The following is a 57,099-nucleotide window of genomic DNA, read 5'->3' as shown; positions in this document are numbered from 1 at the left end:
TCGAAGAAAACACTGCGTTCCTTGGTCACACTGCCCGTCGGCAAATAGACCACTTCCTTCGATTTCCAAAACAGACGGAACACGCCAAGCAAGACGAATGCCGTACCCAGCACCATCAAAGCCATGCTGAGAGTGGAAGATTTATCACTCATCTCAAAAATGGATGCAAAAATAAAAACACCGACCAGCAGCATAGCTACTGAAAAGATAAGTCCTGAAACACTGGTACGCTTTACAATATCGGGATGTGAAGACGCAAAAAGAGTTGCGTCAATAGTTTGAGTTGCCATAATTATAATATGTTTTAATGAATTTATTAGAAATAGAAAATACAGTATTTCCCTGCAAAAACACATAGTCTGACCATACACAAGGGAAAAAGGAAAATTCAATAAAACACTAAATGAGAATACGCCTTAGTGTGAAAATGTAATATTCGCACACCGGCTGGCAACGATAATAGGCAGTGGCATCATAGAGTTTCTCACGATGCAGAGACAAAACAGCCGCTCGCTGGGCCAGTTTGTCAATCCAGTCCTTTAAAGAAAATATATATTCCGTGGTAGAAATACGCTGTATACGGGAGTACGTCAGCGAATGTAATTGTCCACCCATGCCCGCCAGCTCTGCATCCGGCAGATAAGGCAATTGAGGCATCGCAATATAGGCATCAGTCTGCTCATGTACGGCAATAGTATTCTCACTCACAACATTCCCACCACTCGCCGCTTTATTGGCAAATGTATCGCTTACAGTCTGCCATAAAGCCAATGCAAGCACCATGAATCCTATGAATCTTAAGAATTTAGCCATATCTATGTGCAAATATAACAGTTTCTTTCAGGAATTTGTTTAATGCACACATCTTTTAATGTTTCTTGGATGATTTATAGGAAATAAAAAGCCGCTCCAAACAAATTGGAACGGCTTCTATATATAAAAAGAATAGTTGAATTATTCAGCTTTAGCTTCCTCAGCAGCAGGAGCTTCTGCAACTGGTGCAGCAGTTTCTGCAGCAGGAGTAGCTTCAGTAGCAGCAGCTTTCTTTGAACGGCGGGTACGAGTAGCCTTCTTGGCAACCTTTTCCTTAGCCATGTTTTCGTTGTAGTCAACGAGTTCAATGAAGCACATTTCAGCATTGTCACCCAAACGGTTACCAGTCTTGATAATACGAGTGTAACCACCCGGACGATCAGCAATCTTCACAGAGATTTCTTTAAACAATTCAGTTACAGCATACTTGTCTTGCAAATTGCTAAATACAACACGACGGGAATTAGTCGTATCGTCTTTAGCCTTTGTAATCAAAGGCTCAACAAACTTCTTCAAAGCTTTAGCCTTTGCAACGGTCGTAGTGATTCTTTTGTGCTTAATCAAAGAACACGCCATATTAGCCAACATAGCGTTTCTATGAGAGGCAGTACGACCCAAATGGTTGAATTTCTTATTATGTCTCATTTTTTATTCTTTATCTAATTTATATTTAGAAATATCAGTTCCAAACGACAGATTCAGACTTTCCAGCAAATCATCAAGCTCGGTAAGCGATTTCTTTCCGAAGTTTCTGAATTTCAGCAAATCCGTCTTGTTGAATTGTACCAAGTCACCAAGAGTCTCTACATCTGCAGCCTTCAGACAGTTGAGGGCACGTACAGAGAGATCCATATCAACGAGCTTGGTCTTCAGCAACTGACGCATGTGCAATACTTCTTCATCAAACTCTTCATTGCCGTCAACATCATTTGTTTCCAGCGTGATCTTCTCGTCAGAGAAAAGCATGAAGTGATAAATCAGAATCTTTGCAGCTTCTTTCAGGGCTTCTTTCGGATGAATGGAACCGTCGGTAGTAATCTCAAGTACCAGTTTCTCGTAGTCGGTCTTCTGCTCTACACGGAAGTTCTCTACCTGATACTTCACATTACGTATCGGAGTATAAATAGAATCGATAGGAATTACGTTCACATCGGTGCAATATTCGCGGTTTTCGTCAGCAGGAACATAACCACGACCTTTGTTGATCGTAATATCTATCTGCATAGTCGACTTTGAATCTAAATGACAAATAACTAATTCAGGATTTAACACTTCAAATCCAGTCAAATACTTACCTATGTCACCTGCTTTAAATTCACTTGAATTCTCGACTGTAATACTTACTTTCTCACTCTCGAATTCTTCAACTACTTGCTTGAATCTCACTTGTTTCAGATTCAAGATAATGTTAGTAACATCCTCTTTTGCCCCCGGAACACTGGAAAATTCATGCTCAACACCGTCTATCTTGATAGTAGTGATAGCAAAACCTTCCAATGAAGAAAGCAGGATGCGGCGCAGTGCATTACCCACGGTAATACCGAAACCGGGCTCCAACGGACGAAATTCGAATTTTCCGAATCTAGAGTCCGCTTCCAACATTAATACTTTATCAGGTTTTTGAAATGCTAATATCGCCATGAAATTAATTATTATTTAGAATACAATTCTACGATCAAATGCTCTTTAATGTTTTCAGGAATGTCTGCTCTTTCAGGTACATGCAGCAATTTGCCTACCTTAGAGTTATCATCCCATTCCAACCAAGGATATTTGCTATGGTTAAAGCCAGCCAGTGAGTTAGCGATAACTTCCAATGATTTGGATCTTTCACGAACACCGATCACCTGACCCGGTTTCACTGCATAAGAAGGAATATTCACAACCTCACCGTCTACAGTAATGTGCTTGTGGCTCACCAACTGACGAGCAGCTGCGCGAGTAGGAGCAATACCCAAACGGAATACGATATTGTCAAGGCGACCTTCCAACAATTGAAGGAGGATTTCACCAGTAATACCTTTAGCAGTCTCAGCCTTCTCAAACAAGTTGCGGAATTGTTTTTCCAAAATGCCATAAGTATATTTGGCTTTCTGTTTCTCACGAAGTTGAACACCGTATTCAGAAGTCTTTCTCTTTCTGGAATTACCGTGCTGTCCGGGAGGATAGTTCTTCTTTGACAATACTTTATCTGCTCCAAAGATACCTTCACCGAATTTACGGGCTATTCTTGATTTTGGTCCAGTATATCTAGCCATTTCTTTTAAATATTTAATTGTTTATTCATGAACTTGGGTTTGTTGCAGCCGCGATTGCAGAGAGAAAGTTTACAATCCAATAACAAAATCAAGTCTCACTTCTATTAAAGGTAAATTTTAAACTCTACGTCTTTTCGGAGGACGACAACCGTTGTGCGGAAGCGGAGTTACGTCAATGATTTCAGTAACCTCGATACCTGCACCGTGGATAGTTCTAATAGCAGACTCACGTCCGTTACCCGGGCCCTTCACATATGCTTTTACCTTTCTCAAGCCAAGATCGTATGCTATCTTAGCACAATCTTGAGCAGCCATCTGTGCTGCGTAGGGAGTGTTCTTCTTTGAACCTCTAAAACCCATCTTTCCGGCAGAAGACCAAGAAATGATCTGACCTTCGCTGTTTGCCAGAGAAACAATAATGTTGTTAAAAGATGAATGAACATGCAACTGTCCATTAGCATCAACCTTCACATTTCTCTTTTTTGCTGCAACTGTTTTTTTTGCCATATCAACAATTATTATTTAGTAGCTTTTTTCTTATTAGCAACGGTTTTCTTTCTACCCTTACGAGTACGGGCATTGTTCTTTGTGCTCTGACCTCTTACTGGAAGACCAATACGATGACGAACACCACGATAACAACCGATATCCATTAAACGCTTAATGTTCAATTGAACTTCAGAACGAAGATCACCTTCAACCTTATACTCTGCACCAATGATCTCACGAATCTTGGCAGCCTGATCATCCGTCCAGTCTTTTACTTTCAGGTCTCTGTCAACACCTGCTTTATCCAAAATTTTTGCTGAACTACTACGACCTATACCATATACATAGGTCAACGCAACTTCACCTCTCTTGTTTTGAGGCAAATCGACACCAACTATTCTTATAGCCATATACTAAATTATTTTTTTTGCAAAAATAATAATATTATCCTTGACGTTGTTTATACTTAGGATTTTTCTTGTTAATAACATACAAACGGCCATTACGTCTAACGATCTTACACTCTGGCGTACGTTTCTTTAAGGATGCTCTTACTTTCATATCTTAATTTTATTTATATCTAAATACAATTCTTCCTTTCGATAAATCGTAAGGAGACATTTCGACTCTTACTTTATCCCCTGGCAGGATTTTGATGTAATGCATCCGCATCTTACCGGAAATATGTGCAGTAATCTCATGTCCGTTTTCTAATTCAACACGAAACATTGCATTAGACAATGCTTCAACTATAACTCCATCTTGTTCTATTGCAGATTGCTTTGCCATATTAATTTCTTAAATTGCTTTATCTCCTAATACTTCTTCAATGAACTCGAATGATGACAATATATCAGCTTCACCAGTGCCGACTGCTATCGTATGTTCAAAATGAGCTGCACACTTGCGGTCTTTTGTCCTCACCGTCCAGCCATCACGCTCCATGAGTATTTGTCGGTTACCTAAAGTTATCATCGGTTCAATGGCAATGCACAAGCCTTTCTTCAGCATTGTCCCATAACCACGCTTTCCGTAATTGGGAACCTGAGGATCTTCATGCATTTCCTTGCCTATTCCGTGACCCACAAACTCACGCACCACACCATAAGAATTAGATTCGCAGTGCTGCTGTATCGCATAACCGATATCACCCAACCGCTTGCCGTGAACGGCATTCTGTATCCCTATGTACAATGCTTCTTTAGTAACCTTCAGTAATTTGCGGACTTCTTCGTCAACTTCACCTACACAAAACGTATAGGCTGAGTCGCCACAAAAGCCATTCATGTAAGTACCACAATCAACAGACACGATATCACCATCTTTCAGTACCACATCATCTCCCGGAATACCATGTACCACCTGGTCATTTACAGATGTGCAAATAGAAGCTGGAAACGGATCGCCATATTGATTAGGAAAACCTTTAAAGGTTGGAACAGCACCATTGTCTCTGATGAACTCTTCCGCCACCCTATCCAGCTCTTTTGTTGTCACTCCGGGCTTTATAACCTTAGCTATCTCAGCCAACGTCTTTCCAACAAGCAAATTACTCTTGCGGAGCAGCTCTATTTCATCTTCTGTTTTAAGAAATATCATTCTTCAAAAAAGATTAATATGCAGCTACATTACCACTGCGGCCTTTAATACGTCCGGATTTCAGCAAACCGTCATAGTGTCTCATCAACAAATGACTTTCTACCTGCTGGAGAGTATCAAGCACCACACCCACAAGGATTAACAAAGATGTACCGCCAAAGAATTGAGCAAACTCAGCTTTCACACCGAATATACCGGCAAACGCAGGCATAATGGCAACCAAGGCCAAGAAGAAAGAACCAGGCAAAGTAATACGCGACATAATCACGTCAATATACTCAGCAGTTTGCTTTCCTGGCTTGATACCCGGAATAAAACCATTGTTTCTCTTCATATCTTCAGCCATCTGAGTCGGGTTAATAGTAATTGCAGTATAGAAATACGTAAACAATATAATCAACACTGCAAAAATCAAATTATACCAAAAGCTTGTATGATCAGTCAATGCACGTACGAAACCACTTGCATCATTTACATTTGAGAACCCAACAAGAGTGATAGGAATAAACATGATAGCCTGAGCAAAAATGATAGGCATCACGTTAGCAGCATTCACCTTCAAAGGAATATACTGTCTAGCACCGCCATATTGCTTGTTACCCACGATCTTCTTCGCATATTGTACAGGAATCTTTCTAGTTCCCTGCACCAAAAGAATAGCGAATGCAATAACAACCAGCAGAACAACAAGCTCAATCAAGAACATTACCAGACCACCAGTCTTGTCCGTCATACGGGAAATCAATTCCTGGAATAAGGACTGTGGCAGACGGGCGATGATACCAATCATGATAATCAGCGAAATACCATTACCGATACCCTTATCCGTAATTCTCTCACCAAGCCACAAAATAAACATACTTCCAGCCGCTAAAATAATGGTAGAAGTAAACATAAACAGAGTCCAATCTAATGAAGCATTTAAAGAAGGACCAGCCTGCATCTTAAGATTGAGCAAATAAGAAGGAGCCTGAACCAAAAGAATAAGAATCGTCAGATAACGAGTATATTGATTCATTTTTCTTCTACCACTCTCACCTTCGCGCTGCAATTTCTGGAAATACGGAACCGCAATACCCAGCAACTGAATCACAATGGAGGCAGAGATGTACGGCATGATACCCAATGCAAAAATAGAGGCATTGGAAAATGCTCCTCCGGAAAACATATTTAACAAGGCTAAAAGACCTTCGCTTGTCTGTTGATGCAATTGTGTCAGCATTGACGGATTGATACCCGGCAAAACGACATACGAACCAAAACGGTAGATTGCCACAAACAATATGGTAATGAGGATCCGTTGTCTCAGATCCTCAATTTTCCATATATTCTTTAATGTTTCAATAGCTTTTCTCATTGAATTAGAGTTTTACTACTTGTCCACCAGCAGCTTCGATGGCAGCAACAGCAGTCTTAGAAAATGCATGTGCTTGTACATCCAACTTAGCAGTCAAAGTTCCGTTACCTAATACTTTTACCAACTGGCTTGCAGAAATGAAACCAGCAGCAATGAAGTCACTGATACCTACAGTCTGCAAGTTCTTTGCTTCAGCCAATTTCTGAATTGTATCCAAGTTGATAGCCTTATACTCTACACGATTGATATTTTTAAAGCCAAACTTAGGTACACGACGTTGAAGAGGCATCTGACCACCTTCAAAACCGATTTTCTTAGAGTATCCAGATCTTGATTTAGCTCCTTTATGACCTCTAGTAGAAGTACCTCCCAAGCCAGAACCCGGACCACGTCCAATTCTCTTTCTTGTTTTAGTAGATCCCTCTGCAGGTTTTAAATTACTTAAGTTCATATTGTAATTCGTTTTATATTCAACAAATAATTACTTAACAATGGTAACCAAGTGTTTAACCTTATCCACCATTCCAAGAATTGAAGGAGTGCATTCGTGTTCAACCACACGATTCAACTTATGAAGTCCCAGTGCATCGAGAGTTCTCTTCTGATCAGCAGGAGCACCAATTCTACTTTTAACTTGTTTAATCTTTATAGTCGACATATTCTTCCTCCTTATCCTCTAAATACTTTTTCCATACTAACTCCTCTGTTCTGGGCAACCATACGAGCATCGCGCATTTCACTCAATGCCAAGATAGTAGCCTTTACCAAGTTGTGCGGGTTGGAAGAACCTTTTGACTTAGCCAAAACGTCTGTTACACCAACACTTTCCAATACGGCACGCATTGCACCGCCAGCAACAACACCAGTACCGTGAGAAGCCGGTTTAATAAATACTTCAGCGCCACCGAACTTTGCAGACTGTTCGTGAGGAACTGTACCTTTCAGTACAGGCACTCTTGTCAGGTTTTTCTTTGCAGATTCAACACCTTTGGCAATAGCAGCGGTTACTTCACCAGCTTTACCAAGGCCCCAACCGATGATGCCTTCTTCGTTTCCTACTACCACAATAGCAGAGAAACTAAAAGTTCTACCACCTTTGGTTACTTTGGTTACACGATTAATAGCAACCAATCTGTCTTTCAGCTCTATATCGTTTGTAATCTTAACTCTATTATTAAGTCCTGCCATAATGATTAAAATTTAAGTCCACCGTTACGGGCAGCATCAGCCACCTCTTTTACTCTCCCATGATACAAGTAACCATTACGGTCGAAAACAACAGTAGTAATACCTGCTTCCTGAGCTTTTTTCGCAATCAGTTCACCTACTTTAGCAGCTTGTTCCTTCTTAGGCATTTTTTCAGTCATACCCAACGAAGAAGCGGCAGCCAATGTCTTACCGGACAAGTCATCGATAATCTGAACATAGATTTGCTTGTTACTTCTAAATACACTCATACGCGGGCATTCAGTAGTACCTGAAATTTTGTTGCGTACTCTATATTTGATCTTAATTCGTCTTTCTATTTTTGTTGTCATAATAATATCAATTTAAATGATTATTTAGCACCAGCTGATTTACCAGACTTTCTACGAATTTCTTCGCCAACAAACTTAATACCCTTACCCTTATACGGTTCAGGCTTACGGAAAGAACGTATTTTAGAGCAAACTTGACCAAGTAACTGCTTGTCGCAAGATTCCAATATAATCAAAGGATTCTTGTTTCTTTCAGACTTAGTCTCAACTTTAACTTCAGGAGGCAACTGTATAAAGATACTGTGAGTATAACCTAAAGCCAGTTCAATGATATTTCCCTGGTTAGAGGCACGGTAACCTACACCGACAAGTTCCAATTCTTTCTTATATCCTTCTGATACACCAACAACCATGTTGTGCACCAATGAACGGTATAATCCATGGAATGCATGCTTTTGCTTGGGGTTATCCAGCATTGCATTTTCATTCTCAGCCAAAACAACATGACCGTCTTCGATGGTAACATTGATAGCAGGATTTACATATTGGCTCATTTCGCCTTTGGGTCCCTTAACGGTAACCACGTCATCTTTCAGAGTAACTGTTACTCCAGCGGGAACACTAATGGGTAATTTTCCTATTCTTGACATTGCTAATTCCTCCTATTAATATACATAACACAAAACTTCACCACCAATCTTCAGTTCAGCGGCTTCTTTGTTGGTCATTACACCCTTGGAAGTAGATATTATAGCAATACCCAAACCATTAATAACACGCGGCATGTCTTTATAACCGGTATATTGACGCAAACCCGGAGAAGAGATTCTCTCCAGCTTCTTGATTGCGTTAACCTTGTTTACCGGATCATACTTCAAGGCAACTTTGATTGTACCTTGAGGACCATCTTCTACAAACTTATAATTAAGAATGTAGCCCTTTTCAAAAAGAATCTTAGTGATTTCTTTTTTCAAATTAGAAGCCGGAACTTCCACAACTCTGTGCTTCGCTTGAATAGCGTTCCGCAACCTCGTCAAATAATCTGCTATTGGATCAGTCATATAAAAAATAAATTAAATTAATCAGGCCTACCCTGACAATATTTAAAAACAATAATTACCAGCTTGCTTTCTTTACACCGGGAATAAGACCGTTAGAAGCCATCTCACGGAACTGGATTCTGGAGATGCCAAACTGACGGATATATCCTTTGGGACGACCTGTCAGCTTGCAACGGTTGTGCATGCGAATCGGGTTAGAATTTTTAGGCAAATCCTGCAATTTCTGTGCAGCTTCAAAAGCTTCAGCAGGATCACCGGTTCTAACGATTTGCTTCAACGCAGCTCTTTTCTCGGCATATCTGGCTACTAATTTAGCACGCTTTACTTCGCGTGCTTTCATTGATTCCTTTGCCATATTATCAATCTTTTTTAGCGTTTTTAAACGGTAAACCGAATTCTTTCAACAAGGCATACCCTTCTTCATCTGTTTGCGCAGAGGTTACAAAGGTAATATTCATTCCGAGAATTCTAGTAATACTATCGATATTAATTTCAGGGAAAATGATTTGTTCCTGAATACCAAGGGTATAGTTACCCTTACCATCGAACTTACTTTCAATACCCTTGAAGTCGCGGATACGAGGCAGAGCTACACGAACCAACTTTTCAAGGAATTCGTACATTCTCTCACGACGCAAAGTTACCATAACGCCAATCGGCATTTTCTTACGCAACTTAAAGTTTGCAATATCCTTACGAGAAATGGTTGCCACGGCTTTCTGGCCAGTGATAGTAGTCATTTCATTAATTGCCACTTCAATAATCTTCTTGTCGGCAACAGCCATACCCAGACCCTGATTGATAACAATCTTCTTAAGTACGGGTATCTGCATAGAAGAAGAATACTGGAACTGTGATTTCAATGCAGGCGCAATACGCTCTGCATATTCTTTCTTAAGGCTAGCAGTATTACTCATTACTTAATCTCCTCTCCTGATTTTTTAGAATAACGCACTAAAGTGCCTTCAGCACTTACTTTTCTACCAACACGCGTTGCTTTGCCAGTCTTTGGATCAACGGGGTTCAAGTTTGACAAGTGGATAGAAGCTTCTTGCTTCACAATACCACCTTGCGGGTTCTTAGCATTCGGTTTTGTGCTCTTAGACACCATGTTGATACCTTCAACGATTGCGCGGTTTTTATCAACAAGAACCTTCAATACACGACCAGTCTTACCCTTGTCTTCACCGGAGTTTACATAAACTGTATCGCCTTTTTTAATATGTAATTTACTCATTACTCAAATCTTTTACAATATTAAAGTACTTCAGGAGCGAGTGACACAACTTTCATGTTAGTAGCACGAAGTTCACGAGCTACCGGACCGAAAATACGACTACCTCTAATTTCACCTGCATTGTTCAACAACACGCAAGCATTATCATCAAAACGTATGTAAGAGCCATCAGCACGACGGATTTCTTTCTTAGTACGTACGATCAAAGCTTTAGACACTGCACCTTTTTTAATATCACTTGAAGGGATAACGCTCTTAACAGAAACGACAATCACGTCCCCTACTGAAGCATAGCGACGACCTGTACCACCCAAAACGCGGATACAGAGAGCCTCTTTTGCCCCACTATTATCACATACTGTAAGTCTGGATTCTACTTGTATCATAATTACTTAGCTCTTTCAATTATTTCTACCAATCTCCATCTCTTAGTCTTGCTCAAAGGACGAGTTTCCATGATGTGTACAGTATCGCCGATATTGCACTCATTCTTTTCATCATGAGCATGGTACTTCTTCGTCTTGCTAACGAACTTACCATATATGGGGTGTTTCTCCTTAAACTTAGCTGCTACTGTAATGGTCTTATCCATCTTGTTGCTCAGCACAACCCCAGTTCTTTCTTTTCTTAAATTTCTTGCTTCCATCAAGCTCATCATTTATTGTTAAGTTCTCTTTGGCGTAATTCAGTCTTCATACGCGCAATAGTCCTGCGTAATTGTTTGATCTGAGCAGGATTATCCAAAGGAGAAATAGAATGATTTAAAATCACTTGGTTGTAATTAGCTACTTCTGCTTCAACTCTTTCTACCAAGTCACTGGTAGGCATCTCTTTAATTTCTGCTGTTTTCATACTTCTTACGCATTTTGATTTTGAATATCATAATCACGTCTAACCACAAACTTAGTTGTGATAGGAAGCTTCTGTGCAGCCAAGCGCAAAGCTTCTTTAGCGATTTCATAAGATACTCCTTCGGCTTCGATAATAATTCTACCCGGTGTAACAGGCGCTACGAATCCTTCCGGCGCACCCTTACCCTTACCCATACGCACATCAGCAGGCTTTCTGGTGATAGGTTTGTCGGGGAAAATACGAATCCAAATCTGTCCTTGACGTTGCATATATCTTGTCACTGCAATACGCGCAGCTTCAATCTGACGGCCTGTAATCCATTTCGTTTCCAAGGCCTTAATACCAAAAGATCCGAAAGCCAACTGGTTTCCTCTTTGGGCATTACCCTTTTGACGGCCTTTTTGTTGTCTTCTGAATTTTGTTTTTTTCGGTTGTAACATAATTCCTAAAAATCAAATTCGTTAGCGATTATTTTTCTTTCTTTTGAAGTTCTTTCCGCCATTGTTTCCGCTATTGCTTCCACGACCACTTTCCTTGCTTTGCGTAAAGTTCGGAGCCAACTCCTTCTTACCATAAACTTCACCTCTACAAATCCAAACTTTAATGCCGAGAAGACCAACCTTAGTCAATGCTTCTGCATGACAATAGTCGATATCTGCTCTGAAAGTGTGCAACGGAGTTCTTCCTTCCTTATACATTTCAGAACGGGCCATTTCTGCACCATTCAAACGTCCTGAAATCTGAATCTTGATACCTTCCGCACCCATACGCATTGTATTGGCAATAGCCATCTTGATGGCACGACGGTAGGCTATTTTGCCTTCAACCTGACGGGCAATGTTGTTAGCCACGATAACAGCATCCAACTCTGGTCTCTTAACTTCGAAGATATTAATCTGAATATCCTTATCAGTAACCTTCTTCAACTCCTCTTTCAACTTGTCAACTTCTTGGCCACCTTTGCCGATAATGATACCCGGACGTGCAGTACAAACGGTAATAGTCACGAGTTTCAGTGTACGTTCAATTACAATTCTTGACACACTAGCCTTTGCCAGACGAGCGTTCAAATATTTACGAATCTTGCTATCTTCCAGCAGAGAATCGCCGTAATTCTTTCCACCATACCAATTGGAATCCCATCCTCTGATAATTCCTAAACGGTTGCTTATTGGATTAACTTTTTGTCCCATTTACCTTAATTTTGATCTTCGTTATTACTTTTAGAACCAACGAACAACGTTACGTGGTTTGAACGTTTACGAATTCTGTAACCTCTACCCTGCGGAGCCGGTCTCATTCTTTTGAGTGTAGCACCACCATCAACAAAAATCTTGGTTACGAACAGCTCGCCACTTTCAGCTTTACGTTCGTTTTTCTGCTCCCAGTTAGCAATTGCAGAGCGCAGCAACTTTTCCACTCTTGCGGCAGCCTCTTTTGAAGAGAACTTCAAAACGCCGAGTGCTCTGTTCACCTCCATCCCGCGAATCATGTCAGCCACGAGACGCATTTTACGGGGGGAAGTAGGAACATTTTGCAATTTCGCAAAATACATGGTCTTAAGGGCTTCTTTTCTTTTTTCAGCCGATATTTTTTTTCTTGCTCCCATTATATTATTACTTTATTATTTCAGATAAATCCTGTTTTATTTTTTCTTGTTACCAGCGTGTCCTCTGAAAGTACGAGTTGGAGCAAATTCGCCCAACTTGTGTCCTACCATATTTTCGGTAACATAAACAGGAATAAATTTATTTCCGTTGTGAACTGCAACAGTATGGCCTACGAAATCAGGCGAAATCATTGAAGCTCTGGCCCAGGTCTTAACTACCACTTTCTTGCCCGATTCATTCATGGCAAGCACTTTCTTCTCAAGCTTAACGTTAATATACGGACCTTTTTTTAATGAACGACTCATAATTTACTCAATTAATCAGATTACTTCTTTCTTCTCTCAATAATATACTTAGACGATTGTTTCTTCGGAGCTCTTGTCTTAAGACCCTTAGCGTACAATCCCTTACGAGATCTCGGGTGTCCTCCTGAAGCACGTCCTTCACCACCACCCATCGGGTGATCAACCGGGTTCATAACAACACCACGGTTACGCGGACGACGTCCTAACCAACGAGAACGTCCAGCTTTACCTGAACTTTCCAATCCATGATCTGAGTTACCTACACTACCAATAGTAGCCTTACAAGTACTGAGGATCTGACGAACCTCACCTGAAGGCAACTTGATAACGCAGTACTTACCTTCTCTAGAAGTCAACTGAGCGAAGTTACCAGCCGAGCGAACCAAGGCAGCGCCTTGTCCCGGACGTAATTCGATGTTGTGAATTACAGTACCGACCGGAATATTCTGAAGCGGAAGTGCGTTTCCGATTTCCGGAGCGGCAGTCTCACCTGACATCAAAGTCGTACCAACTTGCAATCCATTGGGAGCAATAATATATCTTTTTTCTCCATCTGCATAAAACAACAAAGCGATACGAGCCGAACGATTCGGATCGTATTCAATTGTTTTAACCACTGCAGGCACACCGTCTTTATTTCTCTTGAAATCTACGATACGAATAATCTTCTTACTACCGCCACCGATGTAGCGCATAGTCATCTTACCTTCGTTGTTACGACCACCTGAAGATTTCTTACCAAATACAAGAGACTTTTCTGGTACCCGTGCAGTAATCTCTTCGTAAGTACCAATAATTTTATGTCTTTGCCCCGGTGTTGTGGGCTTAAATTTACGTACTGCCATTTTTATTAAATATTGCTATAAAAATCAATAGTATCTCCTTCTTTCAACGTAACGATAGCCTTCTTGAACGCATTCGTACGTCCGTTGATGATACCGGCACGAGTATAGCGGCTCTTGTTTTTGCCGGCATACTTCATTGTATTCACATCAACTACTGTAACGTTGTAAAGGGCTTCAACTTCCTTCTTAATTTCCAGTTTATTAGCTTCAGGACGCACGATAAAGCCGAAACGATTATTCGTCTTATCAGTAATTGCAGTCATCTTCTCTGTCACTAACGGTTTAATAATAATTCCCATTATTTAAGCCTCCTTTTTACATTAAGATATTGTCGATAGCAGAAAGTGCACTTTCAGCAAACACAACGACCCCAGCGTCCAATACTCTGTAAGTATTTAACCCTGAGATAGTCTGCACATTAGCACCCTTCACATTACGAGCCGACAAATATACGTTTTTATTTGCTTCTGGTAAAATCACAAGCAGCTTTTTGTCAGAAACTTTAAGATTTTTTGTCATTACAACAAAATCTTTAGTCTTCGGAGCTTCAAAAGAGAAGTCTTCTACTACTACAACTGCGTTGTTCTGAGCCTTGTATGACAAAGCTGACTTACGAGCCAGAGCCTTTACTTTTTTGTTTAATTTGAAGTAGTAATCTCTCGGTTTCGGACCGAATACGCGTCCACCACCAACAAGTACCGGTGAGTTCATGTCACCACGACGTGCACCACCACCACCTTTCTGGCGACCGATTTTACGAGTAGAACCACTGATTTCGCTTCTTTCCTTTGACTTGTGTGTACCCTGACGCTGGTTAGCCATAAACTGTTTAACATCCAAGTAGATAGCGTGGTCGTTGGGCTCAATTCCGAAGATAGACTCGTTTAACGTAATCTTTCTCCCAGTGTCTTCACCTTTAATGTTATATACGTTAACTTCCATTATTTCTCAATTATTACGATTGAACCTTTGCAACCAGGAACAGATCCCTTAATCAAAAGAAGATTGTGCTCCGCGATTACCTTTAATACCTGCAGGTTTTGAACAGTTACTCTGTCGCCACCAAGCTGTCCGCCCATGCGCATTCCTTTGAATACTTTTGCAGGGTAAGAACAAGCACCGATAGAACCCGGCTTACGAGCGCGGTTGTGCTGACCGTGAGTAGTCTGGCCTACACCACCAAAACCATGGCGTTTTACTACACCCTGGAAACCTTTACCCTTAGAAGTACCTACAACGTCAACAAAAGTTGCGTCATTGAACAGTTCTACGGTAACAGTGTCACCCAGATTCAACTCTGTTTCAAATTCTTTGAACTCAGCCAAGTGTTTCTTGGGAGTTACTCCAGCTTTCTTAAAGTGCCCCATCAAAGGCTTTGTAGTGTGCTTCTCCTTCTTGTCCTGGAAGCCCAGCTGAACAGCTTCATAACCGTCCTTTTCTACAGTTTTCACTTGAGTAACAACACAAGGACCTGCTTCGATAACAGTGCATGGTACATTCTTACCCTCGGCACTGAAAACGGATGTCATTCCGATTTTTTTTCCTAATAATCCTGGCATTTCACTTAATTTTTAATACTTACACTTTGATTTCTACTTCCACACCACTCGGCAACTCCAACTTCATCAGAGCATCTACTGTCTTAGCTGTTGAGCTATAGATGTCAATCAGTCTCTTGTAAGAAGAGAGTTCGAATTGTTCACGCGACTTCTTGTTAACGAAAGTCGAACGGTTCACGGTAAAGATACGCTTGTGCGTAGGAAGAGGAATCGGACCGCTAACGATGGCGCCCGTTGTCTTCACCGTTCTTACAATCTTCTCAGCTGACTTGTCAACCAAGTTGTGGTCGTAAGATTTCAGTTTGATTCTAATTTTTTGACTCATTACTGTCTTTAATTATTAAATAGTTATATAAGATGAAGTTCCGCAGGCTAAGAGTCATTCGCTAGCCTACGGGACTTCAAGTTTTTTTTAGATTAAGTCAGCACGACCTTTTACTTCCTCCAATACTGCCTTGGCAATAGAGTTGGAAACCTGGGCGTGGTGAGAGTATACCATTGAAGAGGTTGCACGACCAGAAGTGATGGTACGCAATGCTGTTACGTAACCGAACATTTCTGCCAGCGGAACCATTGCCTTCACGATACGTGCACCGGAACGGCTGGATTCCATACCTTCCACCTGGCCACGACGCTTGTTCAAGTCACCGATAACGTCACCCATGTTCTCTTCCGGAGTAACAACTTCCAGCTTCATGATAGGCTCCATCAGCACCGGACCTGCCTTAGCACAAGCATTCTTATATGCCTGGATAGCACAGATTTCGAATGACAACTGGTCAGAGTCAACCGGGTGGAAAGAACCGTCAATCAAGGTTACTTTCAGTGAATCCAACGGATAACCTGCCAACACACCATTCTTCATGGCAGTAGTGAAGCCCTTCTGTACAGACGGGATAAATTCCTTAGGAATGTTACCACCCTTCACTTCGTCGACGAATTGCAATCCGCCTTCCTTGAAGTCTTCATCAACCGGGCCGATGTTCACGATAATATCAGCGAACTTACCACGACCACCGGACTGCTTCTTGTAAACTTCACGCAAGTTGACTGTCTTAGTGATAGCTTCCTTATAGTTAACTTGAGGCTTACCTTGGTTACATTCAACCTTGAACTCACGTTTCAGACGGTCGATGATAATATCCAAGTGAAGCTCACCCATACCAGAGATAACTGTCTGACCAGTCTGTTCGTCAGTCTTAACTGTAAACGTCGGATCTTCTTCAGCCAGCTTAGCCAAGCCATTTGACAGTTTATCCATATCCTTCTGAGTCTTAGGCTCAACTGCGATACCAATTACCGGTTCCGGGAAGTCCATAGACTCCAATACAATCGGTGCAGTTTCGTCACACAATGTATCACCAGTATGTATATCCTTGAAACCTACGCCAGCACCAATATCACCAGCACCGATAACTTCTACCGGATTCTGCTTGTTTGAGTGCATCTGGAACAGACGGGATACGCGCTCCTTCTTCCTTGAACGGGAATTATAAATATAAGAACCCGCTTCAATTTTTCCTGAATAAACACGGAAGAAAGTCAGACGACCGACATACGGGTCAGTAGCAATCTTAAATGCCAAAGCAGATGTTTTTTCATCATCATCCGGCTTACGATCTTCCTCCAAACCAGTATCAGGATTAGTTCCTATGATATTCGGAGTATCCAACGGAGAAGGCAAGAATGCACAAACATAGTCAAGCAAAGTCTGTACACCTTTGTTCTTGAATGAAGATCCACACAGCATCGGAACAACAGCCATCTGTACTGTTGCGTTACGAAGAGCTCTCAAAACCTCTTCTTCTGTAATAGTAGAAGGATCATCGAAATATTTCTCCATCAAGGCATCGTCAAACTCAGCTACTTTTTCAAGCATCTTATCTCTCCATTCATTGGCTTCGTCTACTAAATTGGCAGGAATTTCCTCCACCGTATAGTCAGCCCCCATTGTCTCATCATGCCAATAGATAGCTTTCATTTTAATAAGGTCAACCAACCCCTTGAAAGTTTCTTCAGCGCCAATAGGGATAACGATAGGACATGGATTAGCACCCAAAACGTCCTTCATTTGGCGAACTACTTCGAAGAAGTCTGCACCGGAACGGTCCATTTTATTAACATAACCGATACGTGGCACATTGTACTTGTCTGCTTGACGCCAAACTGTTTCAGATTGCGGTTCAACGCCACCAACTGCACAATAAGCAGCGACAGCACCGTCCAACACACGTAAAGAGCGTTCTACCTCAGCAGTAAAGTCCACGTGTCCCGGAGTATCAATCAAATTGATTTTATAAGTATTACCGGCATATTTCCAACGAGTGGTGGTAGCGGCAGAAGTGATAGTGATACCACGCTCCTGCTCTTGCTCCATCCAGTCCATTGTAGCGGCACCATCGTGTACCTCACCGATTTTATGGGTCAAACCCGTGTAAAACAAAATACGTTCAGAGGTCGTTGTCTTTCCGGCATCGATGTGGGCCATGATACCGATATTACGTGTCAAATGTAAATCATGCTTTGCCATTTTCTAATTCCCTTACTTTAAGTTTTTTAATCTTCTAATTGGTTAGTCTCTTATAGCATTAGAATCTGAAATGAGCAAACGCACGGTTAGCTTCTGCCATTCTGTGCATATCTTCTTTACGTTTGTAAGCGCCGCCCTGTTCATTGAAAGCATCCATGATTTCAGCAGCCAACTTATCAGCCATTGATTTACCGCCACGCTTACGTGCAAAGATAATCAAGTTCTTCATTGAAATTGACTCTTTACGGTCAGCACGGATTTCTGTAGGGACTTGGAAAGTAGCACCACCCACACGGCGAGATTTAACTTCCACCTGAGGAGTCACATTATCCAGAGCTTTTTTCCAAATTTCAAGAGCGGATTTCTCTTCGTTCTGCATTTTGTTCTTCACTGTTTCCAACGCAGCATAGAAGATTTCATAAGAAGTATTCTTCTTTCCATCGTACATCAAGTGATTCACGAACTTGGAAACTTTTACATCATTGAACACGGGATCCGGAAGGATAACGCGTTTTTTTGGTTTTGCTTTTCTCATTTGTCTGAAAGAATAATGTTTTTCGTTCTTGGTTGTTTACTTCTGTCTTCTTCAACTCTCCCTCCGGAGAATTTACTCAACCTTTAGCATTTCCAACAAACTAAAACGTAAGTTATTACTTTAAATTTTCCTATTTTGGGAATCAGGCCACCAGATTATTTCTTCTTAGCAGGAGCTGCTTGACCCGGTTTCGGACGTTTTGCGCCGTATTTGGAACGTCTTTGTGTACGACCTGCAACACCTGCAGTATCCAAAGTACCACGTACGATGTGATAACGCACACCCGGAAGGTCTTTTACACGACCACCACGTACCAACACGATAGAGTGTTCCTGCAAGTTGTGACCTTCTCCCGGAATATAAGAGTTCACCTCTTTACCATTGGTCAAACGTACACGAGCTACTTTACGCATAGCTGAATTCGGCTTCTTCGGAGTGGTTGTATACACTCTCACGCAAACGCCACGTCTTTGAGGACAAGAGTCCAAGGCTGGAGACTTTGATTTCTCCACCAGCACTTCGCGTCCTTTTCTTACTAATTGCTGAATTGTAGGCATTTTAATTGTTTTTAGTTATATATTATTGTTTATATTAATTCAAAACTATACACTTTTGGGCTGCAAAGATACTAATAAGTTTTGAATAATCAATGCACTACAAGTTTTTTTTTGATTTTACGCTTCACCCTTGATGTTGGGAAGAGGCGGAAATGTTTGTTCGTCCGGCATGCGAATCAGTCCGAAAGCGCGTTCATATTTCCCAATATTCTCTTCGAGTGCACGCAGCAAACGCTTGGCATGTTCGGGTGCCAAAACTATGCGCGATTGCACGCCAGCCTTTGGCATTCCAGGCATCACGCGGATAAAGTCGAGAATAAATTCCGAACTGGAATGAGTTATAATAGCCAAATTGGCATATGTACCTTGCGCCACTTCTTCCTTCAATTCTATCTGGAGTTGACCGTTGTTGTTTTCTTGATTTTCCATGTTGCACAATTGTTTTTAAAATGTTCTTAAAAGATAGACCAAAAGTACTCTTTTTTTTCGGATGATATACATTTAAGTTCAAAAAGACACATAATAATCCGTTCTGAAAAAGGAGCAAGCCACTGCAACCGTTTTGCAGTAGCACTGTAACAAACATACAGAAGCATTGCAGTACAGAAGGAAGAGGCAAAGACAAAACAGAGAGGGAATACTCCTTCTTATAGGATATTCCCTCTCTATTTAATAGAATTATATTGACGTTGTAAGGCTATCCCTCTACTTTCTCGTCTACAGCATAATCAAGTACCGTCTTCTTGTTGGCAAGCATACGGTCGTACTCTTCTTTGGAGCCAACGATAATCTTCTCGAACTCGCGTTGTCCGGTACCGGCAGGAATCAGGTGACCGCAAATTACGTTCTCCTTCATACCTTCCAGACGGTCCACCTTTCCGTTGATGGCAGCCTCGTTCAGTACCTTCGTCGTTTCCTGGAAGGAAGCAGCCGACATGAAGCTTGAAGTCTGCAATGCAGCACGGGTGATACCTTGAAGAATCTGAGTAGAAGTCGCAGGTACAGCGTCGCGCACTTCCACGGGTTTCAAGTCGCGGCGTTTCAACATGGAGTTCTCGTCACGCAGCTTGCGAGCCGTCACAATCTGGCCAGCCTGCAGACTCTGGGAATCTCCAGCATCCACTACCACCTTCTTTCCCCAGATACGGTCGTTCTCTTCCATGAATTCCATCTTGTCAACAACTTGCTGTTCCAGGAAGCGGGTATCACCTGGCTCGTCGATTTCCACCTTGCGCATCATCTGACGAACGATGATTTCAAAGTGCTTATCATTAATCTTCACACCCTGCAGACGGTAAACGTCCTGAACCTCGTTCACAATATATTCCTGCACGGCCGTAGGACCTTTGATAGCCAGGATGTCCGCAGGTGTGATAGCACCGTCAGACAACGGAGTACCGGCGCGTACATAGTCGTTCTCCTGAACCAGAATCTGCTTGGACAACGGTACGAGGTACTTCTTCACTTCACCGGTCTTGGAAGTAACGATGATTTCGCGATTACCGCGTTTCACCTTACCCATGGTAACCTCACCGTCGATTTCTGAAACCACAGCGGGATTAGACGGGTTACGTGCCTCGAACAACTCAGTGACACGGGGAAGACCACCCGTGATATCACCCGCTTTACCTACGGCACGCGGAATCTTCACGATAACTTCACCGGCCTTTACCTTCTGACCGTCTTCAACCACTACGTGGCCACCTACTGGCAAGTTGTATGTACGGATCAGTTCGCCGTCTTCTGTCATGATGTGTGCGGTAGGCACCTTCGTCTTATCCTTAGACTCAATGATGATGATTTCGCGCAAACCGGTAGATTCATCAGACTCTACCTTATAAGTCACGTTTTCAATAACGCCTTCAAATTCAATCTTACCGGTAGCTTCGGTAATGATAACCGCGTTGAACGGGTCCCAACGGGCAATCATCTTGCCTTTCTCTACCATTTCACCATCGGCTGCATAGAGCGTAGAACCGTAGGGTACATTATGAGTGGAAAGCACAATACCCGTGTTGACATCCACAAAACGCACTTCGGCCAAACGGCCTACCACTACCTTTGCCGGTTCGCCTGCTTCGTCGATAACGTCTACCGTACGGAGTTCTTCGAATTCCAGACGGGCAGGATTCTTGGCCACGATGCTTGCGTTGGCAGCAATATTGGCTGCCGTACCACCGGCATGGAATGTACGCAGTGTCAACTGTGTACCCGGCTCACCGATAGACTGTGCAGCGATTACGCCGACTGCCTCGCCCTTCTGAACCATACGGCTGGAAGCCAGGTTACGTCCGTAACACTTGGCACAAACACCTTTCTTGGATTCGCAGGTCAATACAGAACGGATTTCAACGCTCTCGATTGGAGAGTCTTCAATGCGTTGTGCAATGTCCTCGGTAATTTCCTCACCGCCGGCCACAATCAGTTCGCCAGTTGTAGGATGAACAATATCATGTACGGATACACGACCCAGGATACGTTCATACAGAGTGGCAATGGTTTCATCATTGTTCTTCAGTGCCGTACAAACCAATCCGCGGAGCGTGCCGCAGTCTTCTTCATTAATAATCACATCATGCGATACGTCAACCAGACGACGGGTCAGGTATCCGGCATCGGCCGTCTTCAAAGCGGTATCGGCAAGACCCTTACGGGCACCGTGGGTAGAGATAAAGTACTCCAACACGGACAGACCTTCCTTAAAGTTAGAAAGAATCGGGTTTTCGATAATCTGACCGCCTTCGGCACCTGCTTTCTGGGGCTTCGCCATCAAACCACGCATACCGGAGAGCTGACGAATCTGTTCCTTAGAACCACGGGCACCGGAATCCAGCATCATGTATACAGAGTTGAAACCCTGGTCGTCGCTTGAAATGGTTTTCATCAGGATGTTGGACAACTCAGAGTTCACGTGCGTCCAGATATCGATTACCTGGTTGTAACGCTCGTTGTTCGTGATGAAACCCATGTTATAGTTATTGATTACCTGCTCTACTTCATCATAACCTTTCTGTACTAATGCTTCCTTCTCTTCCGGGATAATGATATCGCCCAAGTTGAACGACAAACCACCCTTGAAGGCCATGTAATAACCGAGGTTCTTGATTCCGTCGAGGAAGTCGGCTGCCTTGGCAACACCACACACCTTGATTACGTGACTGATGATGTCTCGGAGTGACTTCTTGGAGATAATCGTATTGATATATCCTGCTTCTGCCGGAACAATTTCGTTGACAATGACACGGCCCACGGAGGTATCGTGCATCATCTTGTCCACAATGTTACCATTCTCGTCAACGTCTTTCACTATTACGCTTACCGGAGCATGGATGTCGCACTTACCTTCATTGTAGGCAATCAGCGCTTCCTCAGGACCGTAGAATGTCAGGCCTTCACCCTTGGCACCCTTACGCAGCTTCGTAATATAGTACAGACCAAGTACCATATCCTGAGCAGGCACAGTGATAGGAGCACCGTTGGCAGGGTTCAATATATTGTGTGACTGGAGCATTAGCATCTGTGCTTCCAGAATCGCTTCGTTGCTCAACGGCAAGTGCACGGCCATCTGGTCACCGTCGAAGTCGGCATTGAACGCCGTACATGCCAACGGGTGCAGCTGGATTGCCTTACCTTCAATCATTTTAGGCTGGAATGCCTGGATACCCAGACGGTGAAGTGTCGGGGCACGGTTCAACAGCACCGGATGCCCCTTCATCACGTGTTCCAAAATGTCCCAGATAACGGGTTCCTTGCGGTCTACAATCTTCTTGGCGCTCTTTACCGTCTTCACGATACCACGCTCAATGAGCTTACGAATGATGAACGGCTTGTAAAGCTCGGCTGCCATCAGTTTAGGGATACCGCATTCGCCCATCTTCAGCTCCGGACCTACAACGATTACAGAACGTGCGGAATAGTCGACACGCTTACCCAACAAGTTCTGACGGAAACGTCCTTGCTTACCCTTCAAACTGTCGGAAAGTGACTTCAACGGACGGTTAGCGTCGGTCTTCACTGCACTCGATTTACGGGAGTTATCAAACAGAGAGTCGACAGCTTCCTGCAACATACGTTTTTCATTACGCAAAATCACTTCAGGAGCTTTGATTTCAATCAATCTCTTCAGACGGTTGTTACGGATGATGACACGACGGTAAAGGTCATTCAAGTCAGAAGTTGCGAAACGGCCGCCATCCAATGGGACCAACGGACGAAGTTCGGGTGGAATAACCGGTACAATGCGTACAATCATCCACTCGGGCTTGTTGCGTCCGCGTGATGCACGGAACGACTCAACTACCTGAAGACGTTTCAGAGCTTCGGTCTTGCGTTGCTGTGAAGCATCGCTTCCGGCACGGTTACGCAGTTCGTAAGACAAAGAGTCAAGGTCGAGGCGTGACAGCAAATCGTAGATAGCTTCCGCGCCCATCTTGGCAATGAACTTATTGGGATCTGAATCTTCGAGGAACTGGTTGTCTTTCGGCAACTTTTCCAGCAAGTCCAGGTATTCTCCTTCTTCAAGCAAGTCATACTGTGCCACTTCATCGGACAGTACACCCGGCTGAATGACAACATAACGCTCGTAATAGATAATGGCATCCAGCTTCTTGGTGGGCAAGCCCAACAAGTAACCGATTTTGTTGGGAAGTGAACGGAAGTACCAGATGTGAGCCACGGGCACAACGAGCTGGATGTGTCCCATACGCTCACGGCGCACTTTCTTTTCAGTCACTTCCACACCACAACGGTCGCAGACGATGCCTTTGTAACGGATACGCTTGTACTTACCGCAATGGCACTCGTAATCCTTGATAGGACCAAAGATGCGCTCGCAGAACAATCCGTCGCGTTCGGGCTTATACGTACGATAGTTGATGGTTTCAGGCTTTAAAACTTCACCACTCGAATTCTCAAGGATTTCCTCAGGAGAAGCCAAACCGATAGAGATTTTCGAGAAATTACTCTTTATCTTGTTATCTTTTCTAAAAGCCATAAATTTATTTAATTGATAATTGACAATGGAAAATTGAAATTGAAAAACTGAAAACCGATAATTGAGAATGGTAACTTGCATTATCCACTCTCAATTATCAATTATCCATTATTCTAAGTTGATGCTCAAGCCCAAACCTCTCAACTCGTGCAGCAATACGTTCAGTGACTCGGGGATACCCGGAGCAGGCATCGGTTCACCCTTCACGATTGCTTCATAAGCCTTGGAACGTCCTACAACGTCATCAGACTTGATAGTCAGGATTTCCTGCAGAATGTGTGCGGCACCGAACGCTTCGAGTGCCCAAACTTCCATTTCTCCAAAACGCTGACCACCGAACTGTGCCTTACCACCCAACGGCTGTTGCGTAATGAGTGAGTACGGACCGATGGAACGTGCGTGCATCTTGTCTTCAACCATGTGACCGAGCTTCAGCATGTAAGTCACACCTACCGTAGCCTGCTGCTCGAATGCTTCACCGGTACCACCATCATACAGCGTTGTCTTGCCGTAGCGAGGCAAGCCGGCCTTATCGGTCCATTCGTTCAAATCGTCCAAAGATGCACCGTCAAAGATAGGAGTGGCAAACTTCACGCCCAGGTTTTTTCCGGCACGCCCGAGAACGGCCTCGAATATCTGACCGATGTTCATACGTGAAGGCACACCCAACGGATTCAGCACGATGTCTACCGGAGTACCGTCAGCAAGGAACGGCATGTCTTCCTGGCGTACCACACGGGAAACAATACCCTTGTTACCGTGACGACCGGCCATCTTGTCACCGACACCAATCTTACGTTTCTTGGCAATGTATACCTTGGCCATCTGAATGATACCTGCGGGCAACTCGTCACCGATAGTGATGGCGAACTTCTTGCGTTTCAGCTCGGCATCGAGTTCCTTGTACTTCTTGATGAAGTTCATCACCAATGCACGAATCAGTCCGTTGGTATGTTCATCCTTCGTCCAGTTGCTCAACTGAACAGCGGTGAAGTCCAAATCGCTGAAGTCGGAAGCAGAGAATCTGGCGCCTTTGGAAATAATGTCGGCACCCATGTAATCCTTCACACCTTCCGATGTATAATTTTCTGTAAGCTTCAACAGTTTGTTTATCAACACTTTCTTGAGGTCACCAATCTTAGCGTCGAACTCATCGTCAATCTTCGGTAACAGAGCCTTGTCGGCCAGCTTGGAGCTGCGGGTCTTGACAACACGGGAGAACAGACGCTTACCGATAACAACACCCTTCAAAGAAGGAGAGGCTTTCAAAGAAGCATCCTTCACATCACCGGCCTTGTCACCGAAGATGGCACGGAGCAGTTTCTCTTCCGGAGAAGGATCCGATTCACCCTTCGGAGTAATCTTACCGATAAGGATATCACCCGGTTCGATGCGGGCACCCACACGAACAATACCGTTTTCGTCAAGGTCTTTAGTCGCTTCCTCACTTACGTTAGGAATGTCAGAGGTCAACTCTTCCATACCACGCTTCGTTTCGCGAACTTCCAAAGAATATTCTTCTACGTGTACAGAGGTCAAAAGGTCCTCACGAACCACACGTTCATTCAGTACGATAGCATCCTCATAGTTATAGCCCTTCCACGGCATGTAAGCAACCAGCAGGTTCTTACCCAGTGCAAGTTCTCCGTCTTCGGTTGAATAACCTTCCGTCAGGATTTGACCTGCAGTCACGCGCTGACCCTTCTCGCAAATCGGACGGAGGTCAATCGTCATATTCTGGTTGGTACGGCGCCACTTCGGGATATTATATTCTTTCAATGCAGGCTCGAAGCTTACGAACTCTTCCTCCTCCGTACGGTCGTACAGAATACGGATAGTCGTTGCATCCACGAATTCAACCACACCGTCACCCTCGGCAGTAATCTGCGTACGAGAATCGCGTGCCAGCTGGCGTTCGATACCGGTACCTACAATCGGAGCTTCGCTCTTCAATAAAGGAACAGCCTGGCGCATCATGTTTGATCCCATCAATGCACGGTTGGCGTCATCATGCTCCAAGAACGGAATCAAAGAAGCCGCAATAGAAGCAATCTGCTGGGGAGATACGTCCATCAATTCCACCTCGGAAGGAGGAACCACCGGATAGTCGGCATCCTGACGGGATTTTACTTTATCACGTACAAAAGTACCGTCATCGTTCAAAGGAGCATTACCCTGAGCAATAATCTTGGCTTCCTCTTCTTCTGCGGTGAGGTAAACCAAACCTTCGTCAGAAAGATCAACCTTACCCTCTGCCACCTTGCGGTACGGAGTTTCAATGAAGCCAAGCTCGTTGATTTTCGCGAACACACAGAGTGAAGAAATCAAACCGATGTTCGGACCTTCAGGAGTCTCGATAGGACAAAGACGTCCGTAGTGAGTATAGTGTACGTCACGAACCTCGAAGCCTGCACGCTCGCGTGACAGACCGCCGGGGCCCAGAGCAGACATACGACGCTTGTGAGTAATCTCGGCCAGTGGGTTGGTCTGGTCCATGAACTGTGACAAAGCATTCGTTCCAAAGAATGAATTGATAACGGAAGAGATTGTCTTGGCGTTAATCAGGTCAATCGGAGTAAAGACTTCATTGTCACGGACGTTCATACGCTCGCGGATAGTACGCGACATACGTGCCAGACCGATGGCAAACTGATTGGACAACTGTTCGCCCACTGTACGCACACGACGGTTGCTCAAGTGGTCGATATCGTCCACATCCGCTTTCGAGTTAATCAACTCGATGAGATATTTGATAATTTCGATAATATCTTCCTTGGTAAGGACACGCACGTCCATATCGGTCGTCAAGTTCAACTTTCTGTTGATACGATAACGGCCTACATCACCCAGGTCATATCTCTTCTCTGAGAAGAACAGGTTATTGATAACCTCGCGTGCACTGGCATCATCGGCAGGGTCTGCATTACGCAACTGGCGGTAGATGTAGAGTACAGCTTCTTTTTCCGAGTTACTCGGATCCTTCTGCAGAGTATTATATATGATAGAATAGTCAGACTGGTTCGGTTCTTCCTTGTGTACGAGGATATTCTGAACGCCCGACTCTAATATAATGTCAACATGTTCCGGCTCGATTACAGTTTCACGGTCAATAACGACTTCGTTACGCTCGATGGAAACAACTTCACCGGTATCTTCGTCTACAAAATCCTCAATCCATGTTTTCAACACACGTGCGGCCAACTTACGTCCCACCATCTTCTTGAGGTTCGTCTTGTTCACCTTCACGTCTTCCGCCAAATTAAAAATCTCGAGAATGTCCTTGTCATTCTCAAATCCGATGGCTCTCAGCAAAGTGGTAACCGGCAATTTCTTCTTACGGTCAATGTACGCATACATGACGTTGTTGATGTCGGTGGCAAACTCAATCCACGAACCCTTGAACGGGATGATACGGGCTGAGTACAACTTGGTACCGTTGGCATGTACGCTCTGTCCGAAGAATACGCCCGGTGAACGGTGAAGCTGGGATACAACCACACGTTCCGCACCGTTGATGACGAATGTTGCCTTATCCGTCATGTAAGGAATAGGACCGAGGAACACGTCCTGAATGACCGTGTCAAAATCTTCGTGGTCGGGGTCGGTACAATATAATTTCAATTTTGCCTTCAAAGGCACGCTATATGTAAGCCCTCGCTCTATACATTCATCAATGGTATAGCGCGGCGGATCAATATAGTAGTCCAAAAACTCAAGAACAAAATTATTTCTTGTATCGGCAATGGGGAAGTTTTCAGCAAATACTTTATACAGTCCCTCGTTCTTACGTTTCTCGGGTGGGGTGTCCAGTTGTAGAAAGTCTTTGAATGACTTCAATTGTACTTCCAGAAAATCCGGATATTCAAGCGGATTCTTAGTCGAAGCAAAATTAACTCTTTGATTTACAGTATTTGAAGACATCTGTTAATGGATTTGTAGAACTTAATTTTAAATATATACACAAAAAGGTTAAGAACCCTTTTCACGAAGGGTTCCTAACCGAATTACCTGATTTACAGGCTAATGTTATTTAAGTTCAACTTCAGCTCCAGCTTCTTCCAATGTTTTCTTCAATGATTCTGCTTCGTCCTTAGCCAAACCTTCTTTTACTACGCTAGGAGCACCGTCTACCATGTCCTTAGCTTCCTTCAAGCCAAGACCGCAAGCTTCCTTAACGGCTTTAACTACCTGAAGTTTAGCTGAGCCAGCGCTCTTCAATACTACGTCGAAAGAAGTCTTTTCTTCTGCGGCAGCAGCACCACCGGCTGCAGGACCAGCAGCAACAGCTACAGCTGCAGCAGCAGGTTCAATACCATATTCTTCTTTCAGGATTGTTGCAAGTTCATTAACTTCTTTTACTGTCAAGTTAACTAATTGTTCTGCAAAAGCTTTCAAATCTGCCATTTTTGTATGATTTTTAATTGTTTAAATACTAAATAAATTGATATAATTCTTTTTCCGAAATTTACGCTTCGGGACGTTCACCAAGAGTCTTGAGAACTCCGTGGAGGGTGTTACCACCTGATTGCAGAGCAGAAATAACATTCTTGGCCGGTGACTGCAGCAATGCAACGATATCGGCAATAACTTCATTCTTACTCTTGATACTTACGAGAGCATCCAACTGGTCAGCACCAACATAGAAGCTTTCTTCTGCATATGCAGCCTTCAGTCCGGGAATACCGTTCTTAGCCTTATCTTTAATCAACTTGGCCGGAGCGTTAGCAACGTTGCTGAACATTACGGCAGTTGTACCTTTCAGAGAACCATAAAGCGGAGAAAAGTCTTCTTCCAGGCTCTCCAATGCCTTGTGAAGCAATGTATTCTTAACTACCATCAATTTGATGTCAGCCTTGAAACATTCTCTTCTCAACATGCTGGTTGTAGCAGCATTCATGGCAGTGGTATCCACCAAATAGAAGTGACCGTATTCCTTCACTGTAGCAGCAATCTGCTCAATAATCGTACTTTTATCTTCCTTTCTCATTATTACTCCGTTTTATTAGATTTCTTCTACTGTTTTCGGGTCAATCTTGATGCCCGCACTCATCGTGCTAGAAAGATAAATACTCTTAATATATGTACCCTTGGCTGCAGTCGGTTTCAATTTATTCAAAGTAGAGATGAATTCTTTCGCATTGTCGCGAATTTGCTCAGCGCTAAATGAAACTTTACCGATAGAAGTATGAACAATACCGCTCTTGTCAACCTTAAAGTCGATTTTGCCTTGTTTTACTTCTCTTACAGCTTTAGCAACATCCATAGTTACAGTGCCACTCTTGGGGTTAGGCATCAATCCACGAGGACCGAGCACACGACCGAGTGCACCAATCTTACCCATGATGGACGGCATAGTGATAATCACATCAATATCAGTCCATCCACCTTTGATCTTTTCAATATATTCGTCAAGACCAACATAGTCAGCTCCGGCTTCTTTTGCAGCAGCTTCAGCATCTGGTGTACAAAGCACCAAAACGCGTACAACCTTACCAGTACCGTGAGGAAGTGATACAACACCTCTCACCATCTGGTTGGCCTTACGCGGGTCAACGCCCAAACGTACGTCGATATCCAGAGAAGCGTCAAACTTGGTATAAGTGATTTCCTTTACCAACTGAGCAGCTTCCTTGAGAGAGTATGCTTTCCCTGCTTCAATTTTTTCTGCAGCCAACTTTTGATTTTTTGTCAGTTTACCCATTCTAATTGAAGTTTATTAATTATTAACCGGGAACTCCCCTTTTACAGCGATACCCATACTTCTAGCTGTACCGGCAACCATTTTCATGGCAGCTTCTACAGTGAAACAGTTCAAGTCAACCATTTTGTCCTGAGCAATCGTACGAACCTGTTCCCAAGTAATCTCGGCAACTTTCTTACGGTTAGGCTCAGCAGAACCACTCTTTTGCTTCGTCACTTCCAACAACTGGATAGCCACGGGAGGAGTCTTGATTACAAAATCGAAAGACTTGTCTGCGTAGTAAGTGATAATCACAGGAAGAATCTTTCCTGCTTTGTCTTGGGTTCTGGCGTTGAATTGCTTGCAAAACTCCATGATATTGATACCCTTGGAACCCAATGCAGGTCCTACTGGGGGTGATGGATTTGCCGCGCCTCCTTTAATCTGTAATTTGATTAGTCCAGCAACTTCTTTAGCCATTTTCTAATTGATTTATATATATAAACATTAATGAAGAATACTACAGCGTAACACCTGCACTATTCTTTTTCAACTTGCATAAAGCCCAATTCGAGCGGAGTCTTCCGTCCGAATATCTTGACCATGACCTTCAGTTTCTTCTTCTCGGTGTTCACTTCTTCAATGATTCCACTGAATCCACTGAACGGACCGTAATTCACCTTTACAGTCTCGCCGACTACATACGGGATACTCAAGTCTTCACCTGATTCCTGCAATTCGTCGACCGTACCAAGTATACGATTCACTTCCGACTGTCTCAGAGGTACGGGTTTTTCCGAACCACCCAAGAACCCTATCACATTAGGAGTATTTCTCAGATGATGAGCAACCTCACCCACCAGAGCAGCCTCCACCAAAACGTAACCAGGGAGATAACTTCTCTCTTTCACAATTTTCTTACCATTGCGAACCTGATATACCTTTTCGGTAGGAATCAATACCTGAGATACGTAATCACCAAGGTCGCTGTTTTTAATATCAGCTTCAAGGTATTCCTTTACCTTAGCTTCTTTTCCGCTAATAGCACGCAAAACGTACCATTTCTTTTCAATCTCAGACATTTCTCCTTACTTTTAATGTGGATAAACAAATTCCATCAGATGCTGGAAACAGAAGTCCATCGCAAATACTACCACTGCAATTAGTAGGGAAGCATATAAAACAACTACTGCACTGTTAGTAAGTTCAGAATACGTAGGCCACGACACTTTATGAACAAGTTCGTCGTAAGTTTCTTTAAAATAAGCTACAATCTTCTTCATTTCAAAAATATTAGCACGGGAGGAGAGGCTCGAACTCCCGACACCCGGTTTTGGAGACCGGTGCTCTACCAACTGAGCTACTCCCGTTTGTACATAATCAGTTCCCGATGTATACCGGGAACTGATTAAGATTATATTGGTTATTAGTCAAGAATTTCAGTAATCTGACCAGAACCTACTGTACGACCACCTTCACGGATAGCGAAACGCAAACCTACGTTCAATGCTACCGGGTAGATCAGTTCTACAGTGATTTCTACGTTATCACCAGGCATTACCATTTCAGTTCCTTCCGGAAGAGTGATTTCACCTGTACAGTCCATAGTACGCAGATAGAACTGAGGACGGTATTTGTTGTGGAACGGAGTGTGACGACCACCTTCTTCTTTCTTCAAAACGTAGATAGAAGCTTTGAACTTAGAGTGAGGTTTAATCTGACCGGGCTTACAAAGAACCATACCACGTTTGATTTCGTTCTTGTCGATACCACGGAGCAACAGACCTACGTTGTCACCAGCTTCACCTTGATCCAGCAACTTGCGGAACATTTCAACACCAGTTACAACAGACTTCTTGTCTTCACCCAAACCGAGGATTTCAACTTCGTCACCTACATGGATAACACCAGCTTCGATACGACCAGTAGCTACAGTACCACGACCAGTGATTGAGAATACGTCTTCAACCGGCATCAAGAACGGTTTGTCAATATCACGCGGAGGCAGAGGAATCCAAGTGTCGCAAGCATCCATCAGCTCCATAACCTTCTCTTCCCACTTTTCAACGCCATTCAACGCACCAAGAGCAGAACCCTGGATGAACGGAGTGTTGTCGCCGTCGAATTCGTAGGCTGAAAGCAGTTCACGCATTTCCATTTCAACGAGTTCCAACATTTCAGCGTCGTCTACCATGTCACACTTGTTCATGAATACAACCAGTCTCGGTACGTTTACCTGACGAGCCAGCAAGATATGCTCACGAGTCTGAGGCATCGGACCATCAGTAGCAGCAACTACGATGATAGCACCGTCCATCTGAGCAGCACCAGTTACCATGTTCTTTACGTAGTCGGCGTGACCCGGGCAGTCTACGTGAGCGTAGTGACGGTTAGCTGTTTCATACTCTACGTGAGAAGTGTTGATAGTGATACCTCTTTCCTTTTCTTCAGGAGCGTTATCGATAGAATCGAAAGAACGCAATTCAGAAAGACCTTTCTTTGCCAACACTGTAGTGATAGCAGCTGTCAACGTGGTTTTACCGTGGTCAACGTGACCAATTGTACCAATGTTTACATGCGGTTTGGTACGTTCGAATTTCTCTTTAGCCATAGCTTTACTTGTTATTTATTTGATTAATAATCAGCTTTTACATCTTTGTGAGCTGTTACCGGGACTTGAACCCGGGACCTCTTCCTTACCAAGGAAGTGCTCTACCGCTGAGCTATAACAGCAAGGAGAATAAGAGTTGTGGGCAAAGATGGATTCGAACCACCGAAGGCGTAAGCCAGCAGATTTACAGTCTGCCCCATTTGGCCACTCTGGTATTTGCCCCTACATTACAAAAAGAACTCTTTTCCTTACTAAATCATCGCAGAGTGAACTTTACCCGGACGATTTCCGTTCTCATATCATCTCCACCTCGTGAAGAAAGACTCATTCCACTCATCCTTGAGCGAGCCTCTTGTCGGATTCGAACCAACGACCCCGAGATTACAAATCACGTGCTCTGGCCAACTGAGCTAAAGAGGCAAGCTAAAAAATGCAACCGTAACGTTCATAGTGTGAGCGAAACGGCTGCAAATTTAGGCATTTATTTTTTACCCGCAAAATTTTAGCGGAAAATTATTTGCTCCGTTGCTTTTCCTTGTACTTAACCAGCTGTTTTTCCAAAGCTTCCAGGCATAAATCCACTGCTTCTTCAAACGTATCACAAACCTTGTTTGCATAAAACTCGCCATTGGGAACCAATACTTTCACTCCGGCTTCTTTATTTTCGGCTGTTTCTGGTTTTACTACCTTTAATGACACCTCTACTTTCTTTATATCGTCGTAAAATTTCTCCAACTTAGCAACTTTCTTTTGAACGAAAGACTGCAATTGCTCTGACGCATCAAAGTGAATCGATTGAATTCTTACTTCCATACTTACCTCCTTTTTACTTTAGGCTCGGGGATGAGCCTGATTATACACTTTTTTAAGCTCTTCAAAAGTAGTATGCGTATAAACTTCCGTTGTCGCCAGACTCTCGTGTCCGAGGAGTTCTTTTATCGAGCCTAAATCAGCACCATTGTTCAGCATAGCCGTTGCAAAGGTGTGCCTCAGCACGTGGGGACTTCTTTTTTTTACAGTCACTACCTTCGAAAGGTTTCGTTTCACAAGGCATGCTACGATACTGCGGTAAAGCCTCTTTCCATTCTTCCGGACAAAAAAAGCATCCGAGCGAACCGGGACAGCTTCATTCCGCACATTGACATATTCTCGCATCGAGCGTCCCAGCTCCTCATCGAAAGGTATAAGACGTTGTTTATTCCGTTTTCCCGTCACTTTAACGAGAGAAGCCGAAAAATCGACATCCTTATCATCCAACCCTATCAATTCTGAAAGTCGCATGCCGGTAGCATAAAACATTTCAATAATCATATGGTCGCGACACCCTTCAAAACCTTCACCAAAGTCCATATCATCCAGCAACCTATTCATCTCACCCTCTCTCAGAAATACCGGAAGCGGCTTTTTCTTCTTGGGCCCCGTCACTTTCCGCAACGGATCTACCGCGACCTTGCCTCTCCTCAAAAGGAATTTATAGTATGTCCGGACAGAACTCAGCTTTCGGTTTATCGTATTAGAAGCAAGTCCTTTGTCCATCAAGGAAGCAATCCATTCACGAACAAGTTCCGCATCTACATCCGATGGAGTCAAGTCTCCCAACATTTCTTCTCCAAACCTCTGCAGTTCAAGAATATCTGCCCGATAGTACTCAACCGTACCTTTGGAATAGTTCCGCTCGTGCAGAAGATAGTCAAGAAAAGAATCTGTCAACAACATATCGCTACATATCTAAAATCATGCAACGAATGTATGAAAAAGAATTCAATAATTCAAAGGAATTTACGAATTATTAATCTTCTACTTGCTGAAGTTGTTGAACGTAAACAGCACGTTCTTTCTTAAGTCTTTTAGTCACAGACGGTTTATCAAACTGTTGTCTGCGTCTCAATTCCTTAACTGTGCCAGTTTTTTCAAACTTTCTTTTGAATTTCTTCAGCGCTTTTTCAATGTTTTCGCCTTCTTTTACAGGTACTACAATCATTTTCTTTTAATTAAATGTTAATGGTTTAAAAATCTCACGATTAAATTGAGCGGCAAAATTACACATACTTTCTTTATTCACAAAACTTTCTGCAAAAAAATTACCCATGATTCCTAATTATCAAACGAATGAGCAAAGGGAAAGATGTTTTTATTGAGCCAATCCGCTAAAATCCGTGAAGCATAGCAAATTTTTAAAAGAGAATGTGTAACTTTGAAAGCAGAGAATGAAGAGATTATAAACTCATTTACACGCCTACTTAATTACATTTATAAAAATATGGCTCAGACAATCAATCAACGTATAGATGCTCTACGGGCATTGTTAAAAAGAGAAGGCATAGACGCTTTCATTATCCCCAGTACCGACCCGCACCTAAGCGAGTACGTAGCACCGTACTGGAAATCAAGAGAATGGATATCAGGCTTCACCGGTTCGGCAGGCACGGCGGTGATCACCAGCGACAAGGCGGGACTGTGGACAGATTCCCGCTATTTTCTCCAAGCCGAGCAGCAGCTGGAAGGCAGCGGCATCGACTTATACAAGGAAATGCTGCCCGAAACGCCCAGCATCCTCGATTTCCTGCGGGAGAACCTTACAGCAAATTCAGTTGTAGGTATAGACGGAAAGGTATTTTCCACCACACAAGCCATAGCCCTGCAAGAGGATCTGGCAAAAAACGACATCACCGTAAAGAGCATTGCCGACCCGATGAATGAGATATGGACAGACCGCCCTCCCATGCCCGAAGCACCCGCCTTTATCCACGAGATGAAATACGCCGGGAAAAGCTGTCCGGACAAACTGGCTGCTATCCGCCGGGAGATGAAAAAGAGTGAAGCGGACGTATTATTGGTGTCGGCATTGGACGAGATAGCATGGACACTCAATATACGCGGCAACGATGTGCATTGCAACCCCGTAGTAGTAAGCTACCTGATAATCAACGAACAAGAAACACACTTTTTCATCCAGCCCGAGAAAGTAACGGAAGAGCTTTCAGCCTATCTGGAAGAAGCCGGCGTCACCATCCATGCTTATGGGGACACCGAATCCTTTGTGACAAGAATACCGGACGGCAGCATCATGCTCGACATGGGAAAGACGAATTATGCCGTTTATTCCGCCCTCCCCCCTTCCTGCCGGGTACTTGACGAGCGCTCACCGATAGCCTTGCTGAAAGCGGTCCGCAATGACCGGGAAATAGCCGGCATCCACGCAGCCATGCAACGCGACGGAGTGGCACTGGTGAAGTTCCTGAAATGGCTGGAGGAGGCCGTTCCCGCAGGCAACGAGACAGAAATCAGCGTAGACAAGAAACTGCACGAATTCCGTGCCGCACAGCCACTCTACATGGGGGAAAGCTTCGACACCATTGCCGGGTACAAGGAACATGGAGCCATCGTACACTACGAAGCCACTCCGGCAACGGACGTGCCACTGAAACCCGAGGGATTCCTGCTGCTGGACTCGGGTGCGCAATACCTGGACGGCACTACCGACATCACCCGCACCATCGCACTGGGGAAACTGACCGAAGAAGAGAAGACGGACTACACCCTGATACTGAAAGGACATATCGACCTCGCCATGGCTGTCTTCCCGGAAGGTACGCGAGGAGCGCAACTGGATGTACTGGCCCGCATGCCGATATGGCAACACCACATGAACTTCCTGCATGGTACCGGGCACGGCGTAGGCCATTTCCTCAATGTGCACGAAGGTCCGCAAAGCATCCGCATGAATGAGAATCCGGTAACCCTACGGCCGGGAATGGTCACTTCCAACGAACCGGGCGTTTATAAAGCCGGAAGCCATGGAATACGCACGGAAAACCTGGTGCTGACCGTGAAGGACGGTGAAGGCATGTTCGGAAATTACCTGAAGTTCGAAACCATTACCCTCTGCCCCATCTGCAAGAAAGGTATCATCAAAGAGATGCTGACGGCAGAGGAAACGGCATGGCTGGACAACTATCACCAGCATGTATACGAGACACTTTCGCCAAGCCTGAACGAAGGAGAACGGGAATGGCTGAAGGAAGCATGCAGTAACCTAACCACTAATCACTAAAAAAATGGCATTAATAAAATCAGTAAGAGGATTCACTCCCGAAATCGGGGAGAATTGTTTTTTGGCGGACAATGCGGTTGTCATTGGCGACGTCAAGATGGGACGGGATTGCAGCATCTGGTTCAGCACCGTGCTGCGGGGTGACGTAAACTCAATCCGCATAGGGAACGGAGTAAACATCCAGGATGGAAGCGTGCTCCACACCTTGTACGAGAAATCGACCATAGAGATAGGAGACCACGTATCCGTGGGGCACAACGTGACCATCCACGGAGCCACTATCAAGGACTATGCTTTGGTAGGGATGGGTTCCACCATCCTTGACCACGCAGTAGTGGGCGAAGGGGCTATTGTCGCCGCTGGTTCCCTGGTATTGAGCAATACGGTCATCGAGCCGGGAAGCATCTGGGGAGGAGTCCCCGCCAAGTTCATCAAGAAAGTAGATCCGGAGCAGGCCAAGGAGCTGAACCAGAAGATTGCACACAACTATCTGATGTATTCCGACTGGTACAAATAAAGGGAGACAAGGCGCCCCAAAAAGGCAGGGCGATAAAGGGATGCCATTCCATCACCTTTACCGCCCTATCGCTTTTATCCCTCTTTACTTTTCTAAAAGTTTATCATACTCATTATCTTATCCGTTGCACCGGCGTTGCCGGTCACATAATTGCTTGCATTCATGCCTGATTCGCGCAAAAAGACTTCATCTGTCAGCATACGGTCGAGCAAAGTTTTCAGTTCCTCATAATCCTTCACCGAGAAAGCGCCTTTTGCCTCCAGCAACTGGATGGCCTCCTGGAATTTCTGATACTTCGGTCCGAAAATCACCGGAATGCCATAAACTGCAGCCTCAAGGGTATTGTGGATTCCCACCCCGAAACCACCTCCGATATAGGCAATCTCGCCATAGCGGTAGATGGAAGAGAGCAACCCGAAGCAGTCGATAATCAGGCAGTCGGCCTTACGGACATTCTTCTCGTCGGCACGGGTATAGCGCACGTAGGGGCGTTTCAGTTTACGGATAATCTCTACCAGATGGTTTTCGTCGATAACGTGCGGAGCGATAACCAACTTCACCTCTGGATGCTGGTTAAAGTATTCAATAAACAAATCCTCGTCCGGCTGCCAGGAGCTTCCTGCCACGAAAGTCATCGTGTTGTTCTTGAAAAGCTCCACCAAAGGCAGATGTTTGGCCTCCTCACGAATCTGCAGCACACGGTCAAAACGGGTATCCCCCACCACCGTGACACGGCTGATACCTATCTTCGCCAGATAGCGTTTGGAGCGTTCATTCTGCACAAACAAATGGTCGAAGTCGCGCAGCACATGTCTGTACGTACCGCCATACCACTTGAAGAATACTTGTCCGCGGCGGAAAATGGAAGAAATGCTGTACACCGGAATACGGCGCTTGTGCAGTTCGTCCAGATAGTTCTTCCAGAACTCGTACTTGATGAAGAATGCCATGCAGGGATTCACGATATCCAGGAACTTCTTCACATTGCGGGACTTGTCGAAAGGCAAGTAACAGACAACGTCTGCCCCCCTATAATTCTTGCGGACCTCATAGCCCGACGGCGAGAAGAAAGTCAGCAGAATACCGTAATCCGGATATTTGGCACGAATTTTCTCAATCAACGGCCGTCCCTGCTCGAACTCCCCCAAAGAAGCGGCATGGAACCATATATAGCGCACGTCCTTCTCCAACTGCTGCCGGAGAAGTTCATAGACCACCCAGTGTCCCTTCATCATTTTTCGGGGCTTACGGCTAAATGGAGCAGCCAGATGCACCAGAATATCGTAGATGGCTATTGCCAAGTCATATAGCATACTATATGGATTAAGGATGAAGAAGATTTATTCACTTTAAAGCATCAACAGCACGCTGTATACGGGCCAACGTCTCTTCCTTGCCAATCAGCTCGGTAATGTCGAACATGTGCGGGCCTTTACACTCGCCCACCACTGACAAGCGGAAGGCATTCATCACATTTCCCATGTGATAGCCACGCTCGGTAATCCAACCAATCACAATATCTTCGGAAGGCTTGGAGGAGAAATCCCCGATGCCGCGCAACACATCCATCAATTCGGTCATGATGCGGGGAGTATCTTCCGACCAACGCTTCTTCACATCCTTTGCCGCATATTCCGTGGGGGCTACGAAGAAAAAACGGGTCTGGTCCCACAGTTCCTTTACGAAGTTGACGCGTCCCTTCACCAGTGAAACCACTTTCGTAAGGAACTCGTCGCTATAGTTGGAGGCGTCTATGCCGTTGGACTCCAGCACCGGTCTGAAAAGACAAGCTATCTCCGCATCCGGTTTCATCATGATGTACTCATGGTTGAACCAGATACCTTTCTTATAGTCGAATTTGGCACCCGACTTGCTGCAATGGCTCAAATCAAACAATTTCACCAATTCATCCATAGACATCAGTTCCTGGTCATTGCCCGGATTCCAGCCCAGCAGAGCCAGGAAATTAATGACCGCTTCGGGCAGATAGCCTGATTCGCGGTAGCCTGAAGAGACATCTCCCGACTTGGGGTCATGCCACTCCAACGGGAAAACCGGGAAGCCCAGACGGTCGCCGTCACGCTTACTCAATTTGCCGTTACCCTCGGGCTTCAGCAACAAGGGCAAATGCGCAAAGGCAGGCATGGTATCCTCCCACCCAAAGGCACGGTAGAGCAATACATGCAACGGTGCGGAAGGCAACCATTCCTCACCGCGTATCACATGGGACACTTCCATCAAATGGTCGTCCACAATATTGGCCAGATGGTAAGTAGGAAGTTCATCTGCCGATTTATAAAGAACCTTGTCATCAAGAATGGAAGAGTTTATCACTACTTCCCCACGAATCAGGTCGTTCACATGCACATCTTCGTTCGGCTCTATCTTGAAACGCACCACGTACTGCTTACCGGCAGCAATCAGCGCGTCTACCTCTTCTTTGGGAAGGGTCAGTGAATTGCGCATCTGCATGCGGGTAGAAGCATCGTACTGGAAATTCGCAATCTCCGCACGCTTTGCTTCCAGCTCCTCAGGAGTATCGAAAGCGATGTAGGCTTTTCCGGCCTCCAGCAGAATCTGAACATACTTCTTGTATATTTCCCGACGTTCCGACTGACGGTACGGGCCATGGTCTCCACCGAAACTCACGCCCTCGTCAAACGGGATGCCCAACCACTTGAAAGACTCCAGGATATATTCTTCCGCACCCGGTACAAACCGGTTGGAATCAGTATCTTCAATACGAAATATCAAATCTCCTCCATGCTGACGCGCAAAGAGATAATTGTATAAAGCTGTACGCACACCGCCGATGTGCAACGCCCCCGTAGGACTCGGGGCAAAACGGACTCTGACCTTTCTTTCTGTCATAATCTACCTTACTTATGAATATTTTAGACGGCAAAATTAAACCTTTTTTTCCACACTAATGTTTTTTTTTGTACTTTTCGCAAAAATTTCAGCCGATATGAGTTATTTCAATACAAAAAAAGAGTTCTCGCTCAGAGATTTGCTATACAGAGCACTGATATTCATCGGCACTGTGGGGATTATTGTCTATTTTCTGCCACGTGACGGTAAATTCAACTACCAGTTCGACATTGACAAGCCCTGGAAGTACGGACAGCTCATGGCCACCTTCGACTTCCCCATCTATAAGGCCGATGAAGTGGTGAAACGCGAGCAAGACAGTATCCTCGCCGCCTTCCAGCCGTATTTCCAGCTGGACAAAAGCATTGAGAAAAGTGTGCTCGCCAAGTTGAAGGCAGACTATCAGACCCACCTGCGCGGCCTGCTTCCCTCCACCGACTACGTCCGCTTTCTGGAAAGGAAACTCTCTGAAGTATATCGCGCCGGCATCGTTTCTACCGAAGAGCTGAACCAACTGCATAAGGACAGCACAACCGCCATCATGGTCATTAACGACAAACTGGCCAACCAGCAGGACATCAACAAGGTATATTCGGTGAAGGATGCCTATAACTATATACTCACGGCCGATACCGCCCACTACCGCCCGGACATTCTACGGCAATGCTCGCTGAACGAATATCTGTTCCCTAATCTGACCTATGACGAGCAGCGGACCGAAACCGCTAAGAAGGAGATGCTCGACAACTATTCATGGGCCAACGGCATCGTACTGAGCGGACAGAAAATCATCGACCGCGGCGAGATTGTCAGCCAGGAGACATACAACATCCTTGAGAGTCTACGGAAAGAATCCATCAAACGCAGTGAGTCCATCGGGCAAAAACGGTTGATGCTGGCGGGGCAGGTATTGTTTGTCAGTATCTTCATGCTGTGTTTCATGCTCTACCTCGACTTGTTCCGTAAAGATTACTACAAGCGCAAGGGCAGCCTCTCCCTGCTCTTCGCCCTCATCATGTTCTATTGCGTGGTGACGGCCATCATGGTTGCCAACAACATATTCAATGTCTATATCATCCCGTATGCCATGCTGCCGGTCATCATCCGGGTGTTCCTCGACTCACGCACGGCCTTCATCGCACAAGTCACCACCATACTGATATGCTCCATCTGCCTGCGCTATCCGCATGAATTCATTCTTCTGCAACTCTCGGCGGGGCTGGTTGCCATCTTCAGTCTGAGGGAACTTTCACAACGGTCGCAACTGTTCCGGACAGCCTTCCTCGTCATATTGACCTACGCCGCCGTCTACTTTGCTTTCGAGCTGATTACAGAAAACGACTTGACAAAAATCAACGGAAGCATGTACACCTATTTCGTCATCAACGGAGTGTTGCTGCTGTTCACCTATCCCCTGCTCTTCCTGGTGGAAAAGACGTTTGGCTTTACCTCCAATGTCACCCTGGTCGAATTGTCCAACATCAACAACAGCCTGCTACGCCGCATGTCCGAGACAGTTCCCGGCACCTTCCAGCATTCCATGCAGGTTGCCAACCTTGCGGCGGAAGCGGCCAACCGTATCGGAGCCAAAAGCCAGCTGGTACGTACCGGAGCGCTGTATCATGACATCGGCAAGATGGAGAATCCGGTGTTCTTCACCGAGAACCAGTCGGGTGGAGTCAATCCGCATAAGAATCTGGGCTATGAGCAAAGTGCCCAAGTCGTCATCAGCCATGTGACGGACGGGCTGAAGCTGGCCGAGAAGAACAATCTCCCCAAAGTAATCAAGGATTTCATCACCACTCACCATGGCCGTGGGAAAACGAAGTATTTCTATATCTCCTGGAAAAACGAGCACCCCGGTGAAGACCCTAACGAGGAGGCATTCACCTACCCCGGTCCCAACCCGTTCACCAAAGAGCAGGCTATCCTAATGATGGCCGATTCGGTGGAAGCCGCTTCACGCAGTCTGCCCGAATATACGGAAGAGAGCATCAGCAATCTGGTAGACAAGATTATCGATTCGCAAGTGGCAGAAGGCTATTTCAAGGAATGCCCCATCACCTTCAAGGATATTGCCACCGTGAAGAACGTATTCAAGGAGAAGCTGAAGACTATATACCATACCCGCATCAGTTATCCCGAACTTAAAAAATAAGAACTATGGAAGTGACCAGTAAAGAACAGAAAAGAGCCGAACAACTGCTGCAAAGCCAGCACATCGGACTGCACCAAATCAAGAGTTTCAGTTTCATGAAGCGTTACCACCAGGTTCCCCGCAAAAGCAACTTGGCTGCGAAAGACAAATATGGTCCGGGCATACTGACTTTACATCTAAAGGAAGGGAAAGAAAAAGTAATCTATCTGCCTCCTTTCCGTCACCCTTCCTCGGTCATCCGCTACCTGGTCTCCCTAGAAATCCCCTTCGACAACTACGCACCGAGGGAACGGACAGTCGCAGAGGTTCCCACAGAAACATACCAGCGTCCGTCACTCTATATGTTCTGGTTCTTTGTCTTATTCCTGATATTCCTTATATTGGGATATTATTCCATCAGTGGCAACGTATGGTGGGGCTTCATCCCGGCTATCATTTCGTTTGCATTAAGTCTTTTTTTCATCAGCATGCTGATGACCCGCTTCTGCTACCTGACGTTGGACAATAACGGCCTCATCATACACAGCGTAGGCAGGACTATCCGCTATCCGTACCAGAACCTAAGAAAAGTAAACTTCGACTTTGCCCGCGAACAGAATTTCACGCACGTCATGGAATTGCTGGACAACGATTACCGCTACCGTCTGTTCTATATCGGAAGGGTTTCGAGAAAGAAACTGAATGAGATTGCCGAACGCCTGCAACAAGCCGGAGTGGATGCCACTTGCAGCCTGAATGATAACAAGCGGTTCTTCCAGGATACGTATATCAGCCACTAAACAGACGTTAGCCAACAAATAAGCTGTCGGATACGGCATCATTCCCGTTTCGCAGATTTCAGAATGATGCCTTTGCACTTGCTCTCAATTTATTTATAATTGCAGGATAAACCTTTTTATAAATAATTTGGAAATGAGCAGAAATGAAATTACCTTACAAGAGATGTTCTCCTCAATCATCGGGGAACTCCGGGAAAGCGGCAGGTGGGGGACGGCACACATCTACCAGTCAGCGGTGAATGCATTCTCGGCATTCACCCAATGGCAACCGATGCCCATGCGCAAGCTGAGCCCGACCGTGCTGAAGAGATTCGAAAACTTCCTCAGGCAGAGGAATTGTAGTTGGAATACGGTATCCACCTATATCAAAGCGATACGTTCGGTTTACAACCGGGCGGTGGACAAAAAGCTGGTGCGATATGTACCCAGGCTGTTTGAGCATGTGTATACCGGCACACGGGCGGATAGGAAAAAGGCGCTCGAAGCTTCCGACATAGGCTGCTTGGTACGGGAGACAGAGATGAGCCTGCAGGCCGGTAATTCTCCCAACACCCGACAGAAAACAAAAATTTTCTTTGTATTGATGTTTATGCTAAGAGGGATTCCTTTTGTGGACCTGGCCTATTTGCACAAAAGGGATTTACAAGGAAATACCTTGTCCTATAGGCGCAGGAAGACGGGACGGGCACTGACCGTCTCACTGACGCCGGAGGCTATGCAAATGGTGAGAATGATAGCAAACAAGGACAAGGACTCTCCTTATTTATTCCCCATATTACAAAGTGAGGAAGGCACAGAAGCGGCATACCGGGAATACCAGTCGGCACTCAGGGCATTCAACCAACGTCTGGCAGTACTCAGACAATGCTTGGGAATGCAGTCGGCACTCAGTAGTTATGCGGCACGCCATACTTGGGCGACCATGGCTTACCACTGCGAGATACATCCTGGAATCATATCAGAAGCCATGGGGCACTCTTCCATCACAGTGACGGAAACTTATCTGAAACCTTTCAGCAACAGAAAGATTGACGAAGCCAATCAAAGGGTAATTTCTTTTGTAAAAAACGAAGGATATCCAGTATAAAAGAGATTACTTCTTTTGAGGAAGTAGAGCAAACTTGTTGTTTCTTTTTTATAGTCTTCAAACAAAGTTTTGAGGAGCGGATTGATATTGGCTTTACAAAAAGTTTCCCAACGTAAGCAATAAACTGAAAGATAGAATCTTATATTGAGAATTAGAGACTTTTTAACTTCATAATTTCTATTGTAGCTTTTCTATGATGTTGGAGATTAAGACTATATATTATCTTTCCAATATCCCAACGGGTTGATTTTTACTATTCTGAACAAACCCCACCTATTTTCTCCTTATTCCTTGGTTATTAACGAAATTAACAAGATTTCATTACCTGCGAAGTAACGGAAAATCATATAACAAAACGGATATAGGAATGGAATATAAAATGAGAGATTATTCACTTTTTTATTTTTTAAATTTATAAATTTAAAGTTTTCAATTATGAACAAGAAGTTTCTAAGTGTGATCCTGTTCAGTGCCTTAATGGTTGGTACTGCAGGAACTTTCACGTCTTGTAAGGACTATGATGATGACATTGATCAGATCAACAATGAGTTGACTGGTATCAAGGCTTCAATCAGCGACTTACAGGCAAAAGTGGGCGATGGTAAGTTTGTTACCAACGTTGTGAAAAATGGTGATGGTATTACAATCACTTGGAGTGATAATACTACTAGCACCATTGGAACCATTAAAGGCGATAAAGGGGATAAGGGTGATGCTGCTACAATCACCATCGATCCAGTTACTAAAAATTTCATCATCAACAACGAAGATACCGGTATTTGCTCTGAAGGTAAGAATGGAGTAAACGGCATCAATGCTAAAGCTCCTTCTATCAGTAAGGAAACCGGTAATTGGGTGACTTACGAATGGGATGCTGAAAAGAATGACTATGTCGGCACTGATACTGGCATTTCTGCCATGGGCGCAAGTACTTATGTCGTAGATAAGACCAGCTACTGGGAACTGCACGTTGCAACAAGTGAAAATGGTGAAGGCGAACCTGCTGTCATCAAATTACCCAAAGCCGCATCTATTACAAGCTTGAAAGCGGTTTCTATTAATGACGGTAAGATTGAAGCTGCTAATGTTACAATGAGCTATGGTAAGGCATTGGGTACTGATGTGAAATTTAATAATGTAACATATAAGAAAGACGCTATTTTGCTTTCACAGACTAGTACATTAAGTGCCATTGTAAATCCTCAGGATGCCGATGCCACTAAATATGCTTATGTTTTGTCCGATTCAAAAGGTAATATGCCTTTCAAGGTGACTAATCCGGTAGCTAACATGACTGAAGATGCATTGACTCGTGCAGCTTCAGTGAACAAGGGTGTATTCGATATGACTGTAGAGTATCTTTCTACAGCAAATTGTGGTAAATCTGCAGGAACTTATGCTTTAACGACTGAAACTGCCGACGGTTTGGTCGCTTCCGCATATGATGTAAAAGTGACAGAAAAGACTGTTAATACAATTACTGTAACTAACCTGAAAGATCTTTCTGTTGACATCAATAAGGAACTTGATTTAATCAGATGTTTCAAAAATGCTAATGTTGCTACTGTTGATGGTGTTACTGTTGCCGATTTGACTCCTTATATCGTTGATTACTATTTTGAAATTGCCGATAAGACTGCTGCAGCAAATCTTGGTGCAACTATATCAGGAAATACGATTAAGGCTGAAAAGGCTGGTAGTCTTAATATTAAAGTAAATTATCTGTTAGTAAATGGAACTGTTGCAGAAGCTACAACTGCCAAGACTATTACAGTAACCTTTAAATATGTTGCTCCTTCAACAACTTTAGGTGATGTAGAATGGACAGTAAATAAAACTAATGCTGCTTTCTTCTTGCCATTGGGTGATATTCAAGCAGCTTTGGCTGGTTCAACTGACACTGACCTGCCTTCTGTTGCAAAGGTTGGAAGCATTACTTGGGCAGACGGCAAGGCTCTTACTGAAAAGACAATCACAGTAAACGGTGTGAAATATGGTAAGGATGGAACTGCATTCGATGAAAGCTGGATTACAACAATTGATGCAAGCACTCTTTATGTTAAAAACAGTGCAGGTCAATATGTTTCAGCGGCTGGCTCTAAGATTCAGACCCCGTTGTACATCAAGTTCAGTTTCGATTACACTAAAGCATTCCCAGCAGAAGAAAGCTATCAAATTGTATTGGGCTTGAAGAAGAAGGGAGCCGCAGTAAACGCCTTTGAAATTCCTGTTAAGGTTACTATCAAGTCTCCGGCTGAGTCAGCTGTAACTCCGTTCAGCAGACTGTCTGCTTACTTCGTTGGTGACAACGCTGTAGCTTACGGTTCAGCAGATGGTACAGATGTTACTTATAACTTGTTCAAGCTGTACAAAGACATGGGTGCTGAAAAGACCAATGTAGCGTTTACTGAAACGCTTCACGAAATTGATGGACACACTTGTACACCATGGATTACAACAACCGGTGTTGCTGGTGATATCAGCGTTGAGGTATACGACAATGCTGCGGATGCAGACAACAGAGACAACGTTTACTCAACTCGTGAAATCCAGGCTGCTTATACTGTATTCGGCAACGTTCACATCGCTAAGATTGTAGATAAATTCAACTTGACAGTTAAGTCTGAAATCAAGGAAGGTGCCTTGGAAGCTACTGCAGCTGCAAATGCTTCTGGCAATGGTGTTAGTCCTATCAAGGTTAGCTTGAAGAACATCACTGCTAAGGATGTTTACGGAGAGGCTTATAACTTGACTCAGATGTATAAGAAATCAGGTGCTAATTATGTAGAGGATACAACTGAGCCTATGGATAGTAGAATCCAAAGCGTGAGAGTTGTTTTGGCTGATGACAATGCCAAAGAATATCTGGCTATTGAAGACCATGGTGGAAATCAGTTTGCTCCGACTGAGACTGACGCTTACTCTTACTTCTCAGTAGTGAAGAAGAGCGCAGAAACTGCATTGCAGAACGATGTTCCATGTAAGGTTTCTCTCGTTGTACTTGATAAGTGGGGTGCTACCACAACCACTACTGTAACAATTACTTTGAAGAAGTAAGATATATAGTACATAGATAGACTTGAGGGTATTCCGATAAAACGGAATACCCTCTTTTTTTCTCCAGAAATTTATTTTCCATCACTTTGCTTCCACACTTCCACCCACCTCCTGCATCCCCCTATCCATCGGCATTTGAGCTGCTGTGGAAGCAACCAAAAAAGGTGGAAGCAAAATCTGCTTCCACCTACTCAAAACGCCTAAGTTTTACCGTAACCTACTCGTCTCTACCATAATACCCCGTGCAAGGTACATAAATCGGTTGGTTCAGTTTTCCTGTATTCTCGAGCTTGCCTTCGCTGCGAAGCAGGCGAATATGAAGCTGTGCCGTAGAGCGCATCATTCCGCAGAGGCTCTGAAAATCACTGCGCGTAAGGAACTGATGCGTAGAGAAGTAGCTCGTCAGCCGCCTGTCAATCTCCTTGTCACTCAGTTTTTGGGAATGCTCATTCAGCCCCAGTGGTTTAGCTTTGATAGCGCCTATCTCATTCTTCAGTACCTGGTCGGCACGAAACTTGATGCCCTTCAGCTTAATCTTGGTGGTTTTACGTTTGGTCGCAGCGGTCACCGGCTCCGTGCTAGTCAGTACGGGATGAAAGTAACCGATACCGTCCAGATGCACCTGCCGCCCCTCGGCAAGGTCTTCCCCCATGACGTGCGACAAGGCATCCAGCACCGCCGAAACATCAGTCTTCGTCAACGAACAGCGTTCCTGAATCCGACGTCTCAGTTCGGCAGTACTGGTAGAGCCGTTCAAGCGGATGCGCGGATGAAGTATCTTTTCTTCCCGCTGTTTGTCTTTAGGTTCCGGGAGCTCATACCAATCGAATAAAATTGCCATAGTTCAATGTCTTTTAAGTTGTTGTACAATACGTTCGCGCCCTATGCGGAATAGGTGCGGGTTACGTACTTCATCCGTAAAAGCTTTGGGAAGAGAAACGCCTAACGACCATGAACAGCTCTGCTTACGGTCGTCAAGCGATTGCTTCATGGCCGTAAGCAGAGCTGTTCATGGTCGTTAGGCGTCATCTATTCCCTATACAAAAGTAGACAAACAAAGGGAGAAAAACAAAGGAATGCCTATGTTTTAAAAAAGAAATCCAAAGGTTTCCGATACCACGCTGTATAGTTTGTGGAAGCAGGGATTTATTTAATAATTATTCTACTGAATACTTGTTTTCCGCCTTCTGATATCGTATCTTTACGAGAATTATATTTACTTAAACAAGCTGACAAACAGAATGAAAATTACCTTGATTAGAGCAGAAAAAGAGAGCGGAAAGGAAGCCCTCAGCACCCTGGAAGTGGATGCACTGATTAAAAAACTGAAAACCGAAACCAAAGCCGGACATGTATCGACCCTCCGGGCCATCCTTCCTCAACTGGAGGGTACTTGCGCCCAATACGAACATATAGACAAACTGCCACGCATCTACCCTGCCGTGGAATATAGCCGTACGCAAGAGGGAGAACGGCGGATGAAGAACTATAACGGACTCGTACAACTGGAAGTAAACCGTCTGTCGGGCATTGCCGAAGCGGAATATGTAAAGCAACAAGCCGCCCTGCTGCCACAGACCTTTGCCGCTTTCTGCGGTTCCAGCGGACGGAGTGCCAAGATATGGGTATTGTTTGCCCTGCCCGACGGCACGACGCCGAAGCGGGAGAGCGATGCCGCCTTGTTTCATGCCCACGCCTACCGTATGGCGGTGAAGTGCTACCAGCCCTTACTGCCGTTTGCCATTACATTGAAAGAACCTTCCCTTACCCAGAGTTGCCGCATGACTCTGGACGGATATCCATACTACAATCCTGCCGCTGTGCCTTTCTGCTTGGAACAACCCCTCGGCATGCCCGAGGAAGAGAACTTCCGGCAACGAAAACTCGCAGAAAAGAACCCGCTGTTGCGGCTGCATCCGGGCAGTAAAGCTTCGGACACCTTCGCCGTACTCTTCGAATCAGCCCTTGACCGTGCATTTCGCGAATTGGACGGCTGGAAACGGGACGAGGATTTACGGATACTGCTGGTGCCTCTGGCCGAACATTGTTTCAAGGCAGGCATCCCCGAAGAGGAAGTAGTCCGCCAGACATTGATGCACTATTACCGGGAAGCGGATGAATTCATTGTTCGTCAAACGATTCATAACCTATATCAAGAGCTTAAAGGCTTCGGGAAAAAGAGCAGTCTGACGCAAGAGCAGGAGAGCGTTTTCCGGCTGGAAGAGTTTATGGGCCGCCGGTATGAGTTCCGCTACAACACCGTTCTGGATGATTTGGAATACCGTCAGCGCGACTCCGTCCATTTCTATTTCAAGCCTGCTGACCAGCGTGCCCGCAGTACGGTCTCCATGAATGCCCTGAAGGAGGGTATCCGCGTATGGGACCGCGACATCAACCGTTTCCTTACTTCAGACCATGTGCCACTCTATAATCCCGTCGAAGAATACCTTTACGATACCGGCCGCTGGGACGGGAAAGACCGCATCCGGGCGTTGGCCGACCTCGTCCCGTGCCACAATCCTCATTGGCGGGAGTTGTTCTACCGCTGGTTCCTGGGCATGGTGGCACACTGGCGTGGAATGGACCGGCAACACGGAAACAATACTTCTCCTCTGCTTGTCGGTTCCCAAGGGTTCCGGAAATCTACCTTTTGCCGCATTTTGCTGCCACCGGAGCTGCGTTTCGGCTATACGGACAGCATCGACTTCAAGAGCAGGCAGGAAGCGGAACGCAGCCTGGGACGCTTTCTGCTCGTCAACATCGACGAGTTCGACCAAATCAACATCAACCAGCAGGGCTTCCTGAAGCATCTGCTGCAGAAACCGGTTGCCAACCTGCGCAAACCCTACGGCAGCACCATCCGGGAGATGCGGCGGTATGCCTCCTTCATCGGCACCAGCAACCAGAAGGACTTGTTGTCCGACCCCAGTGGCAGCCGCCGTTTCATCTGCATTGAGGTCACCGGCCCCATCGATACAAATGTCACCATCAACTACCGCCAGCTCTATGCACAAGCTCTGAATGCCGTAGCCAAAGGTGAGCGCTACTGGCTGGATGATGCCGATGAAGCCATCTTGAAGCGGACGAACCGGGAATTTGAACAGCTCACCCCACTGGAACAACTCTTCCACAGCCATTTCCGTGCGGCAGAAGAGGATGAGGAGGGGCAATGGATGATGCCCATGCAGATTATTTCCGCCTTGCAGACAAAGACGCGTGACCGTCTGGCTATCAATAAGGTGGCCGTATTCGGGCGGACGCTCAAGAAGCTTGAAATACCGAACAAGAAGTCACGGCAGGGGACGCTGTACCATGTAATGCCGCTGGATTAAATGCTCTGCAGTAACCCCGCACAAGCATCTTCCAGAATGTCCAGCACATACTCAAAACCTTCGGAACCGCCGTAATAGGGGTCCGGTACATGGTCGGCATGGGTAAACTTTGTACAGTATTCCGTCATGCGGTGTATCTTGCTCCATTCGGCGGTTGAAGGGGCACGATCTTTCAGGTCGTCGATGTTGCGGTCGTCCATACCGATAATCAGGTCGAAGTTGTAAAAATCCTCGGTACGTACGGGTCGCGAAAGATGCGTCAGATTGTATCCACGGCGGGCGGCATGGGCACGCATCCGGCTGTCCGGCAGTTCGCCCTGGTGATAGGACAGAATGCCTGCAGAATCGATTAAAAACTCATCCGCACGTCCGGCTTCTTCTACCAGATGCTTCATGACTCCCTCTGCCGAGGAGGAACGGCAAATGTTGCCGAGGCAAACGAAAAGTATCTTCTTCATATTTCTTTAGTTACGAGTTATTTACATCGGGTCTACATCATAATACACTATCAGCGACTTGAAGCGGTCTTCCGCCACCATCTCCTTTTGCACCTGGACGAGCAGTTCGCGGGCACGTGCCATCGGGGCATTGGTTTCTATCTTCAAGACAATCTTTCGGATGAACAGGGTCTGTACGCGTGCTACGGGCGGCTTGTCCGGTCCCAGCACACGGTTGCCAAAGACGGTGCGGAGCTTGGCGGCCATAGTCTGTGCCATGAGGTCGAGCAGGGTCTCGTTCCGGTTCTTCAGGTAGACATACACCAGGCGGTAGTAGGGCGGGTAGTGGAACATCTGGCGTTCGGCAAGCTGCCCGCCTACCATGGCTTCGTAGTCGTTGGCAATGACTTGCGGGATGATGGGATGGTCGATGCTTTTGGTTTGTAGCACCACCCTGCCGCGCTTGTTCTTCCGTCCGGCGCGTCCGGCAACCTGCGCCATCAGCTGGAAGGCGCGCTCGTAGGCGCGGAAGTCGGGATAGTTCAGCATGGTGTCGGCATTGAGTATGCCCACAATGCTGACGTGGTCGAAGTCCAGACCCTTGGACACCATTTGCGTGCCTATCAGGATGTCCGTCTTGCCTTGCTGGAAATCGGAGATGATGCGCTCGTAGGCGGTACGGGTGCGGGTGGTGTCCAAGTCCATACGGGCTACGCGGGCGTCGGGGAAGAGGGCTTTGATGTCATCTTCTATTTTTTCCGTGCCGAAGCCGCGGTTGCGCAGGTCAGTGCCCTCGCAGGCGGGGCAGATGCGGGGCAGTTGGTAGGTGTAGCCACAGTAGTGGCAGGTCAGTTGGTTCAGCCCCTTGTGGTAGGTGAGGCTGACGTCGCAGTTCTTGCACTTGGGTACCCAGCCGCAGGTGTTGCACTCTATCATGGGGGCGAAGCCGCGGCGGTTCTGGAAGAGGATGACTTGTTCTTTCTGTTCCAGCGCTTCGCGGATATATTGCAGGAGCAGCGGAGAGAAGGGACCTTTCATCATCTTCTTGCGGTGCAGCTCCTTGATGTCTACGGGGATAATCTCCGGCAGTTGTATCTCTTTATAGCGTTCTTTCAGTTCCACGAGGCCATACTTACCGGTAGTGGCGTTGTGCCAGGTCTCTACGGAAGGGGTTGCCGTGCCCAACAGAGTTTTGGCGCCATACATGGAGGCGAGTACAATGGCTGCATTGCGGGCATGATAGCGGGGAGCAGGGTCTTGCTGCTTGTAGGTGTTTTCGTGCTCCTCGTCCACAATCACAAGACCGAGGTTGCGGAAAGGAAGAAAGACGGAGGAGCGGACGCCGAGAATAATGTCATAGTCTGCTTCCGACAGCTGCTTCTGCCAGATTTCCACCCGTTCCGCATCGGGGAACTTGGAGTGGTAGATGCCCAGACGGGAACCGAAAACGCGTTGCAGGCGCTCTGTGATTTGCGCAGTGAGGGCTATTTCGGGCAGGAGATAGAGCACCTGCTTTCCTTGCCGGATGGTTTCTTCTATCAGATGAATATAGACTTCGGTCTTGCCGCTTGCCGTGACACCATGTAGCAGGCAGACGTTCTTGCTTTGAAAATTCTCTAAGATGGAGTGATAAGCGCGTTGCTGGTGCTCGTTCAGCGGGTTGACGGGGATGACTTCTTTGAGGAGTGCTTTGTCTATGCGACCTATTTCCTGCTGGTAGACTTCGAATACACCACGGTCCACAAGACCGTTGAATACGGCAGGGGTGGCATAGGTGCGTTGCAGCAGTTCGGCTTTGGAGACTTCTTTTATATCTCGTCCGCTGAGGTAGCCGGAGAGTTCCAGATATTTCATCAGCAGGTCCAGTTGCTTGGGGGCACGGCGCTGCAACTCGTCGAAGAAGATGTGCAGGCGGTGTTCGTTGCGGGCGGCGGCGGTGAGGCGTACACGGGTTTCGGTCTTAGGCTTGTAGGTGCGGCGCAATTCTTCCTTTACGAAGATGGCCTCTTTGTCGAGCAGTGACTTGATGACAGAAAGTATGTTCTTGATGCCGGTCTCCTTCTCCAGTTTCGTCACGCATTGCTCCGGGTCGGCAGAGAGCATATCCAGTATCTTCTGTTCCTTCTCCGGCAGGCAGACATCGGATTCGAAATCGGGGTTGTACTCTACGATTGTTTCGCTTTCCAGCTTCAAGCCAGAGGGTAAGGCGGCTTTGTAGACGTCTCCTTGCGTGCAGAGATAGTAATCGGAGAGCCATTCCCAGAACTTGAACTGCCGCGGAAGCAGTATCGGGCGGGCATCCAGCAAAGCGGACACTTCCTTTACTTCGTATTCGGTGGGGGCACAATAGTGCACGTTGCGCACGATGGCTGTATAGTATTTCTTCCGTCCGAATGGTACTACCACCCGGCAACCAATCTGCACTTCATCCGCCCACTCGTCGGGCAGGGAATAGGTGAAGCAGCTGTGCAAAGGCAAAGGCAATATGACGTCGGCGAACTTTTTCATCGTGGGGACAAAGATAGTGGAAAGTGGAGGGAGAATGAAATGAACGGGGGCATTTTTTATGCTGAGGAGAGGAGGAGGCTGTTGTGGATTTGGGATGAAGATAAGGGGGGGATATGGGTATTACAGATTTTATGGGTAGGATGGGTGTAGAGGTATGGGGAAACTGGTGTAAGCGTTTTATAAGCTTTGTTCGATGTATTAAAATAAGAGTGAGTTAGTTATGGTAAAACTATGGCATTTTGAGTAGGTGGAAGCAGATTTTGCTTCCACCTTTTTTTGTTGCTTCCACAGCGGGGTAAGTGCCGATGGACAGGGGGATGCAGGAGGTGGGCGGAAGTGTGGAAGCAAAGTGAGGAGAAAAAAGTTTCTGGAGAAAAAAAGGAGGATGTTCCCATAGAACATCCTCCTTTTGATTTTATAATTGTCTATTCAGACAATTTTCTACTACTCAGATTATCTAGTAGCTTGTTTACGTGTGATAGTTACGTTGTATGCATACTCACTAGTACCCCAGTCGTGAACGAACTGCAGAACCACATTTACTGTATGAGTAAACTCAGTACCTGTCGGGAGTGCAATACAAGTCAGCTTACCAGTTGTAGGATCTACCTTGAAGTATTCATCTTTGTCTGTTCCGTTAGACATAATGTAGCGGAGACCAGTTTTAACAGACTTCTTGTACAAAGCAGCACGAGCAGTGACTTCTTCGGCATTGAATGTAGTTCCATTGAATTTAACAACTGTCTCACCTGCATAGTCTTTCAATATCAGATTCTTCCAGAAGTCTTCAGCCTTAGTCTTAGTGCCAGCTACAGAATTTTCAATCAATTGCTTCAAAGTAATTTCTGTATCCTTGGCCAAGTTCGGATCGTTGAATGCTTTCAGTGCAGCACCACCGGTGAAATCTGCTATCGGACGAGCTACAGTCCATAATTCTTCTGCATCAGGTTTACGGTTCTTGTCAGTAGCATCGTAACCATTTGCATCATAAATATCAACTTTCAGATTACCAACCTTCTTGATATCAATAGGAGCAGTGAATGCTATTCTCCATTCGCCATTTGATTCTTCAACAACTAATTGCTTCTTCTTCATCAAATCTTGTACAAATGCATTCTGCTTATCTTTATTCAATTCGAATACAGCTTTAGCATCAGCAGGAGTTACATCATACATGTGAGCGAAGTTTTCAGACTTAATACCGAAGTTGCCGTTAGCAGCATCACTCCAGTCACCAATGATTGTACGTGCTTCGTATGCTTTCTTGATAGAAACTGCAAATGTGCGATTTACAGAAACTTTATTCAGAGTCAACATGAAGTATTTTCTATCATATTCATTGCCAACTGCATAAGGAGCATTATCTTTCCAAGTACCATTCCAAACACTATTGTAGTTAGCTGTAGGTGATACATAAAGAGTCGTCTCTGCCAATTCTACCTTTGGCCCTACAACCAGGAATAAAGAGTCTTTGTCTGCATTATCACCACCGTTTCTGTAGTACAAGTAGATATCTTTTGCATTAACCTTCAAGTTGTCAGAATTCAAGGCAGAACCAACCGCGTCGTTCTTCATGTATGCCCGACCTTCTGTCTTAGAAAGCATCTTGTATTCTTTTGCTTTCGCATCATATACATAAAGTGGCAACAGATGATTTCTGTCTTCTACATTGTTACCGGCAACAATATCACGTCCACCGATTTCAGATTCAAACTTACGAACATTCAATGCAATAACAGTTGCCTTACTAGCATTGTAGCTCATTGACAGATTGCCTTCATTCGGAATCAATTCGATGGAATTATATGTATATGGATCTTCAGCCTTACGAATAGCTTGAATAGGGAATGTATTTTCAAATACATAGTCAGCAACACCTTCAACTTGTGACTTCACAGTCGTTGTAAGTTTTATTGCTGCATATTCGTTAATGGCAGATGCCTGATATTGTTCTTTTACAGAAAGGATACCATCGTTGATTTGGAAGATACCTTGTTTAGATTGTATTTCCTTGCCATTCAAAATGAATTTAGTGTTATTTGGCAATAACTCAAATTTCTGAGTATACTCAAGACCTATTTCAGACAATTCCGGGGTACCGGATACGTTAGACATATAAGCATTTATAGAGTCATTCAAATTATAAGATTCATTATAAGTAAATGAATCTTTCTTGGGATGCTTTTCATCATAGGCACCAGGTAAATCAAAAGGCCAGCCGTTCTCAGCTCTGTGAGAGTGGGCTGCAAAAATCCAGTCTGTATTTACCCAACTTGATTTGATGCTAAAATAGTCAGAAGAAGAAGTGTATTGCTTATACATGGTGACATCCAAAGAAGACATATACATTTGTCCATCTACGATATTTTCCTTAGCAATCATCTTCACTGACAGAATACCATTATTCAATTCAGGAGTTCCTTTCACACTCCAAACCGGAGTATCAACAGCACGTGTTTTATAAGAATCAGAGAAGAAGTATTCAGCATCTGTTTGACTATATTGATTAGGCCAAACTTTAAATTCAGCGACACCCGGTATGGCAGCAAACAATTTGAATTCTTTGGCAGATTTGTCATAAGAATAGAGTTGATAAGCATTAACATCTGCTTTTTCACCTAAACCGGTTACAACATCTACCAGACGGAAAGGCTCTTGAGAATTTTCCGGATCGAGTATTGGGTCGTTTTTCCAGTTTTCGCTATTGTATTCTTCATCTTCTCTGGTTGCCTTTCTGTATTCCCACCCAGAGCCATCAGCCTTTTTGAACCAATTATAAATATCTAATTTAGCAACCTCAGAGCTACCAACAGTTGAATTATCCGCATAGGGCTTTCTGAAAGCAATGCTCTGTAAACCGTTGAAAGCAGAGCCTTCCATTAACAAAGTATATGACTGACCGCCAATAGTAACCTGCATGGTTCCATCCTTTTCATTGTAAATCATTGAAGGAACGTTAGCATTGTATTTGAATGAAGTCTTATACTCTCCAATGCAGATATAACCCTCTTCGTCTACCTTCACGTAGTTTCCGATAGCTTCTTCAACATTAGCTTCTGAACCTGCAGCCTTGATTTTCTCACCTGCGTCATTCAATACATACTCATAGGTTGCACCTTCATCTACGCTAATCATCCAGTAGTTCTCGGCATCTACCTTGAACTTCGGAACGATTGTAGCCCCGGTTTCACCCTTCGGGCCTTGAATACCCTGAAGTCCTTGCTCACCTTTTTCGCCTTGAGCACCATTCTTGATAGTTAAAGTTTCGCCACCGGTAAAAGTCAGTAAATAACCACCCTCAACAGGAGCATAACTTTCGATGAATTTCTTGCCATTGATTGCAGCAAGGATGTCATCAATCTGTTTTTTGTTTGCATCGATCTGCTCCTGCAAGCCATCGATGTCATCATCATAGTCCTTACAAGAAACAAATGTACTTGTGGAGCCAACCATTAAAGCTCCAAACAAGATTGCACTTAGAAACTTTTTGTTCATAATTGAAAACTTTAAATTTATAAATTTAAAAAAATAAAAAGTGAATAATCTCTCATTTTGAATCCCTTTCGCATACTTCTTTTGTTACTAAGTATTCCGTTACTTCGCAGGTAATGAAATCTTGTTAATTTCGTTAATAATCAGGGAATAAGGATGAAATAGACCGGTTTTGTTTGGAATAGTAAAAATCAGTCCGTTGGGATATTGGAAAGAGGATTGGAAGTCCAGAAAGATGACAGTGGGAAAAGGATGAAATGAGGCCTTCAAAGGATGAAAGTGTATATTTTTCGGTTCAAAAGGTTGAATGACAGTCCATTGATAGCACCGATTGGAGCTCCGTAAAGACAACACCATTCCGTTCCTCAAAACTCATTTTGAAGATTCCGGAAAATGCGCAACAAATCTATTCTATCCTATCAAAAGAAGTAACGTCTT

The 57,099-nt window shown here is 44.9% G+C and carries 62 protein-coding genes and 4 tRNA genes (1 of these 66 running past the window's edge); 7 read left to right on the top strand and 59 right to left on the bottom strand.

Annotation, left to right across the window (positions count from 1 at the left end; genetic code table 11):
• The 52 genes from DXD78_RS17965 to rpsU form a co-directional block, all read right to left on the bottom strand.
• Nucleotides 1-290, bottom strand: the 5' portion of a protein-coding gene (locus tag DXD78_RS17965; RefSeq protein WP_005833536.1) for a hypothetical protein. It extends 250 nt beyond the left edge of the window; only the first 290 of its 540 coding nucleotides appear in the window; the start codon lies at nt 288-290; its stop codon lies beyond the left edge, outside the window.
• A 109-nt stretch (nt 291-399) separates the two neighbouring features.
• A complete protein-coding gene (locus DXD78_RS17960) occupies nt 400-813 on the bottom strand; it encodes a hypothetical protein (protein ID WP_005825677.1) in 414 nt (137 codons plus the stop codon).
• 141 nt (nt 814-954) lie between these two features.
• The gene (gene rplQ / locus DXD78_RS17955) at nt 955-1,458 is read right to left on the bottom strand and encodes a 50S ribosomal protein L17 (protein WP_005825680.1); all 504 of its coding nucleotides are present in this window, start codon (nt 1,456-1,458) and stop codon (nt 955-957) included.
• A 3-nt stretch (nt 1,459-1,461) separates the two neighbouring features.
• Complete coding sequence (locus tag DXD78_RS17950; protein ID WP_005825683.1) at nt 1,462-2,454, bottom strand: DNA-directed RNA polymerase subunit alpha; 993 nt, start codon at nt 2,452-2,454, stop codon at nt 1,462-1,464.
• An 11-nt stretch (nt 2,455-2,465) separates the two neighbouring features.
• Nucleotides 2,466-3,071 (bottom strand): 30S ribosomal protein S4, encoded by a 606-nt coding sequence (gene rpsD, locus DXD78_RS17945; protein WP_009037300.1) that lies wholly within the window; start codon nt 3,069-3,071, stop codon nt 2,466-2,468.
• Nucleotides 3,072-3,188: 117 nt separating this feature from the next.
• Nucleotides 3,189-3,578 carry a 30S ribosomal protein S11 gene (gene rpsK, locus DXD78_RS17940; RefSeq protein ID WP_002558049.1) on the bottom strand — a complete coding sequence of 130 codons (390 nt, stop codon included), beginning with the start codon at nt 3,576-3,578 and terminating at the stop codon, nt 3,189-3,191.
• An 11-nt stretch (nt 3,579-3,589) separates the two neighbouring features.
• Nucleotides 3,590-3,970 carry a 30S ribosomal protein S13 gene (rpsM, locus tag DXD78_RS17935; protein WP_004291218.1) on the bottom strand — a complete coding sequence of 127 codons (381 nt, stop codon included), beginning with the start codon at nt 3,968-3,970 and terminating at the stop codon, nt 3,590-3,592.
• A 34-nt stretch (nt 3,971-4,004) separates the two neighbouring features.
• Entirely contained in the window at nt 4,005-4,121 is a 117-nt protein-coding gene (gene ykgO, locus DXD78_RS17930) for a type B 50S ribosomal protein L36 (RefSeq protein ID WP_002558051.1), read from the bottom strand.
• 9 nt (nt 4,122-4,130) lie between these two features.
• Nucleotides 4,131-4,349 carry a translation initiation factor IF-1 gene (gene infA / locus DXD78_RS17925; RefSeq protein WP_002558052.1) on the bottom strand — a complete coding sequence of 73 codons (219 nt, stop codon included), beginning with the start codon at nt 4,347-4,349 and terminating at the stop codon, nt 4,131-4,133.
• Nucleotides 4,350-4,358: 9 nt separating this feature from the next.
• Nucleotides 4,359-5,159, bottom strand: a complete 801-nt coding sequence (map, locus tag DXD78_RS17920; protein WP_005825687.1) for a type I methionyl aminopeptidase — start codon at nt 5,157-5,159, stop codon at nt 4,359-4,361.
• Nucleotides 5,160-5,172: 13 nt separating this feature from the next.
• On the bottom strand, nt 5,173-6,516 hold the full coding sequence (gene secY / locus DXD78_RS17915; protein ID WP_005825690.1) for a preprotein translocase subunit SecY: 1,344 nt from the start codon (nt 6,514-6,516) through the stop codon (nt 5,173-5,175).
• Between the two features lie 4 nt (nt 6,517-6,520).
• Nucleotides 6,521-6,967, bottom strand: a complete 447-nt coding sequence (gene rplO / locus DXD78_RS17910; RefSeq protein WP_005825692.1) for a 50S ribosomal protein L15 — start codon at nt 6,965-6,967, stop codon at nt 6,521-6,523.
• A gap of 30 nt (nt 6,968-6,997) precedes the next feature.
• The gene (rpmD, locus tag DXD78_RS17905) at nt 6,998-7,174 is read right to left on the bottom strand and encodes a 50S ribosomal protein L30 (RefSeq protein ID WP_004291222.1); all 177 of its coding nucleotides are present in this window, start codon (nt 7,172-7,174) and stop codon (nt 6,998-7,000) included.
• Between the two features lie 11 nt (nt 7,175-7,185).
• Nucleotides 7,186-7,704 (bottom strand): 30S ribosomal protein S5, encoded by a 519-nt coding sequence (rpsE, locus tag DXD78_RS17900; protein ID WP_005825693.1) that lies wholly within the window; start codon nt 7,702-7,704, stop codon nt 7,186-7,188.
• Nucleotides 7,705-7,709: 5 nt separating this feature from the next.
• Complete coding sequence (gene rplR, locus DXD78_RS17895) at nt 7,710-8,054, bottom strand: 50S ribosomal protein L18 (RefSeq protein ID WP_005656518.1); 345 nt, start codon at nt 8,052-8,054, stop codon at nt 7,710-7,712.
• 20 nt (nt 8,055-8,074) lie between these two features.
• Complete coding sequence (gene rplF, locus DXD78_RS17890; protein WP_009037301.1) at nt 8,075-8,644, bottom strand: 50S ribosomal protein L6; 570 nt, start codon at nt 8,642-8,644, stop codon at nt 8,075-8,077.
• A 15-nt stretch (nt 8,645-8,659) separates the two neighbouring features.
• Nucleotides 8,660-9,055: a 30S ribosomal protein S8 gene (rpsH, locus tag DXD78_RS17885; RefSeq protein ID WP_004291226.1), complete on the bottom strand. Its 396-nt coding sequence runs from the start codon at nt 9,053-9,055 to the stop codon at nt 8,660-8,662.
• Between the two features lie 55 nt (nt 9,056-9,110).
• Complete coding sequence (rpsN, locus tag DXD78_RS17880; protein ID WP_005825697.1) at nt 9,111-9,410, bottom strand: 30S ribosomal protein S14; 300 nt, start codon at nt 9,408-9,410, stop codon at nt 9,111-9,113.
• A 4-nt stretch (nt 9,411-9,414) separates the two neighbouring features.
• Complete coding sequence (rplE, locus tag DXD78_RS17875) at nt 9,415-9,972, bottom strand: 50S ribosomal protein L5 (RefSeq protein ID WP_005825698.1); 558 nt, start codon at nt 9,970-9,972, stop codon at nt 9,415-9,417.
• Entirely contained in the window at nt 9,972-10,292 is a 321-nt protein-coding gene (gene rplX / locus DXD78_RS17870; protein WP_005825699.1) for a 50S ribosomal protein L24, read from the bottom strand. The genes rplE and rplX overlap by 1 nt, the downstream gene beginning before the upstream one ends.
• Nucleotides 10,293-10,312: 20 nt before the next feature.
• Nucleotides 10,313-10,678: a 50S ribosomal protein L14 gene (gene rplN, locus DXD78_RS17865; protein ID WP_005825700.1), complete on the bottom strand. Its 366-nt coding sequence runs from the start codon at nt 10,676-10,678 to the stop codon at nt 10,313-10,315.
• 2 nt (nt 10,679-10,680) lie between these two features.
• Nucleotides 10,681-10,950 (bottom strand): 30S ribosomal protein S17, encoded by a 270-nt coding sequence (gene rpsQ, locus DXD78_RS17860; protein ID WP_005825701.1) that lies wholly within the window; start codon nt 10,948-10,950, stop codon nt 10,681-10,683.
• Entirely contained in the window at nt 10,947-11,144 is a 198-nt protein-coding gene (gene rpmC, locus DXD78_RS17855; protein ID WP_005825702.1) for a 50S ribosomal protein L29, read from the bottom strand. Before rpmC ends, rpsQ begins: the two co-directional genes overlap by 4 nt.
• 5 nt (nt 11,145-11,149) lie before the next feature.
• On the bottom strand, nt 11,150-11,584 hold the full coding sequence (gene rplP / locus DXD78_RS17850) for a 50S ribosomal protein L16 (protein WP_004291234.1): 435 nt from the start codon (nt 11,582-11,584) through the stop codon (nt 11,150-11,152).
• A gap of 21 nt (nt 11,585-11,605) precedes the next feature.
• Complete coding sequence (rpsC, locus tag DXD78_RS17845) at nt 11,606-12,337, bottom strand: 30S ribosomal protein S3 (protein ID WP_004291235.1); 732 nt, start codon at nt 12,335-12,337, stop codon at nt 11,606-11,608.
• Nucleotides 12,338-12,342: 5 nt separating this feature from the next.
• Nucleotides 12,343-12,753, bottom strand: coding sequence for a 50S ribosomal protein L22 (gene rplV / locus DXD78_RS17840; protein ID WP_004291236.1), 411 nt, complete (start codon nt 12,751-12,753; stop codon nt 12,343-12,345).
• Nucleotides 12,754-12,789: 36 nt separating this feature from the next.
• Nucleotides 12,790-13,059 carry a 30S ribosomal protein S19 gene (gene rpsS / locus DXD78_RS17835; RefSeq protein WP_002558070.1) on the bottom strand — a complete coding sequence of 90 codons (270 nt, stop codon included), beginning with the start codon at nt 13,057-13,059 and terminating at the stop codon, nt 12,790-12,792.
• 20 nt (nt 13,060-13,079) lie between these two features.
• Complete coding sequence (gene rplB, locus DXD78_RS17830; protein ID WP_005825705.1) at nt 13,080-13,904, bottom strand: 50S ribosomal protein L2; 825 nt, start codon at nt 13,902-13,904, stop codon at nt 13,080-13,082.
• 5 nt (nt 13,905-13,909) lie between these two features.
• On the bottom strand, nt 13,910-14,203 hold the full coding sequence (gene rplW / locus DXD78_RS17825; RefSeq protein ID WP_005825706.1) for a 50S ribosomal protein L23: 294 nt from the start codon (nt 14,201-14,203) through the stop codon (nt 13,910-13,912).
• A gap of 16 nt (nt 14,204-14,219) precedes the next feature.
• A complete protein-coding gene (gene rplD, locus DXD78_RS17820) occupies nt 14,220-14,846 on the bottom strand; it encodes a 50S ribosomal protein L4 (protein ID WP_009037302.1) in 627 nt (208 codons plus the stop codon).
• Nucleotides 14,846-15,463, bottom strand: a complete 618-nt coding sequence (gene rplC / locus DXD78_RS17815; RefSeq protein WP_005825708.1) for a 50S ribosomal protein L3 — start codon at nt 15,461-15,463, stop codon at nt 14,846-14,848. The genes rplD and rplC overlap by 1 nt, the downstream gene beginning before the upstream one ends.
• A gap of 19 nt (nt 15,464-15,482) precedes the next feature.
• Complete coding sequence (gene rpsJ / locus DXD78_RS17810; protein ID WP_004291244.1) at nt 15,483-15,788, bottom strand: 30S ribosomal protein S10; 306 nt, start codon at nt 15,786-15,788, stop codon at nt 15,483-15,485.
• Nucleotides 15,789-15,875: 87 nt separating this feature from the next.
• Nucleotides 15,876-17,993, bottom strand: coding sequence for an elongation factor G (fusA, locus tag DXD78_RS17805; protein WP_005833549.1), 2,118 nt, complete (start codon nt 17,991-17,993; stop codon nt 15,876-15,878).
• 58 nt (nt 17,994-18,051) lie between these two features.
• A complete protein-coding gene (rpsG, locus tag DXD78_RS17800; RefSeq protein ID WP_005825710.1) occupies nt 18,052-18,528 on the bottom strand; it encodes a 30S ribosomal protein S7 in 477 nt (158 codons plus the stop codon).
• A 155-nt stretch (nt 18,529-18,683) separates the two neighbouring features.
• Nucleotides 18,684-19,085 (bottom strand): 30S ribosomal protein S12, encoded by a 402-nt coding sequence (gene rpsL / locus DXD78_RS17795; protein WP_005825712.1) that lies wholly within the window; start codon nt 19,083-19,085, stop codon nt 18,684-18,686.
• A 117-nt stretch (nt 19,086-19,202) separates the two neighbouring features.
• Entirely contained in the window at nt 19,203-19,514 is a 312-nt protein-coding gene (locus DXD78_RS17790) for a DUF3467 domain-containing protein (protein WP_005825714.1), read from the bottom strand.
• A gap of 268 nt (nt 19,515-19,782) precedes the next feature.
• Nucleotides 19,783-24,078: a DNA-directed RNA polymerase subunit beta' gene (rpoC, locus tag DXD78_RS17785; RefSeq protein WP_008661873.1), complete on the bottom strand. Its 4,296-nt coding sequence runs from the start codon at nt 24,076-24,078 to the stop codon at nt 19,783-19,785.
• 108 nt (nt 24,079-24,186) lie between these two features.
• Nucleotides 24,187-27,999 (bottom strand): DNA-directed RNA polymerase subunit beta, encoded by a 3,813-nt coding sequence (rpoB, locus tag DXD78_RS17780; protein WP_005825717.1) that lies wholly within the window; start codon nt 27,997-27,999, stop codon nt 24,187-24,189.
• A gap of 105 nt (nt 28,000-28,104) precedes the next feature.
• Nucleotides 28,105-28,482, bottom strand: coding sequence for a 50S ribosomal protein L7/L12 (gene rplL / locus DXD78_RS17775; protein ID WP_004291279.1), 378 nt, complete (start codon nt 28,480-28,482; stop codon nt 28,105-28,107).
• Between the two features lie 61 nt (nt 28,483-28,543).
• The gene (gene rplJ / locus DXD78_RS17770) at nt 28,544-29,065 is read right to left on the bottom strand and encodes a 50S ribosomal protein L10 (RefSeq protein WP_005825719.1); all 522 of its coding nucleotides are present in this window, start codon (nt 29,063-29,065) and stop codon (nt 28,544-28,546) included.
• A 15-nt stretch (nt 29,066-29,080) separates the two neighbouring features.
• Nucleotides 29,081-29,779 (bottom strand): 50S ribosomal protein L1, encoded by a 699-nt coding sequence (gene rplA / locus DXD78_RS17765; RefSeq protein ID WP_005825721.1) that lies wholly within the window; start codon nt 29,777-29,779, stop codon nt 29,081-29,083.
• Between the two features lie 15 nt (nt 29,780-29,794).
• Nucleotides 29,795-30,238 carry a 50S ribosomal protein L11 gene (gene rplK, locus DXD78_RS17760; RefSeq protein WP_005825722.1) on the bottom strand — a complete coding sequence of 148 codons (444 nt, stop codon included), beginning with the start codon at nt 30,236-30,238 and terminating at the stop codon, nt 29,795-29,797.
• Nucleotides 30,239-30,297: 59 nt separating this feature from the next.
• On the bottom strand, nt 30,298-30,840 hold the full coding sequence (nusG, locus tag DXD78_RS17755) for a transcription termination/antitermination protein NusG (RefSeq protein ID WP_005825724.1): 543 nt from the start codon (nt 30,838-30,840) through the stop codon (nt 30,298-30,300).
• Between the two features lie 12 nt (nt 30,841-30,852).
• The gene (secE, locus tag DXD78_RS21525; protein ID WP_005825726.1) at nt 30,853-31,041 is read right to left on the bottom strand and encodes a preprotein translocase subunit SecE; all 189 of its coding nucleotides are present in this window, start codon (nt 31,039-31,041) and stop codon (nt 30,853-30,855) included.
• 14 nt (nt 31,042-31,055) lie between these two features.
• Nucleotides 31,056-31,128: transfer RNA gene (locus DXD78_RS17745), tRNA-Trp, on the bottom strand.
• A 56-nt stretch (nt 31,129-31,184) separates the two neighbouring features.
• Nucleotides 31,185-32,369: an elongation factor Tu gene (gene tuf / locus DXD78_RS17740; RefSeq protein ID WP_005825727.1), complete on the bottom strand. Its 1,185-nt coding sequence runs from the start codon at nt 32,367-32,369 to the stop codon at nt 31,185-31,187.
• A 50-nt stretch (nt 32,370-32,419) separates the two neighbouring features.
• Nucleotides 32,420-32,491, bottom strand: a tRNA-Thr gene (locus DXD78_RS17735).
• Between the two features lie 17 nt (nt 32,492-32,508).
• Nucleotides 32,509-32,591: transfer RNA gene (locus DXD78_RS17730), tRNA-Tyr, on the bottom strand.
• 124 nt (nt 32,592-32,715) lie between these two features.
• Nucleotides 32,716-32,789: transfer RNA gene (locus tag DXD78_RS17725), tRNA-Thr, on the bottom strand.
• 93 nt (nt 32,790-32,882) lie between these two features.
• Entirely contained in the window at nt 32,883-33,182 is a 300-nt protein-coding gene (gene hpf, locus DXD78_RS17720; protein ID WP_005825731.1) for a ribosome hibernation-promoting factor, HPF/YfiA family, read from the bottom strand.
• Between the two features lie 18 nt (nt 33,183-33,200).
• Complete coding sequence (xerC, locus tag DXD78_RS17715; protein WP_009037304.1) at nt 33,201-34,085, bottom strand: tyrosine recombinase XerC; 885 nt, start codon at nt 34,083-34,085, stop codon at nt 33,201-33,203.
• Between the two features lie 73 nt (nt 34,086-34,158).
• Nucleotides 34,159-34,350 (bottom strand): 30S ribosomal protein S21, encoded by a 192-nt coding sequence (rpsU, locus tag DXD78_RS17710; RefSeq protein WP_005825735.1) that lies wholly within the window; start codon nt 34,348-34,350, stop codon nt 34,159-34,161.
• Nucleotides 34,351-34,629: 279 nt separating this feature from the next.
• On the opposite strand from rpsU, the gene DXD78_RS17705 reads away from it, so the two are divergent.
• Together DXD78_RS17705 and DXD78_RS17700 are read left to right on the top strand one after the other, a co-directional pair.
• The gene (locus tag DXD78_RS17705) at nt 34,630-36,423 is read left to right on the top strand and encodes an aminopeptidase P family protein (protein ID WP_009037305.1); all 1,794 of its coding nucleotides are present in this window, start codon (nt 34,630-34,632) and stop codon (nt 36,421-36,423) included.
• 4 nt (nt 36,424-36,427) lie between these two features.
• Complete coding sequence (locus tag DXD78_RS17700; RefSeq protein ID WP_009037306.1) at nt 36,428-36,940, top strand: gamma carbonic anhydrase family protein; 513 nt, start codon at nt 36,428-36,430, stop codon at nt 36,938-36,940.
• Nucleotides 36,941-37,032: 92 nt separating this feature from the next.
• Here the strand turns inward: DXD78_RS17700 and DXD78_RS17695 are convergent, their stop codons facing one another.
• Together DXD78_RS17695 and gltX are read right to left on the bottom strand one after the other, a co-directional pair.
• A complete protein-coding gene (locus DXD78_RS17695; protein WP_005825739.1) occupies nt 37,033-38,253 on the bottom strand; it encodes a 3-deoxy-D-manno-octulosonic acid transferase in 1,221 nt (406 codons plus the stop codon).
• A gap of 31 nt (nt 38,254-38,284) precedes the next feature.
• Complete coding sequence (gltX, locus tag DXD78_RS17690; RefSeq protein WP_009037307.1) at nt 38,285-39,811, bottom strand: glutamate--tRNA ligase; 1,527 nt, start codon at nt 39,809-39,811, stop codon at nt 38,285-38,287.
• A gap of 97 nt (nt 39,812-39,908) precedes the next feature.
• Here gltX and DXD78_RS17685 point away from each other — a divergent pair, with 97 nt between their 5' ends.
• From DXD78_RS17685 to DXD78_RS17670, 4 genes are all read left to right on the top strand, one after another.
• Complete coding sequence (locus tag DXD78_RS17685) at nt 39,909-41,969, top strand: HD family phosphohydrolase (RefSeq protein WP_009037308.1); 2,061 nt, start codon at nt 39,909-39,911, stop codon at nt 41,967-41,969.
• A gap of 5 nt (nt 41,970-41,974) precedes the next feature.
• On the top strand, nt 41,975-42,748 hold the full coding sequence (locus tag DXD78_RS17680; RefSeq protein WP_009037309.1) for a hypothetical protein: 774 nt from the start codon (nt 41,975-41,977) through the stop codon (nt 42,746-42,748).
• Between the two features lie 133 nt (nt 42,749-42,881).
• Nucleotides 42,882-43,835: a site-specific integrase gene (locus DXD78_RS17675; RefSeq protein WP_009037310.1), complete on the top strand. Its 954-nt coding sequence runs from the start codon at nt 42,882-42,884 to the stop codon at nt 43,833-43,835.
• 435 nt (nt 43,836-44,270) lie between these two features.
• On the top strand, nt 44,271-46,892 hold the full coding sequence (locus tag DXD78_RS17670) for a hypothetical protein (protein WP_034529126.1): 2,622 nt from the start codon (nt 44,271-44,273) through the stop codon (nt 46,890-46,892).
• Between the two features lie 217 nt (nt 46,893-47,109).
• Here DXD78_RS17670 and DXD78_RS17665 read toward each other — a convergent pair whose 3' ends face one another.
• On the bottom strand, nt 47,110-47,733 hold the full coding sequence (locus DXD78_RS17665; protein ID WP_009037338.1) for an HU family DNA-binding protein: 624 nt from the start codon (nt 47,731-47,733) through the stop codon (nt 47,110-47,112).
• Between the two features lie 3 nt (nt 47,734-47,736).
• Nucleotides 47,737-47,883 (bottom strand): hypothetical protein, encoded by a 147-nt coding sequence (locus DXD78_RS21120; protein ID WP_155517626.1) that lies wholly within the window; start codon nt 47,881-47,883, stop codon nt 47,737-47,739.
• 250 nt (nt 47,884-48,133) lie between these two features.
• On the opposite strand from DXD78_RS21120, the gene DXD78_RS17660 reads away from it, so the two are divergent.
• The gene (locus DXD78_RS17660) at nt 48,134-50,224 is read left to right on the top strand and encodes a BT4734/BF3469 family protein (RefSeq protein WP_022400593.1); all 2,091 of its coding nucleotides are present in this window, start codon (nt 48,134-48,136) and stop codon (nt 50,222-50,224) included.
• Here the strand turns inward: DXD78_RS17660 and DXD78_RS17655 are convergent.
• From DXD78_RS17655 to DXD78_RS21395, 3 genes are all read right to left on the bottom strand, one after another.
• Entirely contained in the window at nt 50,221-50,682 is a 462-nt protein-coding gene (locus tag DXD78_RS17655) for a low molecular weight protein-tyrosine-phosphatase (RefSeq protein ID WP_005825832.1), read from the bottom strand. The genes DXD78_RS17660 and DXD78_RS17655 overlap by 4 nt on opposite strands.
• Before the next feature lie 21 nt (nt 50,683-50,703).
• Entirely contained in the window at nt 50,704-53,169 is a 2,466-nt protein-coding gene (priA, locus tag DXD78_RS17650) for a primosomal protein N' (protein WP_009037340.1), read from the bottom strand.
• Between the two features lie 453 nt (nt 53,170-53,622).
• Nucleotides 53,623-56,664 carry a PL29 family lyase N-terminal domain-containing protein gene (locus DXD78_RS21395; RefSeq protein WP_227741089.1) on the bottom strand — a complete coding sequence of 1,014 codons (3,042 nt, stop codon included), beginning with the start codon at nt 56,662-56,664 and terminating at the stop codon, nt 53,623-53,625.
• Between the last annotated feature and the right edge of the window lie 435 nt (nt 56,665-57,099).

Source organism: Bacteroides sp. D20 (genome assembly GCF_003436255.1).
Lineage (GTDB): Bacteria > Bacteroidota > Bacteroidia > Bacteroidales > Bacteroidaceae > Bacteroides > Bacteroides uniformis.
This window is presented reverse-complemented; position numbering and strand designations above follow the sequence as displayed.

Excerpts from the sequence above, each read along its gene's own strand:
- DXD78_RS17960 (WP_005825677.1), bottom strand. The coding sequence starts at position 813 with ATGGCTAAATTCTTAAGATTCATAGGATTCATGGTGCTTGCATTGGCT.
- rplQ (WP_005825680.1), bottom strand. The coding sequence starts at position 1,458 with ATGAGACATAATAAGAAATTCAACCATTTGGGTCGTACTGCCTCTCAT.
- DXD78_RS17950 (WP_005825683.1), bottom strand. The coding sequence starts at position 2,454 with ATGGCGATATTAGCATTTCAAAAACCTGATAAAGTATTAATGTTGGAA.
- rpsD (WP_009037300.1), bottom strand. The coding sequence starts at position 3,071 with ATGGCTAGATATACTGGACCAAAATCAAGAATAGCCCGTAAATTCGGT.
- rpsK (WP_002558049.1), bottom strand. The coding sequence starts at position 3,578 with ATGGCAAAAAAAACAGTTGCAGCAAAAAAGAGAAATGTGAAGGTTGAT.
- rpsM (WP_004291218.1), bottom strand. The coding sequence starts at position 3,970 with ATGGCTATAAGAATAGTTGGTGTCGATTTGCCTCAAAACAAGAGAGGT.
- ykgO (WP_002558051.1), bottom strand. The coding sequence starts at position 4,121 with ATGAAAGTAAGAGCATCCTTAAAGAAACGTACGCCAGAGTGTAAGATC.
- infA (WP_002558052.1), bottom strand. The coding sequence starts at position 4,349 with ATGGCAAAGCAATCTGCAATAGAACAAGATGGAGTTATAGTTGAAGCA.
- map (WP_005825687.1), bottom strand. The coding sequence starts at position 5,159 with ATGATATTTCTTAAAACAGAAGATGAAATAGAGCTGCTCCGCAAGAGT.
- secY (WP_005825690.1), bottom strand. The coding sequence starts at position 6,516 with ATGAGAAAAGCTATTGAAACATTAAAGAATATATGGAAAATTGAGGAT.
- rplO (WP_005825692.1), bottom strand. The coding sequence starts at position 6,967 with ATGAACTTAAGTAATTTAAAACCTGCAGAGGGATCTACTAAAACAAGA.
- rpmD (WP_004291222.1), bottom strand. The coding sequence starts at position 7,174 with ATGTCGACTATAAAGATTAAACAAGTTAAAAGTAGAATTGGTGCTCCT.
- rpsE (WP_005825693.1), bottom strand. The coding sequence starts at position 7,704 with ATGGCAGGACTTAATAATAGAGTTAAGATTACAAACGATATAGAGCTG.
- rplR (WP_005656518.1), bottom strand. The coding sequence starts at position 8,054 with ATGACAACAAAAATAGAAAGACGAATTAAGATCAAATATAGAGTACGC.
- rplF (WP_009037301.1), bottom strand. The coding sequence starts at position 8,644 with ATGTCAAGAATAGGAAAATTACCCATTAGTGTTCCCGCTGGAGTAACA.
- rpsH (WP_004291226.1), bottom strand. The coding sequence starts at position 9,055 with ATGACTGATCCAATAGCAGATTATTTGACGAGGTTGCGGAACGCTATT.
- rpsN (WP_005825697.1), bottom strand. The coding sequence starts at position 9,410 with ATGGCAAAGGAATCAATGAAAGCACGCGAAGTAAAGCGTGCTAAATTA.
- rplE (WP_005825698.1), bottom strand. The coding sequence starts at position 9,972 with ATGAGTAATACTGCTAGCCTTAAGAAAGAATATGCAGAGCGTATTGCG.
- rplX (WP_005825699.1), bottom strand. The coding sequence starts at position 10,292 with ATGAGTAAATTACATATTAAAAAAGGCGATACAGTTTATGTAAACTCC.
- rplN (WP_005825700.1), bottom strand. The coding sequence starts at position 10,678 with ATGATACAAGTAGAATCCAGACTTACAGTATGTGATAATAGTGGGGCA.
- rpsQ (WP_005825701.1), bottom strand. The coding sequence starts at position 10,950 with ATGATGAGCTTGATGGAAGCAAGAAATTTAAGAAAAGAAAGAACTGGG.
- rpmC (WP_005825702.1), bottom strand. The coding sequence starts at position 11,144 with ATGAAAACAGCAGAAATTAAAGAGATGCCTACCAGTGACTTGGTAGAA.
- rplP (WP_004291234.1), bottom strand. The coding sequence starts at position 11,584 with ATGTTACAACCGAAAAAAACAAAATTCAGAAGACAACAAAAAGGCCGT.
- rpsC (WP_004291235.1), bottom strand. The coding sequence starts at position 12,337 with ATGGGACAAAAAGTTAATCCAATAAGCAACCGTTTAGGAATTATCAGA.
- rplV (WP_004291236.1), bottom strand. The coding sequence starts at position 12,753 with ATGGGAGCAAGAAAAAAAATATCGGCTGAAAAAAGAAAAGAAGCCCTT.
- rpsS (WP_002558070.1), bottom strand. The coding sequence starts at position 13,059 with ATGAGTCGTTCATTAAAAAAAGGTCCGTATATTAACGTTAAGCTTGAG.
- rplB (WP_005825705.1), bottom strand. The coding sequence starts at position 13,904 with ATGGCAGTACGTAAATTTAAGCCCACAACACCGGGGCAAAGACATAAA.
- rplW (WP_005825706.1), bottom strand. The coding sequence starts at position 14,203 with ATGGGAATTATTATTAAACCGTTAGTGACAGAGAAGATGACTGCAATT.
- rplD (WP_009037302.1), bottom strand. The coding sequence starts at position 14,846 with ATGGAAGTTAACGTATATAACATTAAAGGTGAAGACACTGGGAGAAAG.
- rplC (WP_005825708.1), bottom strand. The coding sequence starts at position 15,463 with ATGCCAGGATTATTAGGAAAAAAAATCGGAATGACATCCGTTTTCAGT.
- rpsJ (WP_004291244.1), bottom strand. The coding sequence starts at position 15,788 with ATGAGTCAAAAAATTAGAATCAAACTGAAATCTTACGACCACAACTTG.
- fusA (WP_005833549.1), bottom strand. The coding sequence starts at position 17,993 with ATGGCAAAGCATGATTTACATTTGACACGTAATATCGGTATCATGGCC.
- rpsG (WP_005825710.1), bottom strand. The coding sequence starts at position 18,528 with ATGAGAAAAGCAAAACCAAAAAAACGCGTTATCCTTCCGGATCCCGTG.
- rpsL (WP_005825712.1), bottom strand. The coding sequence starts at position 19,085 with ATGCCTACAATTCAGCAATTAGTAAGAAAAGGACGCGAAGTGCTGGTG.
- DXD78_RS17790 (WP_005825714.1), bottom strand. The coding sequence starts at position 19,514 with ATGGAAAATCAAGAAAACAACAACGGTCAACTCCAGATAGAATTGAAG.
- rpoC (WP_008661873.1), bottom strand. The coding sequence starts at position 24,078 with ATGGCTTTTAGAAAAGATAACAAGATAAAGAGTAATTTCTCGAAAATC.
- rpoB (WP_005825717.1), bottom strand. The coding sequence starts at position 27,999 with ATGTCTTCAAATACTGTAAATCAAAGAGTTAATTTTGCTTCGACTAAG.
- rplL (WP_004291279.1), bottom strand. The coding sequence starts at position 28,482 with ATGGCAGATTTGAAAGCTTTTGCAGAACAATTAGTTAACTTGACAGTA.
- rplJ (WP_005825719.1), bottom strand. The coding sequence starts at position 29,065 with ATGAGAAAGGAAGATAAAAGTACGATTATTGAGCAGATTGCTGCTACA.
- rplA (WP_005825721.1), bottom strand. The coding sequence starts at position 29,779 with ATGGGTAAACTGACAAAAAATCAAAAGTTGGCTGCAGAAAAAATTGAA.
- rplK (WP_005825722.1), bottom strand. The coding sequence starts at position 30,238 with ATGGCTAAAGAAGTTGCTGGACTAATCAAATTACAGATTAAAGGAGGC.
- nusG (WP_005825724.1), bottom strand. The coding sequence starts at position 30,840 with ATGTCTGAGATTGAAAAGAAATGGTACGTTTTGCGTGCTATTAGCGGA.
- secE (WP_005825726.1), bottom strand. The coding sequence starts at position 31,041 with ATGAAGAAGATTGTAGCTTATTTTAAAGAAACTTACGACGAACTTGTT.
- tuf (WP_005825727.1), bottom strand. The coding sequence starts at position 32,369 with ATGGCTAAAGAGAAATTCGAACGTACCAAACCGCATGTAAACATTGGT.
- hpf (WP_005825731.1), bottom strand. The coding sequence starts at position 33,182 with ATGGAAGTAAGAATTCAATCGATTCACTTTGATGCGTCAGAGCAATTG.
- xerC (WP_009037304.1), bottom strand. The coding sequence starts at position 34,085 with ATGTTGTTGACAGATTCTTTTCTTGACTATCTTCTGCACGAGCGGAAC.
- rpsU (WP_005825735.1), bottom strand. The coding sequence starts at position 34,350 with ATGATTGTAGTACCTGTAAAAGAAGGCGAAAACATTGAAAAAGCGCTG.
- DXD78_RS17705 (WP_009037305.1), top strand. The coding sequence starts at position 34,630 with ATGGCTCAGACAATCAATCAACGTATAGATGCTCTACGGGCATTGTTA.
- DXD78_RS17700 (WP_009037306.1), top strand. The coding sequence starts at position 36,428 with ATGGCATTAATAAAATCAGTAAGAGGATTCACTCCCGAAATCGGGGAG.
- DXD78_RS17695 (WP_005825739.1), bottom strand. The coding sequence starts at position 38,253 with ATGCTATATGACTTGGCAATAGCCATCTACGATATTCTGGTGCATCTG.
- gltX (WP_009037307.1), bottom strand. The coding sequence starts at position 39,811 with ATGACAGAAAGAAAGGTCAGAGTCCGTTTTGCCCCGAGTCCTACGGGG.
- DXD78_RS17685 (WP_009037308.1), top strand. The coding sequence starts at position 39,909 with ATGAGTTATTTCAATACAAAAAAAGAGTTCTCGCTCAGAGATTTGCTA.
- DXD78_RS17680 (WP_009037309.1), top strand. The coding sequence starts at position 41,975 with ATGGAAGTGACCAGTAAAGAACAGAAAAGAGCCGAACAACTGCTGCAA.
- DXD78_RS17675 (WP_009037310.1), top strand. The coding sequence starts at position 42,882 with ATGAGCAGAAATGAAATTACCTTACAAGAGATGTTCTCCTCAATCATC.
- DXD78_RS17670 (WP_034529126.1), top strand. The coding sequence starts at position 44,271 with ATGAACAAGAAGTTTCTAAGTGTGATCCTGTTCAGTGCCTTAATGGTT.
- DXD78_RS17665 (WP_009037338.1), bottom strand. The coding sequence starts at position 47,733 with ATGGCAATTTTATTCGATTGGTATGAGCTCCCGGAACCTAAAGACAAA.
- DXD78_RS21120 (WP_155517626.1), bottom strand. The coding sequence starts at position 47,883 with ATGAAGCAATCGCTTGACGACCGTAAGCAGAGCTGTTCATGGTCGTTA.
- DXD78_RS17660 (WP_022400593.1), top strand. The coding sequence starts at position 48,134 with ATGAAAATTACCTTGATTAGAGCAGAAAAAGAGAGCGGAAAGGAAGCC.
- DXD78_RS17655 (WP_005825832.1), bottom strand. The coding sequence starts at position 50,682 with ATGAAGAAGATACTTTTCGTTTGCCTCGGCAACATTTGCCGTTCCTCC.
- priA (WP_009037340.1), bottom strand. The coding sequence starts at position 53,169 with ATGAAAAAGTTCGCCGACGTCATATTGCCTTTGCCTTTGCACAGCTGC.
- DXD78_RS21395 (WP_227741089.1), bottom strand. The coding sequence starts at position 56,664 with ATGAACAAAAAGTTTCTAAGTGCAATCTTGTTTGGAGCTTTAATGGTT.